General features: G+C 62.3%; 57 protein-coding genes (2 of these 57 running past the window's edge). 27 read left to right on the top strand and 30 right to left on the bottom strand.

The genetic code is table 11. The features are described 5' to 3' along the window. Together G9C82_RS01595 and G9C82_RS01590 are read left to right on the top strand one after the other, a co-directional pair. Positions 1-437: the final stretch of an acyl-CoA dehydrogenase family protein gene (locus G9C82_RS01595; RefSeq protein WP_127013204.1), read on the top strand. 691 nt of this gene lie to the left of the window's left edge; the window shows 437 of its 1,128 coding nt (coding positions 692-1,128); its start codon lies beyond the left edge, outside the window; its stop codon occupies positions 435-437. 48 nt (positions 438-485) lie between these two features. Further along, a complete protein-coding gene (locus G9C82_RS01590; RefSeq protein WP_004961371.1) occupies positions 486-1,028 on the top strand; it encodes an HAD family hydrolase in 543 nt (180 codons plus the stop codon). Here G9C82_RS01590 and G9C82_RS01585 read toward each other — a convergent pair. Continuing rightward, a complete protein-coding gene (locus G9C82_RS01585) occupies positions 1,007-1,234 on the bottom strand; it encodes a DUF5822 domain-containing protein (RefSeq protein ID WP_004961369.1) in 228 nt (75 codons plus the stop codon). The two genes, G9C82_RS01590 and G9C82_RS01585, sit on opposite strands and share 22 nt — an antisense overlap. A 97-nt stretch (positions 1,235-1,331) precedes the next feature. Here G9C82_RS01585 and panB point away from each other — a divergent pair, with 97 nt between their 5' ends. After that, positions 1,332-2,141, top strand: a complete 810-nt coding sequence (panB, locus tag G9C82_RS01580; protein ID WP_127013203.1) for a 3-methyl-2-oxobutanoate hydroxymethyltransferase — start codon at positions 1,332-1,334, stop codon at positions 2,139-2,141. A 22-nt stretch (positions 2,142-2,163) separates the two neighbouring features. Here the strand turns inward: panB and coxB are convergent, their stop codons facing one another. Continuing rightward, positions 2,164-2,886 (bottom strand): cytochrome c oxidase subunit II, encoded by a 723-nt coding sequence (coxB, locus tag G9C82_RS01575; RefSeq protein WP_127013202.1) that lies wholly within the window; start codon positions 2,884-2,886, stop codon positions 2,164-2,166. 177 nt (positions 2,887-3,063) lie between these two features. Here coxB and G9C82_RS01570 point away from each other — a divergent pair, with 177 nt between their 5' ends. Together G9C82_RS01570 and G9C82_RS01565 are read left to right on the top strand one after the other, a co-directional pair. Beyond that, positions 3,064-5,346: a DUF6789 family protein gene (locus G9C82_RS01570; protein WP_127013201.1), complete on the top strand. Its 2,283-nt coding sequence runs from the start codon at positions 3,064-3,066 to the stop codon at positions 5,344-5,346. A 3-nt stretch (positions 5,347-5,349) separates the two neighbouring features. Further along, positions 5,350-5,874, top strand: a complete 525-nt coding sequence (locus G9C82_RS01565; RefSeq protein ID WP_004961361.1) for a hypothetical protein — start codon at positions 5,350-5,352, stop codon at positions 5,872-5,874. A 22-nt stretch (positions 5,875-5,896) separates the two neighbouring features. On the opposite strand, the gene G9C82_RS01560 is transcribed toward G9C82_RS01565, so the two are convergent. Then, complete coding sequence (locus tag G9C82_RS01560; RefSeq protein ID WP_127013200.1) at positions 5,897-6,712, bottom strand: heme-copper oxidase subunit III; 816 nt, start codon at positions 6,710-6,712, stop codon at positions 5,897-5,899. Positions 6,713-6,817: 105 nt separating this feature from the next. On the opposite strand from G9C82_RS01560, the gene bioB reads away from it, so the two are divergent. The 4 genes from bioB to bioD are packed head-to-tail and all read left to right on the top strand — an operon-like array spanning position 6,818 to position 11,018. After that, entirely contained in the window at positions 6,818-7,933 is a 1,116-nt protein-coding gene (bioB, locus tag G9C82_RS01555) for a biotin synthase BioB (RefSeq protein ID WP_127013199.1), read from the top strand. 2 nt (positions 7,934-7,935) lie between these two features. Further along, positions 7,936-9,063: a transcriptional regulator gene (locus G9C82_RS01550; protein WP_127013198.1), complete on the top strand. Its 1,128-nt coding sequence runs from the start codon at positions 7,936-7,938 to the stop codon at positions 9,061-9,063. 21 nt (positions 9,064-9,084) lie between these two features. Further along, positions 9,085-10,287 (top strand): 8-amino-7-oxononanoate synthase, encoded by a 1,203-nt coding sequence (locus tag G9C82_RS01545; RefSeq protein WP_127013197.1) that lies wholly within the window; start codon positions 9,085-9,087, stop codon positions 10,285-10,287. Beyond that, on the top strand, positions 10,284-11,018 hold the full coding sequence (gene bioD, locus G9C82_RS01540) for a dethiobiotin synthase (protein ID WP_121303079.1): 735 nt from the start codon (positions 10,284-10,286) through the stop codon (positions 11,016-11,018). The genes G9C82_RS01545 and bioD overlap by 4 nt, the downstream gene beginning before the upstream one ends. A 196-nt stretch (positions 11,019-11,214) precedes the next feature. Here bioD and G9C82_RS01535 read toward each other — a convergent pair whose 3' ends face one another. Both G9C82_RS01535 and acs read right to left on the bottom strand, forming a co-directional pair. Continuing rightward, positions 11,215-12,291, bottom strand: a complete 1,077-nt coding sequence (locus tag G9C82_RS01535; protein ID WP_004961348.1) for a phosphotransacetylase family protein — start codon at positions 12,289-12,291, stop codon at positions 11,215-11,217. After that, positions 12,288-14,393, bottom strand: coding sequence for an acetate--CoA ligase alpha subunit (acs, locus tag G9C82_RS01530; protein ID WP_004961345.1), 2,106 nt, complete (start codon positions 14,391-14,393; stop codon positions 12,288-12,290). Before acs ends, G9C82_RS01535 begins: the two co-directional genes overlap by 4 nt. Positions 14,394-14,525: 132 nt before the next feature. Between acs and G9C82_RS01525 the strand changes: the two genes are divergently transcribed. Further along, positions 14,526-14,912: a hypothetical protein gene (locus G9C82_RS01525; protein WP_127013196.1), complete on the top strand. Its 387-nt coding sequence runs from the start codon at positions 14,526-14,528 to the stop codon at positions 14,910-14,912. A 181-nt stretch (positions 14,913-15,093) separates the two neighbouring features. Further along, on the top strand, positions 15,094-15,627 hold the full coding sequence (gene dpsA / locus G9C82_RS01520) for a DNA starvation/stationary phase protection protein DpsA (protein WP_127013195.1): 534 nt from the start codon (positions 15,094-15,096) through the stop codon (positions 15,625-15,627). Between the two features lie 140 nt (positions 15,628-15,767). Here dpsA and G9C82_RS01515 read toward each other — a convergent pair whose 3' ends face one another. Further along, a complete protein-coding gene (locus G9C82_RS01515) occupies positions 15,768-15,917 on the bottom strand; it encodes a hypothetical protein (protein ID WP_004961340.1) in 150 nt (49 codons plus the stop codon). A 148-nt stretch (positions 15,918-16,065) separates the two neighbouring features. Here G9C82_RS01515 and G9C82_RS01510 point away from each other — a divergent pair, with 148 nt between their 5' ends. From G9C82_RS01510 to G9C82_RS01500, 3 genes are all read left to right on the top strand, one after another. Continuing rightward, positions 16,066-16,650 (top strand): hypothetical protein, encoded by a 585-nt coding sequence (locus G9C82_RS01510; protein WP_127013194.1) that lies wholly within the window; start codon positions 16,066-16,068, stop codon positions 16,648-16,650. Positions 16,651-16,728: 78 nt separating this feature from the next. Then, the gene (locus G9C82_RS01505; protein ID WP_127013193.1) at positions 16,729-17,208 is read left to right on the top strand and encodes an HTH domain-containing protein; all 480 of its coding nucleotides are present in this window, start codon (positions 16,729-16,731) and stop codon (positions 17,206-17,208) included. A gap of 89 nt (positions 17,209-17,297) precedes the next feature. Further along, positions 17,298-18,869: a bifunctional UDP-sugar hydrolase/5'-nucleotidase gene (locus tag G9C82_RS01500; protein WP_127013192.1), complete on the top strand. Its 1,572-nt coding sequence runs from the start codon at positions 17,298-17,300 to the stop codon at positions 18,867-18,869. On the opposite strand, the gene G9C82_RS01495 is transcribed toward G9C82_RS01500, so the two are convergent. From G9C82_RS01495 to G9C82_RS01475, 5 genes are all read right to left on the bottom strand, one after another. Then, entirely contained in the window at positions 18,870-19,250 is a 381-nt protein-coding gene (locus G9C82_RS01495) for a Zn-ribbon domain-containing OB-fold protein (RefSeq protein ID WP_127013191.1), read from the bottom strand. Further along, positions 19,247-20,398, bottom strand: a complete 1,152-nt coding sequence (locus G9C82_RS01490) for a 3-ketoacyl-CoA thiolase (protein ID WP_004961328.1) — start codon at positions 20,396-20,398, stop codon at positions 19,247-19,249. The genes G9C82_RS01495 and G9C82_RS01490 overlap by 4 nt, the downstream gene beginning before the upstream one ends. A gap of 64 nt (positions 20,399-20,462) precedes the next feature. Beyond that, positions 20,463-21,290 (bottom strand): hypothetical protein, encoded by an 828-nt coding sequence (locus tag G9C82_RS01485; RefSeq protein ID WP_127013190.1) that lies wholly within the window; start codon positions 21,288-21,290, stop codon positions 20,463-20,465. A 2-nt stretch (positions 21,291-21,292) separates the two neighbouring features. After that, positions 21,293-21,502, bottom strand: coding sequence for a hypothetical protein (locus G9C82_RS01480; RefSeq protein ID WP_127013189.1), 210 nt, complete (start codon positions 21,500-21,502; stop codon positions 21,293-21,295). A gap of 6 nt (positions 21,503-21,508) precedes the next feature. Next, positions 21,509-22,675, bottom strand: a complete 1,167-nt coding sequence (locus G9C82_RS01475; protein ID WP_127013188.1) for an ABC transporter substrate-binding protein — start codon at positions 22,673-22,675, stop codon at positions 21,509-21,511. A gap of 143 nt (positions 22,676-22,818) precedes the next feature. Here G9C82_RS01475 and G9C82_RS01470 point away from each other — a divergent pair, with 143 nt between their 5' ends. Next, positions 22,819-23,004, top strand: a complete 186-nt coding sequence (locus G9C82_RS01470; RefSeq protein ID WP_011223306.1) for a hypothetical protein — start codon at positions 22,819-22,821, stop codon at positions 23,002-23,004. Here G9C82_RS01470 and G9C82_RS01465 read toward each other — a convergent pair. The 3 genes from G9C82_RS01465 to G9C82_RS01455 are packed head-to-tail and all read right to left on the bottom strand — an operon-like array spanning position 23,001 to position 25,642. Then, a complete protein-coding gene (locus tag G9C82_RS01465) occupies positions 23,001-23,312 on the bottom strand; it encodes a hypothetical protein (RefSeq protein WP_127013187.1) in 312 nt (103 codons plus the stop codon). The genes G9C82_RS01470 and G9C82_RS01465 overlap by 4 nt on opposite strands. Before the next feature lies 1 nt (position 23,313). Beyond that, on the bottom strand, positions 23,314-24,897 hold the full coding sequence (locus G9C82_RS01460) for an acyl-CoA carboxylase subunit beta (RefSeq protein WP_127013186.1): 1,584 nt from the start codon (positions 24,895-24,897) through the stop codon (positions 23,314-23,316). A 1-nt stretch (position 24,898) separates the two neighbouring features. Continuing rightward, on the bottom strand, positions 24,899-25,642 hold the full coding sequence (locus G9C82_RS01455) for a beta-ketoacyl-ACP reductase (protein ID WP_004961317.1): 744 nt from the start codon (positions 25,640-25,642) through the stop codon (positions 24,899-24,901). Between the two features lie 218 nt (positions 25,643-25,860). Here G9C82_RS01455 and G9C82_RS01450 point away from each other — a divergent pair, with 218 nt between their 5' ends. The 6 genes from G9C82_RS01450 to G9C82_RS01425 are packed head-to-tail and all read left to right on the top strand — an operon-like array spanning position 25,861 to position 33,618. Then, positions 25,861-27,024: an alpha-1 4-glucan-protein synthase gene (locus tag G9C82_RS01450; protein ID WP_127013185.1), complete on the top strand. Its 1,164-nt coding sequence runs from the start codon at positions 25,861-25,863 to the stop codon at positions 27,022-27,024. A 55-nt stretch (positions 27,025-27,079) separates the two neighbouring features. After that, positions 27,080-28,267: an extracellular solute-binding protein gene (locus tag G9C82_RS01445; protein WP_004961313.1), complete on the top strand. Its 1,188-nt coding sequence runs from the start codon at positions 27,080-27,082 to the stop codon at positions 28,265-28,267. A gap of 1 nt (position 28,268) precedes the next feature. After that, complete coding sequence (locus tag G9C82_RS01440) at positions 28,269-29,891, top strand: iron ABC transporter permease (RefSeq protein ID WP_127013184.1); 1,623 nt, start codon at positions 28,269-28,271, stop codon at positions 29,889-29,891. Beyond that, positions 29,891-31,021: an ABC transporter ATP-binding protein gene (locus G9C82_RS01435; RefSeq protein WP_121303086.1), complete on the top strand. Its 1,131-nt coding sequence runs from the start codon at positions 29,891-29,893 to the stop codon at positions 31,019-31,021. The genes G9C82_RS01440 and G9C82_RS01435 overlap by 1 nt, the downstream gene beginning before the upstream one ends. Continuing rightward, on the top strand, positions 31,018-33,024 hold the full coding sequence (locus G9C82_RS01430) for a glycosyltransferase family 39 protein (protein WP_127013183.1): 2,007 nt from the start codon (positions 31,018-31,020) through the stop codon (positions 33,022-33,024). The genes G9C82_RS01435 and G9C82_RS01430 overlap by 4 nt, the downstream gene beginning before the upstream one ends. Before the next feature lie 9 nt (positions 33,025-33,033). Then, a complete protein-coding gene (locus tag G9C82_RS01425) occupies positions 33,034-33,618 on the top strand; it encodes a gluconate 2-dehydrogenase subunit 3 family protein (protein WP_121303088.1) in 585 nt (194 codons plus the stop codon). Positions 33,619-33,648: 30 nt separating this feature from the next. Here G9C82_RS01425 and G9C82_RS01420 read toward each other — a convergent pair whose 3' ends face one another. From G9C82_RS01420 to G9C82_RS01360, 13 genes are all read right to left on the bottom strand, one after another. Further along, on the bottom strand, positions 33,649-34,362 hold the full coding sequence (locus tag G9C82_RS01420; RefSeq protein ID WP_007190360.1) for a dolichyl-phosphate hexose transferase: 714 nt from the start codon (positions 34,360-34,362) through the stop codon (positions 33,649-33,651). A 49-nt stretch (positions 34,363-34,411) separates the two neighbouring features. Beyond that, entirely contained in the window at positions 34,412-35,188 is a 777-nt protein-coding gene (locus G9C82_RS01415; protein ID WP_127013182.1) for a winged helix-turn-helix domain-containing protein, read from the bottom strand. A 433-nt stretch (positions 35,189-35,621) separates the two neighbouring features. Then, positions 35,622-36,674: an HTH-type sugar sensing transcriptional regulator TrmB gene (gene trmB, locus G9C82_RS01410; RefSeq protein ID WP_004961299.1), complete on the bottom strand. Its 1,053-nt coding sequence runs from the start codon at positions 36,672-36,674 to the stop codon at positions 35,622-35,624. Between the two features lie 173 nt (positions 36,675-36,847). Next, a complete protein-coding gene (locus G9C82_RS01405) occupies positions 36,848-38,224 on the bottom strand; it encodes an ABC transporter substrate-binding protein (protein ID WP_127013181.1) in 1,377 nt (458 codons plus the stop codon). A gap of 276 nt (positions 38,225-38,500) precedes the next feature. Then, positions 38,501-39,565 carry a glucose 1-dehydrogenase gene (locus G9C82_RS01400; protein ID WP_127013180.1) on the bottom strand — a complete coding sequence of 355 codons (1,065 nt, stop codon included), beginning with the start codon at positions 39,563-39,565 and terminating at the stop codon, positions 38,501-38,503. A gap of 40 nt (positions 39,566-39,605) precedes the next feature. Next, positions 39,606-40,682 (bottom strand): Gfo/Idh/MocA family protein, encoded by a 1,077-nt coding sequence (locus G9C82_RS01395; RefSeq protein WP_127013179.1) that lies wholly within the window; start codon positions 40,680-40,682, stop codon positions 39,606-39,608. Between the two features lie 25 nt (positions 40,683-40,707). Further along, a complete protein-coding gene (locus tag G9C82_RS01390; RefSeq protein WP_005534343.1) occupies positions 40,708-40,911 on the bottom strand; it encodes a hypothetical protein in 204 nt (67 codons plus the stop codon). Position 40,912: 1 nt separating this feature from the next. Further along, positions 40,913-42,109, bottom strand: coding sequence for an ABC transporter ATP-binding protein (locus G9C82_RS01385; RefSeq protein WP_004961289.1), 1,197 nt, complete (start codon positions 42,107-42,109; stop codon positions 40,913-40,915). 4 nt (positions 42,110-42,113) lie between these two features. After that, on the bottom strand, positions 42,114-43,115 hold the full coding sequence (locus G9C82_RS01380) for a carbohydrate ABC transporter permease (RefSeq protein ID WP_127013178.1): 1,002 nt from the start codon (positions 43,113-43,115) through the stop codon (positions 42,114-42,116). A gap of 1 nt (position 43,116) precedes the next feature. Then, complete coding sequence (locus G9C82_RS01375) at positions 43,117-44,097, bottom strand: carbohydrate ABC transporter permease (protein ID WP_007190355.1); 981 nt, start codon at positions 44,095-44,097, stop codon at positions 43,117-43,119. A gap of 78 nt (positions 44,098-44,175) precedes the next feature. Then, the gene (locus G9C82_RS01370; protein WP_127013177.1) at positions 44,176-45,708 is read right to left on the bottom strand and encodes a substrate-binding domain-containing protein; all 1,533 of its coding nucleotides are present in this window, start codon (positions 45,706-45,708) and stop codon (positions 44,176-44,178) included. Positions 45,709-45,941: 233 nt separating this feature from the next. Then, positions 45,942-47,018 (bottom strand): TrmB family transcriptional regulator, encoded by a 1,077-nt coding sequence (locus tag G9C82_RS01365; RefSeq protein ID WP_127013176.1) that lies wholly within the window; start codon positions 47,016-47,018, stop codon positions 45,942-45,944. A gap of 60 nt (positions 47,019-47,078) precedes the next feature. Further along, entirely contained in the window at positions 47,079-48,068 is a 990-nt protein-coding gene (locus G9C82_RS01360; RefSeq protein WP_121303093.1) for an aldo/keto reductase, read from the bottom strand. Positions 48,069-48,127: 59 nt separating this feature from the next. Here G9C82_RS01360 and G9C82_RS01355 point away from each other — a divergent pair, with 59 nt between their 5' ends. From G9C82_RS01355 to G9C82_RS01335, 5 genes are all read left to right on the top strand, one after another. Continuing rightward, positions 48,128-49,003, top strand: a complete 876-nt coding sequence (locus tag G9C82_RS01355; protein ID WP_127013175.1) for a hypothetical protein — start codon at positions 48,128-48,130, stop codon at positions 49,001-49,003. 336 nt (positions 49,004-49,339) lie between these two features. Further along, the gene (gene gfcR / locus G9C82_RS01350; protein WP_004961276.1) at positions 49,340-49,978 is read left to right on the top strand and encodes a transcriptional regulator GfcR; all 639 of its coding nucleotides are present in this window, start codon (positions 49,340-49,342) and stop codon (positions 49,976-49,978) included. Between the two features lie 115 nt (positions 49,979-50,093). Continuing rightward, positions 50,094-50,291 (top strand): DUF5800 family protein, encoded by a 198-nt coding sequence (locus G9C82_RS01345; protein ID WP_004518030.1) that lies wholly within the window; start codon positions 50,094-50,096, stop codon positions 50,289-50,291. 153 nt (positions 50,292-50,444) lie between these two features. After that, positions 50,445-51,611 carry a thiolase domain-containing protein gene (locus G9C82_RS01340; protein WP_127013174.1) on the top strand — a complete coding sequence of 389 codons (1,167 nt, stop codon included), beginning with the start codon at positions 50,445-50,447 and terminating at the stop codon, positions 51,609-51,611. Further along, a complete protein-coding gene (locus G9C82_RS01335; protein WP_004961272.1) occupies positions 51,608-51,994 on the top strand; it encodes a Zn-ribbon domain-containing OB-fold protein in 387 nt (128 codons plus the stop codon). The genes G9C82_RS01340 and G9C82_RS01335 overlap by 4 nt, the downstream gene beginning before the upstream one ends. A gap of 3 nt (positions 51,995-51,997) precedes the next feature. On the opposite strand, the gene G9C82_RS01330 is transcribed toward G9C82_RS01335, so the two are convergent. The 3 genes from G9C82_RS01330 to G9C82_RS01320 form a co-directional block, all read right to left on the bottom strand. Further along, a complete protein-coding gene (locus G9C82_RS01330; protein WP_121303096.1) occupies positions 51,998-52,939 on the bottom strand; it encodes an alpha/beta fold hydrolase in 942 nt (313 codons plus the stop codon). A gap of 107 nt (positions 52,940-53,046) precedes the next feature. Continuing rightward, complete coding sequence (gene meaB / locus G9C82_RS01325; RefSeq protein ID WP_007190348.1) at positions 53,047-54,105, bottom strand: methylmalonyl Co-A mutase-associated GTPase MeaB; 1,059 nt, start codon at positions 54,103-54,105, stop codon at positions 53,047-53,049. Further along, positions 54,102-54,524, bottom strand: a complete 423-nt coding sequence (locus tag G9C82_RS01320) for a cobalamin B12-binding domain-containing protein (protein WP_004961266.1) — start codon at positions 54,522-54,524, stop codon at positions 54,102-54,104. The genes meaB and G9C82_RS01320 overlap by 4 nt, the downstream gene beginning before the upstream one ends. A gap of 275 nt (positions 54,525-54,799) precedes the next feature. On the opposite strand from G9C82_RS01320, the gene G9C82_RS01315 reads away from it, so the two are divergent. Next, a protein-coding gene (locus G9C82_RS01315; RefSeq protein WP_007190347.1) for a glycosyltransferase family 2 protein crosses the window boundary here: on the top strand, positions 54,800-55,033 show its beginning. Its footprint extends 441 nt past the window's final position; the window shows 234 of its 675 coding nt (coding positions 1-234); the start codon lies at positions 54,800-54,802; its stop codon lies beyond the right edge, outside the window.

Here is a 55,033-nt window from a genome sequence, read left to right as displayed (position 1 = left end):
CCCTGTCGATTCTGACCACCGGTCGGGTCGCTATCGCTGCACAGGCTGTCGGACTCGCACAGTCAGCCCTCGACGAGGCCCTCGACTACGCCAAGGAACGCGAGCAGTTCGACCAGCCGATCAGCGAGTTCCAGACGATTCAGCACAAACTCGCGGACATGGCGACGAACGTACAGGCGGCGCGGCTGCTGACGTGGAACGCCGCACAGCAACTGGAACGCGGCGAGGATGCGAGAGCGGCAGCGAGCATGGCGAAGTACTTCGCAAGCGAGACGGCGGTCGAGGTGGCTAACGAGGCGATCCAGATCCACGGCGGCTACGGCTACACGACTGACTACCCCGTCGAGCGGTTCTACCGCGACGCGAAGGTGACGACTATCTACGAGGGGACCAGCGAAATCCAGCAGAACATTATCGCGCAGGACTTGCTGGAGTGAGTGGGCCGGGGCGAAGCGGTTTTGCGGGTGTCGGCCCTACCGCTTGGTGTGACACACGACGCTGTGATTTACGACCTTGACGGGACGCTCGTCAGGCTGGCCGTCGACTGGGACACAGTGACCAGCGACGTGGCGACGGTCCTGCGCGAACGAAACGTCGAGCCCGAGAGCCGTGACCTCTGGGAGATGCTGACGCTGTCTTCGGAGACTGGCCACCGTGACGCCGTCGAAGCGGCGATCACCGACCACGAGCGGACCGGTGCGCATGAGTCAGACCGACTGGCCCTCGCCGAGGGGCTCCCACACAGCGTCCCCGTCGGCGTGTGCTCGCTCAACGCAGAGGAGGCGTGTCGGGCGGCGCTGGATGTGCATGACCTCGACAGCTACGTCGGTCCGGTTGTCGGCCGTGACACCGTCGAGTCACCGAAACCAGACCCGGAGGGACTACTAGCGATTACCGATGAAATCGGCGTTGATCCTGAAGCGACGGTGTTCGTCGGCGATTCGGAGAGCGATGCGACGGCTGCACAGCGGGCCGGGATGACGTTCGAGTGGGCAAGCGAGTTCGATCAGGCCCGGTACCGCGCGTAAAGATAGACGCAGACGGCCGTCAGGAACCAGATGAGCGCGCCGACGCGGACCGCGAACAGCGCTCGCGCGGTCCAAGTCTGGAGCGTGACCGCGGTCGACGCGAGCACGACGAGCGGCGAGCCGACCAGAATCGTCGTCACGAACGTGACCTGCATCACCCACCCGAAGTCCACGCCGTCGGGGTCCGTTTTCTCGACTGTTGGCACGTCTGATGGTACAGCCAGGTGCGGCAAGCGCCTTGCGGTTTCCCGGGCGAAGTGCGCAACCCGAACAGGTAAGGCCCAGGCGCGCCCCCGCTCGGATATGCCAACTGTCCGGGACCTGCAGGCGATGGCTGGTGAGGAGCCGATCACGATGCTGACAGCGTACGACGCCGTTACCGCGAGCATCGTTGACGACACCGGCGTGGACGTCATTCTTGTCGGCGACAGCATGGGGAACGCCGTCCTCGGCCACGACGACACGCTCCCGGTCACGCTCGATGAGATGGCCTCCCGGGTCGGCGCGGTCGCACGCGGCGCGGACGACGCGCTGGTCGTCGCCGATATGCCGTTTCTCTCCTTCGGCGCGGACGAAAGCGAGAGCATCCAGAACTGTGGGCGAATGCTGAAAGAAGAGGGCGCAAACGCGATCAAGCTCGAATCTGGACCACATACAGTCGAACTGACCGAACGGCTGACCGAGCTCGGAATCCCAACAATGGCCCACCTCGGGCTCACGCCACAGAGCGTGAACCAGACCGGCTACACGAGACAGGCGACGGGCCGTGAGGAGGCCGAGGAAATCCTCGACCTCGCGCGAGAGCACGAGGCCGCCGGCGCGTTCGCGCTGGTGCTCGAACACATCCCGGCCAACCTCGCGGCCAAGGTCACCGAGGCCGTTGATATCCCGACAATCGGTATTGGGGCCGGGGGTGACTGCGACGGTCAGGTGCTCGTTTTCACCGACGTGGTCGGCCTCTCGGAGTCCAGCCCGCCGTTCGCCGAGCAGTTCGGCGACGTTCGCGGTGAGGTGGCCGACGCTGTCGACGAGTACATCGACGCCGTTGAGTCCGGCGAGTTCCCGCGCGAGTCACACAGCCACACCGAAGACGAACTCGACGACCTGTACTGAGCGGTCACGTCGGTATGTCGACCTACCCGGCTGCGGTCGTCTGATTTTCCATCCAGGCGTCGTACCCGGACTGGTTCTTGACGACGACGGTGGCGTCCATCTTACTGTGTCCGGCCCCGCACATCTCGGCGCAGTACAGTCGGTACTCGCCGGGTTCGGTGGCGTGGGTCCGGGCTGTCATCGTCCGGCCGGGGAAGATGTCCTGTTTGACGCCCAGTTGCGGAATGTAGATGGCGTGAATCACATCTGTTGTCCGCAGCCTGAGCGTGACGTTCTTGTCGGCCGGAAGAACGAGCCGTTCCTCTGTCGTAACGTTGGCCTCGCCGTAGGCGAACTCCCACCCCCACTGGTAGGCGAGGACGTCTATCTCCGTATCGTTCGCGAACGCGTCGTCCCCGTCGGCGGATGCCTCGGCTGCTGCGGGCGTGATGTAGGGGTTGGCCATCACCACGAACGCCGAAACACCGACGAAGACGAGTATCGCGCCCGTCGCGGCCGTCCAGGTCACCTCTAGCGCCGGGTCGTCAACAGTCGGCTTCGGGTCGTCGTTGTTTCGGAACCGGTAGATCACGTACACAAGCGTGAGTTCCACGAATAGCGTCAGTGGCAGGGCGACGTACAGGAGTTGTTCGTTTAGGTCGTCGATAGCAGCCCTGTTGACCGACTGCGCTGTGACCGGAGCAGCAAGTAGCGAGAGCCCGACCACGACAAGGCCCGCCTGAAGCACGCGCCTTCGGAGACGCATTGTCACACTGTACCAATCGCCATGTCAAATAACTTGCCCAAGACCGGAACATGAAAGCGGTGACCGCCACCGGATCCGGGTCCCCCGCGTAGTTTTATGGGTGTGGGCGTGTCAGAAATTGGTAACGTGTAGCATGGCGACACGAGCAACCGTTCCGGCACGGCACGTCACACACAGATGCTAAACAGAGCTATCGTTGAGGGAACCGCTCTCGCTGTGCTGGCCCTGGCAGTGCTTTTCCTGTGGGTCCGGGAGCAACGGAAGGCGCGACCGGAGAGCGATGGCGGCTACACGACGCGGGAGGAAGTCGAATTCGAAATCGGTCGAATCCAGTCTGAACTGTCCCGCTGGCTGACGACGACGGATCACCGGGACATCGGCTTGCTGTACATCTTTTTCGGCACCGCCGCCGGCCTATGGGGCGGTGTCGACGCGATGATGCTCCGGACGGAACTGCTGACGCCGCCGGCGGACATCTGGACGCCGGAGACGTACAACGCGCTGTTTACCACGCACGGGCTGACGATGCTGATATTCTTTGTCCTGCCCGTGTTTTTCGGCATCGGGAACTACGTCTTGCCGTTGCTCATCGGGGCCGACGACATGGCGTTCCCCCGCGTCAACGCTATTGGCTTCTGGCTCCTGCCGCCGGCGCTGATTCTGGTCCGAATGGGACTGATGATGCAGGTGCTTGGACAGGTGCTGAATCTGGTGCTCCCGGCGGACGCTATCCGGTTTTTTCTCACGATGCGCGAGGTGAGCGTCGGCTGGACGCTGTATGCGCCACTGTCTGTGCAACAGCCCAATCCACAGATAGACCTGCTGTTGCTCGGGTTACACCTGAGCGGCATCGCCACGACAGTCGGGGCCATCAACTTCATCACCACAATCGTCTACGAGCGCGGTGAGGGTGTCAGTTGGGCGAACCTCGACATCTTCTCGTGGAATATGCTCGTCACGAGCGGGATTGCACTGTTCGCCTTTCCACTGCTGGGGAGCGCGCTCGTGATGCTCCTGCTAGACCGGAACCTCGGAACGGCCTTTTTCGCCACAGAGGGTGGCGGTGCCATCCTCTGGCAACACCTGTTCTGGTTCTGGGGCCACCCGGAGGTGTACATCCTCTTTCTCCCGGCGACGGGGCTGATGAGCCTCATCCTGCCGAAGTTCGTCGGCCGCAAACTGTTCGGTTACCAGTTCATCGTCTACTCGACGCTGGGGCTGGGCGTCCTCTCTTTTGGCGTCTGGGCGCATCACATGTTCACCACGAGCGCAGACCCGCGAGTCAAACTGTCGTTCATGGCCGTCTCCATCGCCATCGCCGTCCCGAGCGCTATCAAGGTGTTCAACTGGATTACGACGATGTGGGAGGGGAACATCCGCCTGACTGCGCCGTTTATCCTCTGTGCCGGCGGCATCGGGACGTTCATAATCGGTGGCGTCACCGGCGTGTTCCTCGCCGTCATTCCGGTTGATATCCTCTATCACGGGACGTACTACGTCGTCGGCCACTTCCATCTCATCGTCGTCGGCATCATCCCGTTCCTGATGATCGCCGCGAGCTACTACTGGTATCCGCTCATCACTGGCCGGTGGTACGACACGCGGATGGCACGGTTTCAGGCGCTGTTGATCGTCTTTGGCTCGTTCGTGACGTTCATGACGTTGCTGGTCATCGGTGGGCTGGGGCTCCCGCGACGGCAGGCGATCTACCCGCCGGAGTATCAGCTTGCCCAACAGATTGCGACCGTGGGCGGCTACATCATCGGCCTGAGCGCCTTGTTATGGCTGTATAACATGCTTGTCTCGTACTGGCGGGGGACGCCCGTGACGACGACAGACCCGTGGGGCCTGAAGGCGACGAGCCAGTTCACCCGCGAGTGGCAGTGGTTCGAACAGCACATGATGGACAAATACGACATGGAGCCGACGGAGCCCGAGACGACACGGCGCTCCTACGCCCCCGAAGCCGAACCGACCGGGCTGGCCGGCGGCGTCGGCACCGTCGCCCAGACGGTCTCTCGGAACGCCTGGATGGCCGCAGTCGGCGGGTTCGTCGGCACGGTCCTGATGAGCGGCGGACTCATCACGGCGATACTCATTGGCGTCCTCAACCCGGTTTCGTTCGGTGAAATCGCTGAACTGGTCGGGCTGCCCGCGAATCCGGCAATCGGCGCGGTCCTGTTCCTCGTTGGCGGGACCGTCACCTGGCCGCTCCTGTTCCTTGCCTTTTCGGACTATCTCCCCGGTCGCCTCCTGTTCGAGACCGGGCTGGTGTTTGCGACACTGATATCTAGCGGGTTCGCCATCGCGTTTTACACCGGCCAGAGCGGGCTTACGTTCATCGGGTACCTCACGTTCGTGCTTGTCTCTCACTGGGCGTACGGCATTGGGCTAACCGTGACCTTCCAGTACCTCAAATCGGACGAGACGCTCCGCAGCCGCGGCGGAGGAGGAAGCTAACGGATGAGCGATGGTGCTGACTCGTTCGTCTTCCAGTATCTCGCGCCCTTCGTTGGCGTCCTGCTCGTCGCGGTCGGTATCGCCGGAGCCGTGCCCGGCGGCTACGCGCTCATTGAGCCGGACCTGGAGAACTGCGGAAACCCGACTATCGGCGTCGAAGGGCCGGAGCGGACGGCCGAGCGGTTCAGCGGAGCCGAACCGGGACCGCGGCTCCCACAGGTAGCCTTCGAGGACCTCTCCTCGGCCGAACAGACGGCGTTTCTGACGGCTGTGGACGACCCAGTTGGTGAGCAGCAGGTCGTCGGTAGCGTGCCCAACGCCGACGCCTTCCGGCGCGGGGCCATCGTTACCTACGAGGGTGAACAGTACTACGTGACCCTCGTCGCGGAGAACACCTGCTTCGCGGCCGCACCACTACAGTTCCCGCTTGGAGTGTTCGCCATTGCACTCGGATTCCTCGGCGTTCTGGCCCCGCCACTGTACCGGCGGCTGGTGCGGCTGGAACAGCGGGCCGGCCGGTCAGAGTAGCGGTCTCGCACTCAGAGCATGGTCAGAGCGCAGCGCCGACGTACAGCACGACGACGAGGAACACCCACACGAGGTCGACGAAGTGCCAGTACAGCGACGTGGTCCGGATAGCCGTGTCCCGTTCGGGCGCGTAATGGCCACGGAGCGCGCGCCCGAAGGCGATAGCGAGCAGCAGGACGCCGAGCGCGACGTGCAGACCGTGGAGACCGGTCAGGCCGTAGAACGCGCTCCCGAACGCGCCCGAACCGATGCCGAACCCCTCCACGGCAACGAACTCGTAGTACTCGTACACCTGTCCGGCGAGGAAGACGACGCCGAGCGCGAGCGTCACCCCGAGCAGGCCGAGGAACCGCTGTCGGTTCCCGCGTTCCAGCGCCTCGTGCCCGTAATGGAGCGTTACGCTGCTTGCCAGCAGCAGCGCCGTGTTGATGACCACGAGCGAGCCGAGCAGCGGCGGGAGGTGGGCTGGCGGCCACGACCCGGCCCGGATGAAGGCATAGTAGACGAAACCGGCGGAGAAGGTCGCCACGTCGGAGACGAGAAACAGAATCATCGTCGTGGCGTACAGGTCGGAATCGCCATCGCTGCGGTTCCGTAGGTAATCGGCGATGAAGGCCTCGTTAGCCCACCCGGCGAGTCCGGTCAGCAAGCCAATCGCACCAGCACCACCGAGGACAATCGGGACCACAGACGGGACCAGATCGAGCCCGACAAAAACCAGCCCGATACTCAGGTACAGCGACGCAGCGCCGACTGCAGCTAGCAGCGGCCACCGACTTCGGTGTTCGTGGCCGTCTTCGGCGACGTGTTCGGTTCCCGCCTCCGTCGAACCAGCCATGTGAACGCGTAGCAGTGGGTTCGGTAAAACGGTACCCCCGCGATTAGCGCGTCGGCTGCGAGACCCACCCGAATCTTTATCAAACCGTCAACCGACACCGAGAATGTGGTTTACGAGACGGGCAACCAAACGGTAGATGATGCCGTCGTACGCGTGCTGGACGGCGAGCGCCTCAACCGACGGGACGGACTGGCTCTCATCGCACAGCCGGTCGACGACCTCGCGGCCGGGGCCGACTACGTGCGCACGCAACTGGGTGATGACACCGTCGACGCGTGTTCGATCGTAAACGCCAAAGCCGGGAACTGTGCGGAAGACTGTGGCTTCTGTGCCCAGTCGGTCCATTTCGACACCGGCATCGACAACTACGGCTTTCTCGGCCCAGAGAAGATACTCGAAGCCGCAAAGCGCGCCGAACGCGACGGCGCACAGCGGTTCGGTATCGTCGTCGCCGAGAAAGGCGTCTCGAAGGAGAATCGACCTGAGGAGTGGGCGGAGGTCCTCGAAGCCATCCGTCTCGTCCGCGACGAGACGGACGTGGAGGTCGACGCCAGTCTCGGCATCCTCACGGAGGAGGAGGCCGCGATTCTGGCCGACGAGGGACTCAACCACTACAATCACAACATCGAGACCTCTCCCCGGTACTTCCCGGAGGTCGTCCAGACCCATACCTTCCAGAAGCGGGTCGAGACGCTCCGGGTCGCCAAGGACGCCGGCATGGACCTCTGTGCCGGCGTCATCCTCGGGATGGGCGAATCACCGACCGACAGGGTCGACGCGGCAATGGCCCTGCAGGACATCGGCATCTCCTCGCTTCCGGTGAACATCCTGAATCCGGTCGCTGGCACCCCCATGGCCGAACAGGGGCTGCCCGACATCACGACCGAGGAAGTCGTCAAGACCATCGCGGTGTACCGCCTGCTCCATCCAGAGTCCCGCGTGCGCCTGACCGGCGGGCGCGAGGTCAATCTCGACACGGACGGACAGGTGGCCGCGCTGGAGGCCGGTGCGGACGGCATCCTCACTGGCGATTACCTCACAACAGAGGGACAGACGGCAGCCGACGACCTCGAAATCATGGAGGAGGCCGGACTCGAGCCGAACACCGAGGCCAACGAGTTCGACCCCGAGGCGGTCAAAGAACGCGCGGCCGACGAGACAGAAACCGAGACGGCGGCAGGGACAGCACAGACCAAATCAGAGCTCAAATCCGACGACTGACAATGGACGACATACGCTTTGCAGTGCTTGGAACCGGTGGAATCGGACGGCGGACGCTCGAAGTCTCACAGCACAAGGACGGCCTCACCGCCGTCGCGGCCTGTGACCGCAACGGCGTGGCTCTCGACCACGATGGCCTCGACGTAGACGAACTGCTGGAGGCGACGGAAGGCAACATCGCGAGCGGGCCGCAAAGCGGCCCGGAACAGTCGAGCGGTGATGAACCGCGAGACAGCGGGCCGGAGGACGACCCGGATATGGCCGCCGACGGCGGCACAGCCACGGCGGAAACAGCCGACGGCGTCAAACAGCACGGCGAGCAGGCCGGCATCGTCGCCAGTTCGCAGGGCGAGCCGACGGAAACGCCCATCGACGACATTATCGCCGAGAGCGACGCCATCGACGCGGTGCTGTTGGCGCTCCCGAACCTCGAACACGACTTCATCCCGCGTGTGGCCGAGCGCTTCGCCGAGGCTGACTACGAGGGCGTCATGATTGACGTGCTCAAACGCTCCCGTGTCATCGGCATGCTCGATGACCGCGAAGACCTGCTGAAAGAGTCCGGCATCACGTTCGTCTGTGGGGCTGGCGCGACCCCCGGCTTCCTGACGGGGGCGGCGGCGCTGGCCGCCCAGTCCTTCGTTGAGGTCGAGGAAGTCGAAATCTGGTGGGGCGTCGGCCTCAAGTCCGGTTACGAAGACAACCGCGGGACGGTCCGGGAAGACATCGCGCACCTCGACGGCTACGACATCGAGACAGCCCGCGAGATGAGCGAAGCCGAAATCGAGGCGCTCATCGACGAGCACGACGGCGTGCTGGAGTTCCACGACATGGAACACGCCGACGACGTGTTGCTGGAGCGTGCGGGCATCTGCGATGCCGAGGACGTCCACGTCGGCGGCGTCCTCGACGTGCGCTCGGACGAGAAACCGACCACGACGACGGTCAGCGTGACGGGCACGACATTCGACGGCGAGACGGGAACGAACACCTTCGAACTCGATGACGCGACGAGTATGGAGGCCAACGTCAACGGGCCAGCACTGGGCTATCTGAAAGCCGGTGTCCGGAACAACCGCGCCGGGCACTACGGCGTGTTCGGCCCCGCCGACCTGATGCCTGGTTTCTGAGACTGCCTGACTCTACGCTTCATGACTCACGGCTTCGATTTGAACGAGCGACTCGAACAGCGCGACGCACAGAACCTCCGGCGCCATCTGGAAGTCGCCGAATCCGTGTCGGCGCGGACCCGCTTTGCCGATGACCCTAAAGGAGACCCACCGGAGTTCGGCGACGAGGAAGTCGTTTTCGCCGCGAACAACTACCTCGGACTCGCCGATGACAGCCGAGTCCAGCGAGCGGCCGAACTGGGCGCACGAACCGTTGGGAGCGGCGCGGGGGCCTCGCGGCTGGTCACAGGTGACACGAAGGTTCACCGAGCGCTGGAGCGCGACCTCGCGGCCTCGAAAGGGACCGAGCGGGCTCTGGTGTTCTCGTCGGGCTACGCGGCCAACATCGGGACTATCGACGCGCTGGCCCCGGATGTCGTCTTTTCGGACGAGCTGAACCACGCCTCAATTATCGACGGCTGCCGCGTCGGGGCCAGCGAGACAGTCGTCTACGACCACTGTGACCCGGACGACTTGCGAGCGAAACTGGCCACGCGAGCAGCCGATGTCGATGAGGACGAACAGTGGCTCGTGGTCACCGACTCCGTGTTCTCGATGGACGGAGACATCGCGCCGCTATCGGCCATCTGTGACGCCGTCGACGAGTACGGCGCGTGGCTGATGGTCGACGAGGCGCACGCGACGGGGCTGTTCGGTGATAGCGGCGGTGGCGTCGTGCAACGTGAGGGGCTGAGTCACCGTGTCGACATCCAACTGGGGACGCTCTCGAAAGCGCTGGCGAGCCAGGGCGGCTACATCGCCGGTGACGAGGTGCTCATCGAGTATCTGCTGAACGCCGCGCGGTCATTCGTGTTCTCGACTGGGCTATCCCCACCGAACGCTGCGGCGGCCCGCGAGGCGCTACGAATCGCCCGCGAGACCGATCGTGCGGCGGAACTCTGGGATACCGTGGCAACGCTTCGGGACGGGCTGGAGACAATGGGCTACGAGGTGCTTGGCGAGACACATATCCTCCCGGTCATCGTCGGTGACCGTGGTGACGCCCTCGAACTGGCCGACCGCCTGCGCGACCACGGTATCGTCGCGCCTGCGATTCGACCGCCAACAGTGCCAGAAGGAACGTCCCGCATCCGGGTTGCACCGATGGCGACACACACCGCCGACGACATCGCGCAGTGTCTCGACGCCTTCCGGACTGCCGGCACAGAGGTGGGCGTGCTGTGAGCGAGACGAGCAATGATTCGAGACCCGTGCGTGGGACCGGCCGCATCGCCGAGGACGGCGTCTTCGTTGTCGGGACCGACACCGGCGTCGGCAAGACGGTCGTGACCGCCGGGCTGACGGGCTGGCTGCGGGAGACAGGAACCGAGGCTGTCGCGGTTAAGCCCTGCCAGACCGGATACCCGCCGGACGACGACGCGGCGTTTGTCGAGTCCGTCTGTGGCACGGCGGACGCCGCAGTCTGTCTGCAGCGGTTATCGCCACCGCTGGCTCCAGAAGTGGCCGCACGGGAAGCAGACGACGATGTCACGCTTTCCTACGAGTCGATCCGCGACGGGGTCGCCGATGTCGTGGCGGGAAGCGAGACAGCTATTGTCGAGGGTATCGGCGGCCTGCGCGTCCCGCTCGCGGACGACCGAGAGGTCATCGACCTCGTTGCGGATATCGGGCTTCCTGCGCTGGTCGTCGCCCGTTCGGGCCTCGGAACGCTCAATCACTCGGCGCTGACGGTTCAGGCGCTCCGGCAACGAGGCGTGCCAGTCGTCGGTGTCGTTCTCAACGAGTACGAAGGCGAAACGACCGCTGAGCGTACGAATCCGGACGGTATCGAACGGATGACCGACTGCACTGTCTGGCCGGTGCCACCCCTTGACATCGAGTCACCTGAGAGCGTAATTGACGGACTCAGAGCGCATCTCCAACAATCGGTTCTGCGGCCAGCTATCGAGCAGTAGCTGTCGGTGTGTCAGCACAAAGGGGATAGAACGGGGGCAAACCCCCGTCGTGTGACACTACGGAGCCAGTAAGGCTCCATCTGTTGATTGACTACCGATCACTAAAATAGTAAGGCACGTTTCATCTGGAGATTTCCCCTCAGCACCGGGCCATGTTCCGTTAGGAACGGGCTAACGCCCAGCCGAAACGACGGTGCTAGAGGTCAACTGACAGCAGCGACTCGACGTCGACGCCGTCGTCCAGTAGCGTCCGCATACGGTCGACTGTTGCCTCGTTCCGAGTCTGCCCGGTTCGGAGCACTTCCTCGACTCTGTCTATCGTCGTCCGCGTGTCTGACTGGACTGACAGCACTGGGACGTTTTTCTCAGCCGCCTGTCCGATGACCGCACTGGCGGGCTGGAACCCACCAGTGAGGAGTAATGCGTTGATACCAGACGCTTCGAGGGCCGCCGTCTGGACCTCCGAGCGGTCGCCGCCGGTGACGACGACGGCATCGCGTGTCCGCCGGAAGCGTTCGAGCGCGCTGCTCCCGCTCATTGCGCCGACGCTGAACCGCTCGACGTGGACGTCGGTGTTGGCATCACCAGTGAGGATGTCCGCGCCGAGGTTCCGGGCGAGGTCAGCAACCGTGACACCGGCGAGCGAGCGGTCACGCGGCAGAATGCCGTGGACTGGAATCCCCTCGCCTTCGAGGAACGGGACCACGTCGTCGGCGAGTTCGTCGACCGTCGCGTCGGTGACGCCGTTGAACAGGACGCCGTCCAGTCGATCACCGATCGCTTCGGCCGCCGACAGAATTTCGTCCGTGTCACTGGGCGTGTCGTAGCCGGTGACTAACAGCACACGGGCGTCGAGCAACTCCGCGATATCGATGTCTGTGAGGTCGACGATACTGCCAGTCGCCAGGTCACTGCTCCCCTCGACGAGGAGCATATCGGTTCCGTCCGAACACGTCTCGATGCCCTCTTGCAGTCGCTCACGGAGGTCATCCGGGTCCTCACGCCCGCGGATGGCTTCCTGAATGAACGTCGGCGAGTAGACGATGGGCTCCATGTCGTGGAGGTCGGTCTCCAGATCGAGTAGCTCGCGGGCGAGCATCGGGTCCTCGTCCCGTGTCTTGCCGACCGCACTCCGCAGACGCGTCCCCTTGGGCTTCATGTAGCCGACATCGTAGCCCGCGTCGTGGGCTCGTGTCGCTAGCGCGAGAGTGATTGCCGTCTTGCCGATACCTTCCTCCAGTGATGTGACGAGTAGCGTGTTCGTGTCGGTCATAGTTTCTCCTGGTCGAGGGTGAGTCGCAGGTCGACCGCCTGCACCCCGTCGGGCGTCGCGACGAGGGGGTTGATGTCCAGTTCCACGATTGCGGGGAAGTCAGTGACGAGTTGCGAGAGCCGCTGGATTGTCTCGACGAGCGTGGCCTCGTCGACGGGGTCGCGGCCCCGAGCACCGCGTAACAGCGGCGCAGAGTCGATGTCATCGAGCATCCCTTTCGCCTCGGTCTCGCTGACAGGAGCGACACTGACAGTGTTGTCTTCGAGCACCTCGACGAAAATTCCGCCGAGACCGAACAACAGCAACGGTCCGAACTGCGGGTCGCGGTTCATCCCGAGAATCGTCTCGACGCCGTTGTCGAGGTCGACCATCTCCTGTACCTGAACGCCGAGAATCGTCGCGTCTTCCTGATAGTTGCGTGCCCTAACGACGAGGTCCTCGTAGGTGTCGCGAACTTCCTCGACGGGGACAGCGACCTCGACGCCGCCGATGTCGGACTTATGCAAGATGTCCGGACTGACGATTTTCATCACCACGTCATCGCCGATTTCCTCGGCGACAGCCTCCGCTTCGACGGGTGAAGAGACGACATCGCCCTGTGGTGTCGGAATCCCGTACGCGTCAAGCAGTTCCATCGCTTCCACGCCGAGCCGGTTCGACCCGCGCCGGGCGCCGGATTCGAGTATCTCGCGGGCCCGCTCGCGGTCCACGTCGAACGTCGTCGGTTCCTCGTACTCCGTCGCTTTGATTTCTCGGTAGCGCTTGAGCGCGCCCAGACTGCCGACCGCGCGGGCCGGGTCGAAGTAGTTCGGCACGCCCGCTTCGCTCAGGACGTTCGCACCAGCGTCAACCGACTTCCCGCCCATCAGCGTCGCCGCGACCGGTTTCCCGAACTGCTCTTGCTGTTCGACGATGCGTTCCGAGAGTTCCTCGAAGGAAAGCACTGCGGTCGGACAGGCGACGACGACGGCCATCGAAACGTTGTCGTCCGCAAGGACTGTTTCGAGGGCTGTCTCGAAGCGCTCGGCGGGAGCATCGCCGATAATGTCGACCGGGTTGTAGATGTTGGCCTCATCAGGCATCTCTTCGCGGAGTCGGGAGAACGTCTTGTCACCGAACTGCGCGAGTTGCAGGTCCGAGTCGCCGACGGCGTCGGTCGTCATCACGCCGGGACCGCCGGCGTTTGTGACGATGGCGATTTCGTCTCCATCCGGGAGCGGTTGGCCGGCGAGAATCTGCGCGTAGTCGAACAGCTCTTGCACAGATTCAACGCGGAGCGTTCCGGCCTTATCGAGGCCTGCCTCGTAGGCCCGCTCCGACCCGGCCATCGCACCGGTGTGGGAGGCGGCCGCGCTCGCACCCGCGTCCGTGCGGCCGGACTTGACAAGCACAATCGGCGTCTCCTGTGTCACCTCACGAGCCGTCTGTACGAACGAGGACCCATCATTGATGTCCTCAAGATAGCCCAGAATGACATCAGTATCAGGGTCGTCACCCCACTCAGCGACGAAATCACTCTCGTCGAGTACTGCTTTGTTCCCGAGCGAGACGATGTCCTTGAAGCCGACATCGCGCTCGGCGGCCCAGTCCAGCACGGCGGTGATGAACGCGCCCGACTGGCTCATAAAGGAGATGTCGCCGTCGCTGGCCATCTCATTGCCGAAAGTGGCGTTGAGCCCGACGGGGGTCGACATCACGCCGAGGCTGTTCGGGCCGACCAGATTCAGGTCGTATTCACTGGCCGCTTCCCGGAGCCGCTTTTCACGTTCGGCCCCATCACTGCCAGTCTCACCGAAGCCAGCGGTGATGACGACGACGTTTTCGATACCCGCTTCCCCAGCGTTCTCGATGACCTCGACCGCCACCGTCGGCGGCACGACGACGACGGCAACGTCGACCGACCCGGGGTCGTCCAGGCCGGCGAGGTTGTCGTAACACGGCAATCCAAGTACTGTCTCTTTGTTCGGGTTCACGGCCACGACCTCCCCTGTAAACGAATCGAGCAGGTTCGTGGTGACCGCGTGACCGACGGATCCCTCCGAATCGGTCGCCCCGACCACTGCGACACGTTCCGGCGCAAACAACGTCGATAATCGTCCCATGCCTCTACTCGGTGGTTACGGTGGGCCCGAATATATGTGTGGGGAACTCCCGGCGAGCGGGAATCTAGACGATTCATTACCGCGATTTCGGTGTGACGGTGTTTTTGTTTGTCACCCCCGTACCGGCGTCCGATGAATGACACTGCACTCCTAGCACCGTTCGACGACGACGTGGTCCGTGGCGTCGCGGGAACGAACAGCGTCGACGAAGAACAGTTGCGATCCGCGCTCGCCGACCACCAGCGAACGATGCGTGAGAATCCGGGCGTCGAGGACCTCGTTTACGAGTGGCGAAAGCGATTCGACGATGCGGTGCTACACCGCACGCCCGAGACGTTCTTTATGGCTGTCAGGGAGACCGTCTGGGAGGAGTACGGCGCGCATCTCGGACTCGATGACTACCTGCTTGCCGCGGTCGTCGCAGTTCATCAGGAGCAAGTCCTCCGCGAAACAGCGGTTGACAGCAGCACTATCGACGAAAACGCCGTTGCGCTCGTTGTTTCCCGGCCGTCGTCATAGTAGATATATTCCCGGTTATCTCAAGTGCAGCGCCCAGACTAAAGCGACAGTTGTGATCAGCGGATAATATTTCAGTTCAGGTAACCAGCCCTTCCATCTTAGAATATAATTTTTGGGTTCCCAAAAACATATTTTCACAAAACAATCTTTAAGTGGCTTCCACCTGTACAATAAGATGACTATGGCAACACAAGAGCACGTCCGACGCGAGTTCGGGAATGTCGAAGAGAACGAACTCCGCCTCGACAAGGAGAAGTCCGAGCAGGTAATCAACGCGCTGAATCAGGACCTGGCGGACACATACACGCTGTATCATCAGGTCAAGAAGCACCACTGGAACGTCGAGGGTGCCGAGTTCCGTGACCTCCACCTGTTCCTCGGTGAAGCGGCCGAAAACGCCGAAGGGGCAGCCGACGAACTCGCGGAGCGCGCACAGGCCCTCGGTGGCACGCCCATCTCCAGCGGCAAGGCACAGGAGGAGCACGCGTCGGTCGAACCGGAGGGGCAGGACGTGTACGACATCCGGACATCACTCGAAAACGACCTCGAGATGTACGGCGACATCATCGAGTCGCTCCGTGACCACATCGACCTCGCTGAAAACCTCGGTGACCACGCCACGGCCCAGATCCTCCGAGAAATCATCGTCCAGACCGAGGAAGACGCCCACCACATCGAGCACTACCTCGAAGACGACACGCTCGTGCTGGACTAACTCGGCACGAGGCTTTCTCTCTCAGTTTCTTTCGCCGGCTAGTCACTACCTAGCTCAGGTGTATAGCGTGGTGTGAACCGTTCCAGCAGAAAACAGTGTAGACTCGGAGGAAAGAGAAACGCAATGCGGGGGCGGACGAACTACCGTCTGAGGTCAACGGTTACGTCAGTCGAAATCCAGCCGTCTCGGTTCCCGTCTTCAGTAAACACGGTTCTGTCAGCACCGCTGTCCAGTGCTGCAACGTCCGGGCGGTCCTCGGAGGTCTCGACATCGTCCGTCTGTGATGGCATTATCAGAGTTAGGTACCCCTAAAGCTAAAAGGATTTTGGTTGGCCTAATCATCTGCGGACGCCAGCCCCTGCACCGAGGGCAGAAATGGCCCGGAACCGATCGCCGACACAGCGCGGCCTTTAGTACCTGAGGCGACAAGAGAGAGGTATGAGCTCGGACGACGACCTTACCGCCCTGATTACGGATCTCGTTACGACGCTACAGGACCTGGAGACGGAGGTCGAGCCCACGACCGACAGTGGTCTTCCGCGGCCGCCGACACCGGGCGAACTCCTCCGGTTCACCAGCGATGTAACTATCCCCGCGGTCATCCTCGTGTTGAAGAGCAACATCGAGGCACTGAAGCTACTCCGGCGAGCCCTCCGGATGGCCGAGGGGCGGCCGACATCGACGGGCTCCGCCTCGGGTGAGGTGCGACAGCGTGCGAGTGACCTGAGCCGGGCCACGCTCTCTCGCCTCGACGGTGCGTTGACAGACCTTCAGCAGGCTGTGGAGGGGACGCCGGAAGATGAGGAAGCCCGCGAACTTATTCAGGAAGCCCAACAATTACGCGGTCAGATCCGGGAAAGGTTAGCCGCTGAATCTGAAGTGAGTGAGGAGGTCGACCCTGATGAAGTTACTGACGTTCCTGTGGACGTAGATGCCGAACTGCGGTCGATAAAGGACGATATCGAGGGCCCAGACAGGGACGACACTGGTACCGAAAACGGAGACGGAAACGGCGAGGAGTAACGAGTTCTATTGTGGTGTGAAAATATACTTCTACAAACATAATGGTTTATTATTGCACAGGCACAGGTATGAGTACCGATGTCCAGCTCTACCGCTCCGGGCGGTCGTCGGGCGACCCTGTTCGTCCGGTCTGACCTCCCTGCGCCATCACAGAAACGCTGTACCGCTATCAAATGTGAGCTACAAGAGCTGGTGTGCCGCGGCGTCCTCGACGACATCGAAACGGTGGAATGGGAGAAACGTGTTCCGCTGCAGGGCCCCGGTAACGGGATCGAACGGGACCTGTACAACGAGTTCGCGGACTGGGCCCGCGAGTCCGGTGTCTATCTCGCGCCGTTTTTCGACACCCGGCTCTGTTACAGTTCGACGACAGGCGAGAAACGCCGAGAGCTCGTCATGCCGGCCGTCTGTCTCGCGGTCTACGAGGACGACAATCTCGTGCAGGTGGCCCCCTTTGCCGACGCGGGCCGGACGGAATCAGTCGAGGAATGTATCGCGGAACTCGGTGAGACGGGAACCCTCCCGGACACCGGTTCGACGACTGTCTCGACCGTGTAGCTCTCGTCCGTTCCGTTGCTGTTCTGGCCGGCTACCACCATTGCCGCGACACGAATTATAAAGTTCTGTTCGTAGTACTACACATTCGTATGACAGAACAGGTGACACGTCGTGATGTACTCGGGACGGGTGCGTCTGTCCTCGGCAGCCTCGCAATCGGCTCGACGACCGCCAGCGGCGCGCTCCAGACGGACGGAACCACTGTCACGTTCCTGCATGACACCCACGTCCACGGACGGTTTGCCAACGCCTCTGCAGGGGAATTGAGCGTCGCCCGCTACTTCGGGCTGATGAACGAAATCACCGAAGACGCCGACACCACACTCAGGGTCGGCAACGGTGACGACCTTGCATCGTCAGTCCTGTCGGCAGTGTTCGACGGACGCCACGTCGTCTCGACGTTCAACGCCGGCGGGCTGGACTTCGATACGTTCGGCAACCACGATTTCGACATGGGGCCAGAGGTCCTCCGTGAGCGCGTGTCTGACAGTCTCTTCACCTGGGTCAGCGCGAATGTCCGCGAAGATGGGTCGGTTTTCGCCGCCGAGCAAGGCGCCCAGCAGTACGTCCTCACGGATGTTGGAGACGTGACACTCGGAGTTACTGGCCTCATTACGCCGGAGGCCCCCGAAGTCACCTCTATCGGAGAGAACACCGACGTACTTGCGCCGGCATCGGCGCTGCAGAACGTAACAGAACGGATGCGGGCCGACGGCGCTGACGCAGTTATCGTGCTCTCCCATCTCGCGAGTGAAACCGCTCGAACTGTCGCCGAGGAGGTTGATGGCGTCGACGCTATCATCGGGGACCATGCCGCGTCGCTACTCGAAGAACCGGAAGTCATCAACGACACCGTCCTCTCGTTTGTCGGCGACGAGTACGAGTACCTCGGGGAGTTGGCGCTCGGTATCGACGGGTCCGGCGTCACAGACCACGAGTTCGTCCTCCACAACGTCGGCGAATCTTCGGCCGGAACGGACCCGTTTGTCAGTCTCGTTCAGGACCACTACGAGACGCAACTGGAACGGCAACTGGACGTGGTCATCGGCGAGACCACCCAGCCGCTTGACACCCGGCAGTCTGTCGTCCGAGCGCGCGAGTCGAACATGGGGAACTTCGTCGCCGACACCATCCGCACTGACGTCGAAGCGGACACAGCGCTAATGAACGGCGGCGGGATTCGGACAGACAGGCTCTATTTCGAAGACGCAAGTGAGGATGATCCGGTAGCGATCACGCGGCGTGTCGTCGTCGACATCCTGCCGTTCCCGAACAACGTAGTCGAGCTGGAAGTCACCGGCGAGACGCTGCTTGCGGCGCTGGAAAACGGGGTGAGCCGCGTCGAGGCGGGGGCTGGCCGGTTCCCGCAGGTGAGCGGTATCACGTACACGTACGACCCCACCGCGGAGAGCGGCGACCGAATCGTCGACGCGACTGCCGGTGGCGACCCAATCGACCCGGACGCGACGTACACGCTTGCGACGAACGATTTCGTCTCCGGCGGCGGCGACGGCTACGGTATGCTCAGTGATGCGACCGTCCTCGTCTCCTCGAACGAGGGGGCGCTCCTCTCGGACCTCATCATCAACACCATCGAAGAACAGGGAACGATTTCGCCGACGACGGAGGGCCGCATCACCAGGCAGAGCGAGGAGAGCTGATCAGACCGGGTCCCAGCGGTAGCCGTCCCAGTCCTGACTCTCGGGCACTTTAATACCCGCGTCGGGGTCGCGGAGTTCCTCGATGTAGACGGGTTCGACCGTGTCACCGGTTTCGACCTCATCGGTGGTCACCTGCCCGAGCGCGCGGACGAACTCGTCGCTCGCATCGGAGACGTCCGTTATGTCGAACTCGACGATAGCCAGCGTGTTTGGCTCGCGGACACCCGGCGGCGTCGCTGTCGAGTGGGTCCAGGTGACGACTTCGCCGGTCCGGTCCGAGAGGTCGAAGCTCTCTTCCTGTGGCTCGCCACACTCAGGACACAGCGGATGCGTGGGGTACGAGACGTGACCGTTCGAACACATACCTGCTTCCAGCGTCATTCTGCGGCCTCCATGATGGTGGTGATGACACAGTTTCCGAACCCGCCGACGTTACACGCCAGTGCGGTGTCGGCCTCGACCTGTCGCGGCCCGGCCTCGCCGACCAGCTGTTCGTAGATTTCGACGCCTTGCGCGACGCCGCTTGCCCCCAGCGGATGCCCCTTCGATTTGAGCCCGCCGGAGGTGTTGATCGGCAACTCGCCGTCCTTGGCCGTCGCACCGTCCATCGCCATCTCCCAGGCCGTTCCCTGGTCGGCGACACCGATACCCTCCAACTGGAGGAACTCCAGAATGGTGAACATATCATGCAGTTCAGCCACGTCGAGGTCGTTGGGGCCGAGGCCGGCCATCTCGTAGGCCTGTTTGCTCGACTCGACGACCCCGCCCATGATTGTCGGGTCGTCGCGCTCGTGGACGACGTGGGTGTCGGTCGCCCCGCCGATACCGGAAACCAGCGCGTACTCGTCGGTTATCTCCTTGGCCCGCTCCTCCGTCGTGAACATGAGCGCGGCGCTGCCGTCCGTAATCGGACAGAAGTCATACAGCCGCAATGGGTCTGCGATGATGGGCGACTCAAGCGCTTTCTCCATCGTGATTTCCTTCTGGAACTGCGCCTTGGGGTTGTCCACGCCGTTTCTGTGGTTCTTGACCGCGACCCGGGCGAGTGACTCCCGGGGGGCGTCGAAGCGCTCCAGATAGTGCCGGGCGGTCATCCCGGCAAAGGACGGGAGCGTCACGCCGTGTTTGTACTCGTCGGGGTGGGTGATCGAGGCGATGATGTCTGTCGCCTGGCCCGTCGTCTTGTGGGTCATCTTTTCGCCGCCGACCAGCAGCGTCATCTCACTGGCCCCGCTGGCGACTGACTGCCAGGCCTCGTAGATGCCGGCCCCACCCGAGGAAGAGGTCTGGTCAACCCGTTCGCTGTAGGCCGGAAGCACCCCCAGGTCGTGGGCCAGCAGGTTCATAATTCCCGTCTGGCCTTCGAACTCACCGCTGGCCATGTTCGAGACGTACAGGTGCTCTACGTCGTCGGGCGCGACGCCGGCGTCCGTGAGACACTCCTCGCCCGCCTGCGAGAGCAACTCACGGATCCAGACGTCGCGTTGCCCGAATTTCGTCATTGACGCGCCGATTACTGCGACTCCCATACCTGTGCCGTCACAGGGGTCTCGTGTATGTATTACGGTCTGACCTATAGAACGAGTGGAATGTTCAAGCAGTCGTCGTGACGACAGATAGCCCCTCGGCGGGTTGGTCACCGGCCAGTGAGACGAGCAGTCGCCAGCCATCCGCAGTTCGCTCCGCTTGTGCCATTTGTGGCGTGATACTCGTCCGGCGCAGTAGTTCGACGGCAATCGGCAACACCGGACAGCGAAGGTCCGACAGCGTCGGGCGATAGTTCTGTAATGTGATATATCTGGCACAGCGGCCAGGGCCGACGGCTGCGGGTTCGATTGCTGCCTCGTCAACTAACCCCGCTGTTTCGAGGTCGGCGATGGCGTCCCGAACCGGCTCGGGTCCGCTTGGCTTTCGCGGCAATTGCCCGGCGGCTTCTCGGAGGGTGTCCGCCTGTACTTCCGGGTCGAGATTGTCGGCGATCGCCGTGGCCATGCTTTCGAGCATCGCCAGACAGAGGCGCTCGCGGTTCTCGGTTTCCTCGGCCGCTTCGAGATAGCTGTCGATAACTGCCTGCTCGACGGAGCGATGGCGACCCGACAGCACTTCGAACAGCGACCCGGCGACCGTGTGACAGTACTCCGGAAGCGACGACGGGGCGGTCCTGACGGCATCGGTCCCCCACGGCGCTTCACAGACGATGAGGCCGTGAACGGTGACACGTGGGTCGTATCGACGCAGGGCACTTCGGTAGGCAGTCGCTACGCTGGCCGCTTCGGCAGCCGTCTCGCGGTCCGGGAACTGCATACCCGACACCGGGAACGGCGGCGTGCCCGTTTTGGCGCTGACGACGCGATACGGTCCGATAGCGACGCTGAGCTCAGAGAGCCTGTCACGGATGTCTGCGAGTGTGCGTCCAACCATTGCTACAGTGTCTGTCTCGGCGTCGGTCCGAAACCCGGTACATCGGTGACGGTGTGTTCAGTCGCGCGCCGATACGCGTCGACGGCTCCGCTTACTGCGTGCTCAATGCCAGCCATGGCGACACAGCCACAGAGCCGCCCGACCGGAGCCGTGTCTCTCCATCCTCCCAGCCCCCCTGCAGCCTCGGTAGTGAGTCGGGTTGCTCCGGCCATGGGTCCTTACAGGTCTCCGGCGACGATATCGGCGACGCGCTGGCGGTCGAACAGCTCCCGGTCAACCTCATACACTTGCGACGCGGCCCGTTCTGTGAGGACCAGATTCGTTATCGGTCCCTGGTACAGCGGCCCACCGCGGTACACGTTCCCGTTCTGTACCGCCGTCAGTTCGCTCCCAGTCTGGTCCGCTTCGAGGAAACTGACGACCGTGTCTTCGAACTCCGAGCGTGTCTTATTCTCCTGCCCCCGCAGGAGCAGGTACTCCGGATCGATGTCGAGCAGGGTCTCGAAGTCGACCTTGCTGCGGTCTGCGTGGAAGTCCCTGACATCGGTCTTCGCGAAGGCATCGCGTACCCCGAGGTCTCGCCACTGTTTGAAGCTGGTCCCGTCTTCGATGAGGTACGGTGAGAAGCTGGTGGGCTCGTCGCTGCCGGCCCATACGATAGCTACCTCGGGCCGTTCGGACTCCGAGTCCGGCACGAGGTCTTCCAGGCTCGTCTGGAATTCTTCGTGGAGAGTCCGGAACGCCTCGAACCGGTCGGTCCGCTGGAACGCCTGGGACAGTTTCTCGAAAGCTTCGTACAGCGTGTAGTAGGTGTAGTCGTGCCACTCGTAGCCGGTCGAGAAGATGCTGTTCCCGAAGAAGGGACCGACCTGGGACTCGATTTCGTCGATGTCAGACTGCTCCCAGGACCCGCGGCTCTGCAGGAAGTTCGGGTCCATGACGTGGATGTCGGCATCTATTTCGTAGAACTGCTCCTTGCCGACACCGCTGTCCCCCCACAGCTTCTGAATCGAGTTCTCGTCGACGCTGACGCCCGGGATTTCGTCGTAGTACTGAGTGTGATACCGCGACGGCAGCCAGACCCCCTCCGGGGCATCGAGGCCAAGCGCAATCCCCATATCTGCCCAGCTCCCGTTGTTCGCGACCCAGACCTCCGGGACTGACTCGAAGGTGACCTCGCCGACCGGCTCCATCGAGACTGCGTAGCTCGAATCCGTCGCTTCGGTGGTCGCCGTCGGAGTTGACTCCGCAGCCGTCGTCCCAGACGCCGTCGACTCATCGGCCCCACCGTCACTACCGCTCCCGGCCTCGGACTGACCCGAACAGCCAGCGACGGTACCTGCCAGCCCAACACCGGCCGCAACGATATACTCTCGTCGGTTCATGTCTTTTTAGGCTTGCCTAATTCATTTAAATCTTCCCATATTTAGGCAGGCCAAAAACTTCCTGAATCACCAAACAGCACCACAGCCCTCGACAGTGAGAATCCACACAAAGTATATCCGTGTGTGCTAACCACACACGAAATATGCAGGAGGCTTGGCTTCAACTCCAATGTCCGGCGTGTTCAGTCGCCTGGGAAGAGCAAGTGTCCGACCTCCCTGCCCCGGAGACACAGTTTGTCTGTGACGACTGTGGGGCCGAGCGGTCGCTGTCGGAGTTCATGCGGACCACTCGCGATCTGGAAGTACTGCAGGAGTTTACGGACTCTTAGTACCGCGCTCGCGCCGCTGCCTTCCACTCATCGCCTCGCTTGACGTTGCTGGGAGGGCGGCGTTTGCCCACGCTCGCCAGCCGTCCGGCGAGCCTCCACTCGTCCACGTATTCGACCGTCTGCCGCTGTGCTGTGGCCACAGCAGCCCGCTGGCGGTCGGTCAGGTGAGCGCTGATCGCAGCGGTGATAGCCGCTGCTTCTGCCTGTGATGCGTCCGCCGGTATCGACAGCGACAGGTCGTCCGGGTCCGCGCTGGCAGTGGGCAGCGCCGTCTCCGTATCCGCCTGTGGTGTATCGTGAGTCGCCATGTTACAGTGGGATGTTGCCGTGGTCTTTCGGCGGCGTGTCCTCGCGCTTGCGCTGCAGGAGGTCGAGGTCCTGAATGAGGCGCTTGCGCGTCTCTTTCGGTTCGATAACGTCGTCAAGGTAGCCCCGTTTCGCCGGCCCGTACGGATTGGCAAACTCGTCGCGGAACTCGTCCATCAGTTCCTGACGCTTGGCATCCGGGTCGTCGGCGTCCGCGATCTCGTTCCGGTAGAGAATGTTGACGGCTCCCCGCGGACCGAGCACTGCCATCTCCGAACCGGGCCAGGCGTAGTTCACGTCGCTGCCCAGGAACTTCGAGGACATGACGATGTACGCACCGCCGTAGGCCTTCCGTACGACGACCGACAGCAGCGGGACCGTCGCCTCGGCGTAGGCGTAAATGAGCTTCGCGCCCCGCCGGATGATGCCGTTGTGCTCCTGGTCCGTGCCGGGCATGAATCCGGGCACGTCGACGAGCGTGAGGATGGGGATATTAAACGAGTCACAGAAGCGGACGAACCGGGCCGCTTTCTCCGCCGCGTCGATGTCGAGTGTCCCCGCGCTCACGCGTGGCTGATTGGCGACGACGCCGACCGACTGGCCGTCCATCCGCGAGAAGCCCACGACGACGTTGCGCGCCCAGTTGCCGTGAACCTCGAAGAAGGAGTCCTCGTCAACGATGGCGTCGATGACCTTCGTCATGTCGTAGGGCTTGCGCGGTGCTGACGGGACAATATCGGTCACGCCGGGAATTTCCCGGTCGGGGTCGTCCCAGGGCTTGACCCGCGGCGGGTCCTCCATGTTGTTCGCCGGGAGATACGACAGGAGCCGCCGGATATTTTCGAGCGCCTCCTCCTCCGACGGGTACGAGAAGTGGGCAACACCGGATTTGGTAGAGTGCGAACCCGCGCCGCCGAGTTCCTCTTTCGACACCTGTTCACCGGTCACCGTCTCGATGACGTCCGGCCCGGTGATGAACATGTGGCTGGTGTCTTGCACCATGAAGGTGAAGTCAGTCAGCGCCGGACTGTAGGTGGCCCCGCCCGCACATGGCCCCATAATCGCGGATATCTGGGGGATGAGCCCGCTGGCTTTGGTGTTGCGTTCGAATATCTTGGCAAAGCCGACCAGCGAGTCAACGCCTTCCTGAATGCGTGCGCCGCCGGAATCGTTGAGGCCGATGACCGGGACGCCGTTTTCGATCGCGCGGTCCATCACCTTGCAGATCTTGTCGGCGACGACTTCGCCGACCGAGCCACCGAGCACGGTGAAGTCGTGGGCGAACAGGAACACCTTCCGGCCGTCGACCTCGCCGTAGCCCGTGACAACTGCGTCGCCGGCGAAGCGCTTCTCCTCCATGCCGAAGTTCGTCGACCGGTGCTCGACGAACGGATCGACCTCGTTGAACGTGCCGTCGTCGACGAGGAAGTCGATACGCTCACGGGCGGTCATTTTGCCTTTCTCGTGCTGGGATTCGATACGGGCTTCACCGCCCCCGAGTTCGGCTTCGGCCCGTTTCTGTCGCAACTCTTCGACCGCGTCGTCAGGCGCCCCAGCCTCGTCATCTGGTTCTTCCTGTTGACTCATCCTACCACTCCATCCCGCCGTTAACACCAAGTACCTGTCCTGTCATGTAGCTCGATTCCTCGCTGGCGACGAACCTCACGATGCCGGCGATGTCTTCGACGCGTGCGAACCGGTCGAGCGGAATCTCCCGCAGAATCTTCTCCTGCACGCGTTCGGGCACCTCCTCTAGCATATCGGTCTTGACAAAGCCCGGCGCGACGCAGTTCGCGGTCGAGCCCGTGTGTGCCAGTTCGAGCGCAAGCGTCCGTGTAAATCCGAACAACCCGGATTTCGTCGTCGCATAGTTGGCCTGCCCGATGTTGCCCTGCTGGCCGACGACGCTAGAGATGTTTATGAGTCGGCCGTGGTCGGCGTCACGAATATCATCATAGAAAGCCTTCGTCCCGTTGAACACGCCGCCGAGGTTGACATCGATCACCGTCTCCCAGTCGTCGCGGGTCATGTTCTCGAACTTTTTGTCGATGGTGATGCCGGCATTGTTGACGAGCACGTCCGCGGGACCGAACTCGTCGGCCACCTTCTCACGCATCGCCCGGACCTCATCGAGTTTCGCCACGTCGGCCTGCGCCGCGATAGCGGTGCCACCGCGTTCGCGGATATCCTCAACGACGGCACGGGCTTCCGCCTCCGAGGACCGGTAGTTAACGACGACGTTGGCCCCGTGAGCACCGAGGTCTTTGGCGATTCCGCGACCGATACCGCGTGAGGACCCAGTGACGACACAGGTTTGATTGTCCAGGTTCATTTGTGATTGATGGGAGCCCTGTTGCTTCGTACGCTCATCACCTAATCTGGCAAAGCACAGCCAGATAATAGTTCTCCTAATACAACATTAAACGCCGGATTTGGAATATAATGATATACCAGTTACAGGAGAAGTGATAGCTAGAAAACAGACTCACGAGGGAAACAAAGTGAGAACGCCATATTTTTTAGGATGGCCTAAAGACGTGGAGGCAGCACATGACAGCCGACATCTGCGTGATGGTGCCGACGATTCGAAATCATGAATGTATGCGGTCCTACTTCCAGAACGCCCGAGACCACGGGTTCGACCTGGACCGACTGTTCGTCGTACTCATCACTGAGGACTTCTGTGACACCGACGCGATGGAACAGATGCTCGACGAGGAGGGCATCGACGGTGCCGTCTACGACGGTACCGCCCGCGAGGCGTGGTTTGAGAACCACGGCACAAGCGAGTATTCACACCTTATCCCCGAAGCGAGCCACGCCCAGACATCGTTTGGTCTCCTCTATATGTGGGCCAACGACTACGAATACGGCGTATTCATCGACGACGACACGCTACCACACGAGGACGCGGACTTCTTCGGCACCCACATGTCGAATCTGGCCTTCGAGGGCGAAATCGAGACGGTCAGCTCCGATGAACAGTGGGTCAACGTTCTCTACCAGAACGAGGACGAGCACGGCCTCTACCCGCGTGGCTACCCTTACGCCGCGATGGATGAGACGGTTGCAACAGAAGCAACGCAGGTCAACGACGTAGTCGCCTCGCAGGGCCTCTGGACGAACGTGCCCGACCTTGACGCGGTTCGCATCCTGATGGATGGCGACCTGCAGGGGCAGGCGCAGACCCGTACCAGCGGGGCGGACTTCGGCGGTGACTTCGTCGCCGCCGAGGGGCAGTACCTCACCGTCTGCTCGATGAACCTCGCATTCCGCCGCGAAGTCATCCCGGCGTTCTACCAGCTCCCGATGGACGACAACGAATGGGATGTCGGCCGCTTCGACGACATCTGGTCGGGCGTGTTCCTCAAGCGGGCCTGTGACGTGCTGGGCAAACAGATCTACAACGGCGACCCGCTGTGTGAGCACAACAAAGCGCCCCGGTCGACCTTTTCGGACCTGACCAACGAGGTTCACGGGCTCGAACTCAACGAGCACGTCTGGGAGATCGTCGACGAAGCCGGTGCAGACGCCGACTCCTACGCCGAAGTGTTCGACGCGATCGCCACAGCGATGGCCGACGGCGATTTCAGCGACTGGGAAAACGGTGCCTTCCTTAACTACTGCGGCGAATTCATGCTCGACTGGCTGGAATGTCTCGACGAGCTAGACGCCGCCGCGACGGAACAGGTCCCCGCAACCGCCGACGACTAGAAAGGCCTAAGTTGTTTAGGCAACCCTAAATCAAACAATGAGTGATTCTAACGATATGACTGGACGTAACGCGACGCAGTCTCGACGCCGCTTCCTTGCTCTCGGCAGCGCAACTGCCGCGACAGCGCTTGCCGGTTGTTCCGGCATCCTCAGTGGGGGTGACGGTGGCGACGGCGGAAGTGACGGCGAGGCCGGAACCACAACCGGGCAGCAAATTTCCCTGTCGGACTTCCGTGGCTCCGGCCCACTGGTCGCACAGCGGGAGGCTCCCGGTGGCACCTCGATCGAAGACCTGCCAGACCTCAGCGGCGAACTGACGCTGTATCTAGGTGGCGGGGAGGGCGGACTCTATCTCGACCTCATCAATCTGCTCGAACAGCGCTATCCGGACTTCACGGCGAACCACCGGCTCGAAGCCTCCAGCGACCTCGCAAACACCATCATCGAGGAAAACGAGGCCGGCGCAAGTCCTGCTGACGTGTTCATGTCCATCGACGCCGGCTCGCTCGGTGCTGTTGCAAACGCCGACGCGACCGCGAGCCTCCCCGACGAGGCGCTTTCGACGGTCCCCGACGCGTACCAGGACAGCGAGGGGCGCTGGGTGGGCATCGCTGGTCGCGCTCGGGCGATCCCGTACAACACGAACCAGATATCCGAATCCGATATCCCGTCGACGGTTCAGGAGTTCCCCGAGGCGGCTGCCCTCGAAAACAGCATGGGCTGGGCACCGAGCTACGGCGCGTTCCAGTCGTTCGTCACCGCAATGCGACTTATTCGCGGCGACGACGAGACGATGTCGTGGCTTCAGGCGATGCAGGACCACGGCATCACCACCTATGATGACGAGTTCCGCGTCTCCAATTCCTGTGCTGACGGGGAACTGGCCGCCGGCTTCGCTAACCACTACTACACGCTTCGGGTCCAGTCGGCCCGCGAAAACTCGCCGATCGGCCTCGCGTTCACCGAAGGCGACGCTGGCGCACTCGTCAACGTTTCGGGCCTCGAAATTATCAATGGAACCGACAACGCGGACCTGGCGTCGAACTTCGTCCGGCACGTCCTCTCGGCGGAGGCACAGGAGTTCTTCGCCACCCGGACGTTCGCGTATCCGATGATTCCGGGTGTCGCACCGGTCGGCGACCTCCCACGCATCGACGAACTGAACCCGCCAGAGATCAACCTGACCGAACTGGCCGACGTGGCCGGAACCGTTGACTTATTGCGGGACGCTGGCGTCCTCTAATATGGGCACAAAAGACCGGTACGAGCGGCTTCGGGAGCAGGCGACGACATCGGAACGAGACTCGTCGCCGCACACGCTGCTCGCAGTGGTCTCACTCGCGATCTCGCTGCTGTTACTGGCGCCGCTAGTGTGGGTGTTTCTCCGGGCGGGCGAAATCGAGTTCGCGCGTGCGGTCGAACTATTGACGAGCGATACGACCGTCTCGGTGACGCTGAACACGCTGGCGCTGGTGACTGGCGTCACTGTCGCATCGATTCTTATCGGCGTTCCGCTGGCGATTCTCACCGCCCAGACGGACCTGCCGTTCAAGCGATTCTGGACGATTACGTCCGCACTGCCGCTGGTCGTCCCGAGTTATATCGGGGCCTTCGCGTTCGTTTCGGCGTTTGGCCCCCGTGGCATCCTCGCGGACCTGCTCTCGCCGCTCGGCATTGAGCAAATTCCGACTATCTACGGCCTGCACGGCGCGATACTGGTGCTGACGCTGTTTACATACCCGTACGTGTTCTTGACCACGCGCGCGTCGCTCCTGTCGTTCGACGGGACCGTCGTCGAGGCCGCCCGGACACTGAACCACACGCGCTGGGAGGCGTTCCGCCGCGTCACGCTGCCACAGATCGCACCCGGTATCGCCGCTGGCGCGCTGCTGGTGGCGCTGTATGCCCTTTCCGACTTCGGGACACCGGCGATTATGCAGTACGACGTGTTCACCCGGATGATCTACAACGAGTTCGGCGCTCGCCGGCTTGACTATGCCTCCGTGCTCTCGATGCTGTTGCTCGTGATGGCGCTCGGTATCCTTGCCGTCGAGTCCCGCCTCAGCGCCGGGCGGGACGGTGCCTACGTCAGCAGCGGCTCGCGCCGGCCCGGGCTCATCAGGCTCGGCTACTGGAAGGTCCCGGCACTGCTGTTTTGCGGTGCCATCGCGACACTGTGTCTGGTGTTGCCCATCGGCATCCTGCTGCAGTGGCTCCTGCGCTCCGGCACGGGCTACAGTGCCGGTGGCTTTGCGTTCGAGGCGGCCTACGCCTGGAACTCGGTCGGTCTCGCGGCCGCTGCAGCCGCTATTTGTGTCGTGGCGGCGCTCCCGATAGCGTATCTCTCCGCGCGCGGCACGTCGGGTGTCTCGTCGCTTCCCGAGCGAGCTACGTATGTCGGCTACGCCGTCCCCGGTGTCGTCCTCGGGCTGGCACTGGTGTACCTTGGCCTCCGGTACGTCCCCTTCCTGTACCAGAGCGTCATCCTGCTGGTGTTTGCCTACGTGATTCGGTTCCTCCCGCAGGCCGTCGGGACGACCGAATCCTCGATTCTTCAGGTCGACCCGGGTTACATCGAGGCGGCGCGGTCGCTTGGCTATCACCCGCTTTCGGCGTTTCGGAAGGTCGTCTTGCCCCTCGTTGCCCCGGGTATCGCCGCCGGGGCCGCGCTGGTGTTCCTGACGACCATGAAGGAATTGCCGGCAACGCTGATGTTACGCCCGACGGGCTTCGAAACCTTCGTCACGTACATCTGGCTCGTCCAGGGTGCCGGCTACTACGGACAGGCGGCGGTTCCGGCCCTCGTGCTCGTTGGCCTTTCCGGACTCTCCATGCTGGTCATTCTTCGACGGGAGGACACAAGCTAATGTCTCGACAAACACGCACACAGCAAACATCGGACTTCGACGACGTGGACGCAGCGGTGGCAAACCCGAACCGGACCGTGCTGGAACTGGACGATGTCTCCAAAGACTACGGTCATGAAGTCGCCGTTGAGAACCTCTCGCTCGACGTGAAAGACGGCGAACTACTGACACTGCTGGGACCGTCCGGCTGTGGGAAGACGACGACGCTCCGGATGATTGCCGGGCTGGAACGCCCCTCTGACGGACAGATATCGATCGCCGACGAAGTCATCGCCGACGGCTCCTCGTTCCGCAAGCCAGAGGAGCGAAACGTGGGCATCGTCTTTCAGGACTACGCCCTGTTCCCGCATCTCACCGTCGCCGAGAACATCGCTTTCGGCCTGACCGAGATGGAAGAAGACGCCGTCGCGGAACGGGTCGACGAACTGCTTGAACTGGTCGACCTCTCGGCCCATCACGACAAGATGCCGAGCCAGCTTTCCGGCGGCCAGCAACAACGTGTCGCGCTCGCCCGTTCGCTGGCTCCGGAGCCAGACGTCCTCCTGCTCGACGAGCCGTTCTCGAATCTGGACGTGCGCCTGCGTGTCGAGATGCGCGAGGAGGTTCGCAAAATCCTCAAGCGAGCCGGCGTCACCGCCATCTCCGTGACCCACGACCAGGAGGAGGCACTGTCGATAAGCGACCGCGTCGCCATAATGAACGACGGGACTATCGCCCAGATCGGCGACCCCGCTGAAGTGTTCGAAAACCCCGAAAGCCGCTTCGTTGCGAGCTTCCTCGGCCAGGCGAGTTTCCTCTCCGCCCGGGTGACCAACGACCGCATCGAGACGGGGCTGGGCTCGTTCAATGTCGAGTTACTGAACGGGCCGGTCGAGGCGTACAACGGGGCGATGGTCGACGTGCTCGTCCGGCCCGACGACCTGCAGGCGATGCCGACAAACGAGTCCAAAGCCGACGGCTACGTCGTTCACCGCCAGTACAACGGCCCCTCGTTCGTCTACCGGGTCGAACTCCACAGCGGCGACGTCGTCCACTGCATGCACAACCACGTCGAGACGTTCGAACCGGGCCAGCCCGTCGAGGTTGACTTGGTCGCCGACCACGACCTGGCCTGGTATCCGACGGAATGAAGCGACTGCGCCAGCCGGGGGTACAGGCGGGGCTAGTGGCACTGCTCGGCGGGGTCGTCGTCTTCGCGCTCGCCCACGTCGTTTTTCCACATCACACAACCAACCACGACGAGGGCGTCTACCTCCAGCAGGCCGCGATGTTGCTGGAGGGACAACTGTTCATTTACCCGCCGGTCGAGGAGTCGTTCCGACCGTGGTTCTTCGTGGCCGACGGCGAGCGGCTGTATCCGAAGTACGCGCCGGTTCCGGCGGCGATGTTCGCCGTCGGGAAACTGCTCGGCGGGTACCGCATCGCGCTCGGCCTGATTGGAACCGGCGTGCTGGCGCTGACCTACCACACTGTCCGCGAGGCGTTCAACGCTCGAACCGGCGTGGTGGCGAGCGTCCTCATGCTCGGGTCGCCGCTTTTCCTCATCGACGCCTCGGTGTTCCTCTCGTACGTGCCGGCGACGCTCTGGAACCTCGGCTTCGCCGCGGCGTACCTCCACGCCGACCGGACCGGAAGCCGAAAGACAGCGGCCTGTGCCGGCCTCTCGATTGGCCTCGCTTTCTTTGCGCGACCATACACCGCCGTGCTGTTTGCGACGCCGTTCATTATCCACGCGCTGTGGTCGCTCCGGACGCGGGACCTGACGCGGTTCACGCGCCTGTCGCTGACCGCCGTCGGCGGGCTCACCGGCGTCGCCGCGACGCTTGCATACAACCACGTCGTCACCGGCTCCGCCATGCTGTTCCCCTACGAGGTGTTCGCCCCGCAGGACGGGCCGGGCTTTGGCTACCGTGAGATTCTGGGCTACTCTCGGGAGTTCACGCCGGCGATGTCGCTGGATGCGAACACTGAACTCCTCTGGAAACTCGTCACCCAGTGGGTTGTCGCCGGGCCGCTTGGGACGGTGGCAGCAGCTATCGGCCTCGGGGCCGTCGTGCGCCGCGGGATAGACGGTCGACAGGCTGCGCTGGCCGGCGTCCTCCTGACGGTTCCGCTCGGCAATGGCTACTTCTGGGGCACGGTGAATATGCTCGGCGATCTCTCGGACCCGACCGACGGGCTGGTCACTTTTCTGGGGCCGTTCTACCACGTCGATATGCTCGTTCCGCTAACTGCGTTCGGTGCTGTCGGCGTCGTGACCGTTGCCCAGTGGACGCGGCGGCTGGTCGCCGAGCGGGTCAGCGCGGACCGGGTCCGCCCAGTCCTACTCACGGTAGCGCTCTGTGGCGCGGCGCTGGGCGGCGGCGCGGCCGTCACAACGGCGGCCGAGCCGGTTTCGGACAACTACGAGGTGACCCAGCAGTTCGAACAGGCCTACGAGCCGTTCGAGGAGCGGGACCTCGACAACAGTCTCGTCTTACTCCCAACGCCGTACGGTGACTGGCTCAATCATCCGTTCCAGTCAGTCCGCAACGACCCGGGCTTCAACGGCGACACAGTCTACGCGATGCAACACAGACAGTTCGAGGTGATCGACGCCTACCCCGACCGGACCTACTACCGCTACGTGTTCCGCGGCGAGTGGGTCCCGTATCTGGGGCTGCCCGTCGAACCGCGACTCCAGCCGGTGTCTGTAGCGGAGGGCGAGACGGTTCGGACAGATGTATCGGCGGCAGTTCCGGAGCAGGCCGCGCTGGTTTCGATGCGGCTCACAAGCGAGGGTGAGAACGACTATGCGACAGTTACTGGAGCTGACAGGCTCGATTTGCAGCTCTCGACCGACCAGAATCGGACACGGCTCACCGGCGACGGCATCGACGAGCAGGTCGGCGTGCCGACGCCGGAAGACGGGTCGGTCACGCTCATCATGTTCGTCGACTACGGCACTGGCGCAGGGTTCGAATACCGGGCGGAACTCCCAGTTGCACAGACGGACGGCGGCGTCCGGACGCTGACGCCGCGGCTCGAAGTCTGTAAGGATCAGCGCCGCTGTGACGGCGAAGCAGCTTACGTCCCGGGCGCGCACCGCGATGGAATCGGCATGAACGCAACCACGACGGCGGAAAATACGTGAAACTAATCGATGACTGACTACGAACTCACCAGACGTGACGCACTGAAAGCGCTCGGCGCGGCGGGTGTCACCGTCACCGGTGGCGCGGCGGCGCTCGCCTGGAACGAGTCCGAAGACGACGATACTGTCGAGTCAGCCGAGGACGACGCTGATGCGTCCGAATCGGAGTTCGGCGAGCACGAGCGCGAGACGTACCGCGCCGTCGCCGCTATTGTCTATCCGAGCGAGGTGGCAGGCGTACAGGAGTTCGTCGACAGCTACGTCGCCGGACGGGTCGAGGCAGACCCCGAGCGGGCGGCGGACATGGCGACCGCTGTTGCAGATCTGGACGCCTACACCAGAGAGTGGGAGGACACCGTCTTCACTGCGTTAGACACAGAGACGCAGGAAGAAACGCTGCGAGGAATGGGTGTCAACGCTTCCGACCCGGACCCACATGGCGACCCGCGACACCGCGTGCGATACTACCTCGTCAACGACCTCCTGTTTGCGCTGTACAGTTCGCCGACGGGCGGCGAGCTTGTCGGTATCGAGAATCCGCAGGGCTACCCCGGCGGAACGAGTAGCTATCAGCAGCCACCGAACGACCGGTAAGCCGGGTCCCGGCGGCGATTGCTCGGTCCGTTAGCGGAACCGTTCTTCGAGCGCGACCCGAACGATAGACTTTGCGATGGCGGCCCCGCCGGAGAACGGGTCGAGTTTCGTCTCGCCTTTCCGCTCGTCGTACTCGATAGGACGCTCACGCACGTCGTACCCGCGCATCAGCGGCCGCATGAGGAGTTCGGCCGAGAGTCCGGTGTTTTCGGTCCAGACGATTTTCTGGAGGACCTCACGGCGGTAGGCGCGCATTCCGGTGGTCGTGTCGTGGACGCGCTTGCCCATGAGCACGCTTGCGAGCAGGGCAAACAGCTCGTTCCCCAGCTTGTTCATCGCAGGCATCTGTTCGGCCCCGTAGTACAGCCGGTCGCCGCTAACGACGTCGGCCCCGTCGTTTATTTCCGCGAGGAAGTCGGGCAGGCGTTCCATCGGATACGTGTCGTCACAGTCCGTCGTAACGACGACCGGCCGATCCGGTGTCAACACGGCTTCACGGACTGCCACGCCGTACCCCTGTGGTTCCTGTTCGATGACTGTCGCACCGTGGTCGCGGGCGATCTCCGGTGTCCGGTCGCTGGACCCGTCAACACAGATGACTTCCGCGCGGCCGTCGGTCACTGTCGCGATATCATCAAGAACGGTGCCGATCGCTTCTTCTTCGTTGTACGTCCCCATGACGACCGCGAGGTCGTCGAACGTGTAGCCGCCCAGTCCCTCGGTCCGCGAACCCTGAATAGCCATTGCTCATCCGTCAGAACCCACGGTTCTTGAATGTTTAGGTTTGCCAAAATCAGCGGTCGGCGAGATACGTCTCTATCGGGGTTGCATCCTCCCAGAGATGCGCAAAGAGGTCTCTTGCCCATAAAATCGCGCTATCCGCTTCCGAGACTATCTTCGCTGACGGCCAGGCTCCGTCGAGTTCTGGAAGCGTCAGAATCATCCAGTCGTCGGCGACGGCGAGTGCGTACGGGACCGGCGTGACACGAACGGTCGTCTCCTCGTACCGATTCGTATCCAGTGAGACGGACTCCTTGCCGAGGATTTCGTCGATGACAGCACAGCTCACTACCAGCCTCGAATCGGCGTTGTCTGGCATCGCAGCCTCGTACTCAGGGTGGTAGACCGGCGAGACAACATCGCAACTAGAGACACTCTCAACGCGGGTGACGACTTCGCGGACGGGACGGTTGATATCAGTCTGTGTGCCGCGGACGACCGTGTATTCGTCAAGTTCAGGCAGGCGACACCGGAACGGCTGTGGCAGCACTGACGTATCGTGGGACTCCCAGTACTGGGGAGCCACGGCGAAAAGTTCCTCAAGACGGTGCTGGCGGTGGATCGTATCGGCGATCAGACGGCCAGTGCCGGTCAGTTGCCACCCGTCATCCATCGAGGTGACCAGACCGCGGCCTTCGAGGTTCGAAAGCGCATCGTAGATCGCTGACTCGCTGGCAGTGACTGCTGACAGCAGTTCGTTGGTGGCCTTGGCTCCGGGACACAGCGAACCAATGATGTCCGTCCGGACGGACGACGTTCGGACGTACTGAATAAGCGATTCTACGCCCATACTGTCCCCATATACTATAGCTCATATTTTTCGTACATATCAGTTTCCATTTGTAATGGAATGTTCTTCAGATGGGACACTATTCTCCCGGGCACTGGATATTATTGCAGCCAATGTGTCCATCTTTTTTACCGCTCACGACGCAGACACTGTTGCTGTCCACGCAAGACCACGTCCCCGCTGAACGCAATGGAGCACGCTGGTCTCGTGGAATTGCCACGTTCGGGCCCGGCGATGTCGTGCCTCTGACATACTTCGCCAGCCCGAAGGGTCATGCAATCGCCGTGGGTTGCCCACCCACGGTGCTCATTGTCTCAGCGGTCGACTCGTCCAGCCGCGTCCGTTTAGTATGGACTGCTGTCCATTGTTCCCGTATCGACTGTCTACAGTCGGGCAGCCATCGTGAGAAACAGCGACAGCCGACAGGACAGGATCAGTTCTCTGGCGGTTCGTCCGTCCCGATTCGGATCTCGTACGCCTCGATATCCTCGAACGCAGCGACCTGTCCACCGACCTCGACCGGCCCATCGGCCGTTTCAACGACCAGCGTCGCGACCTCGCGGTTCGAACTGAACGACGCCTGATCCACTTTGCCCTCGATGACCCGGTGGTCGCCCGTCTCTACGTCCCGGCCCTCGATAGTCGCGTAGAACTCCCCATCTAGCGTCATCAAATCAGAGATACAGCGCCGTATCGTCCCGTAGCGGCGCGGGAACGGCAGCGCTTCACCGTCACTGGCAATCGTTTCGGCAGTCGTCCACAGCACCGTGTTAAGAAACCCGGACACCAGAAATCCGAGTTCCGACCGATTGAAGATGACGCCGTACCGGTCCGTGTCACCGCGGACGCTCTCGCGGGTGGCATACATCGAGTAGTTTCCATCGGCGACAGCGACGACCGGTGTCGTGATACCGCGACGAGCCTTCACCGTGGTCGCGATGGATTCGTAATCGAACCGCGCCGGGTCGGGAGCGTCGACGCCCGGTGAAATGAGGATCTCGATAGCGATGCCGGACTGCCTCCGGCTTGCCAGTCTGTCTTCGAACCGCTCTAACAGGGCCGGGGTCAGCGACAGCGTCAGTTCGTACTCGGCCGTTTCGATTATGTCTTCGAGGTACCGGAGTATCGTCGGCCGGGATTTGACGAGCGAAACAGCTTCGGGTTCTCGGGCGGGCGCCGTGTAGCGTGAGGACAGGTCGTCAACGAGGTCATCAAGCGAGTCCTGTATGCCCTCGAACGCTTCCCGCGGGTCGATAGCCAGGACCTTCATCGGTCGGGACTCCTTGAGTTCGACCAGCCCAACATCGCTGAGGCTTCGAACCGTATCGTACACCCGCGGCTGTGGAATGTCCGTGTTCTCCGATATCTCCGACGCTGTCAGCTCGCCGTGTTGCAGCACGGCCAGGTAGGCTGAAATCTCGTATTCGCCGAGATTGAACCGCGCAATTACCTGTTCGAGCGATGCTTCCAAGTCGTCACTAGACATAGTGTGGCGTTTGCGAGTCGAGTACTAAGAACTTCGGCACTCTCCTCAGCAGACAATTTCAGGCCCAGTCGCGCGCCTATCCGCTACTGTTCACTGTTCCGTCACAGCGGCCACCTGCGGACCCCGATTGTTCGAGTTGCTACAGCGAAAAAACTGCGCGCTGCGATGCGCTATTAGTAGGCGTTGGAGATCTGTGAGACGACGTCCGCGGGCGCAGCACCGGAGTTCAGCGACGAGATAGCGGATTCAAGCGAGGACTTGACTGCCGGCGGTGCGGCCAGGCCGTGTGCCACAGACGGCGGCTGGGCATCGCTGTTCTGGAAGTCCTCTATCTGGTCTTTGGAGAAGTCGTTGAACGGGTCGGTGTCCACGTCAGTCCGCGGCGGAATCGACCCCTTCTTCGGGTTGAAGATCTCCTGTGCCTCTGACGTCCCGACGAACTGGCACCACAGCGTGGCCGCTTCCGGGGACGGGTTGTTGACCGGATACGGGAACGAGTCCATGTTGAGTGCGTAGTTGCCGTCGGTACCCGGGAATGTCACGTGGTCCCACTCCTCGCCGTACGTGAGGTCGTTCGTGATGTACGTTCCGGCCGCCCAGTCACCCTGGTGGAGGAACGCCGCTTCGCCGTTGATGACCTGGTTGTTGGCCTCGGTCCAGGAAATCGACCCGGCGTCGCTCGGGATGTAGTCGAGATAGGACTGCGTGGTCTCGACTGCCGACTCCAGCGCGTCGCTGTTGGCGTCGACTTCGCCGTTCTGGAAGATGGCGCTGTAGGTCTCGGCGTCCGTTTCGCCGAGGAGGACCGTCGCGAACATCTGGAAGCTCGACCACGGTGACCCGGTCTGGTGTGCCATTCCGGTGTAGCCAGCCTCGTCGACCGTCGCCATTGCGTCGACGAGGTCAGACGGCGTTTCGAGGGATGTCGGGTCGACCCCGGCGTCCTCGACGACCTCAACGTTGTAGAAGAGGTTGTTGATCCGGTGGATGTTGAGCGGAACCGTCACGTAGTTTCCGGCGGGCTGAGCCGCGTCTTTGACACCCTGAAGGTACGCGTCCTCCATGCTGTTCTCCGACCACACGGAGTCGCCGATGTCCTTCAGCAGGTTTGCATCGGTGAAAGGCATCAGATTGTTTCCGGGCCAAGCCTGCCACGTACTCGGGTGGTTGCCGTTTTGCACTCGTGTCCGGATGTTCGCCTGCAGGTTGTCACCGGCACCGCCGGCGATGAGGTTCTCGTCGAACGGAACGTCCGGGTGTTGCTCCTTGAAGGCGTCCATGACGGACTGAATCGCTTCCAGTCCGTCGCCTTCACCCCACCAGTGGGCGACCTCAAGTGTGCTGTACTGTGTCCCGCTGTCAGTACTGCTGTCACCGCTGCTGCCGTCGCCACTGGTACTGTCACCGCCGTCACCACTGCTGCCGTCGCCGCTGCTGCCGTCGCCGCCGTCACTCCCACCGCAGCCAGCCAGCGAGGCCGCACCTGCTGCACCAGCAATCCGAAGAGCGTTACGCCGCGTCAACCGTTTATTTGAATTGTCGTCAGTCATGGTTGCACCAATACCTCATAATTCCTTATTGAAGATTCGCACTTAATACTTCTGTATAGCGAAAGTCAGCATTTGACATTCGAATCAATCCCGGTAAATCATCTATATCTCCCGAATTTTCGGGTCTGAATGGTGGAACAAATTAATCGTATGCGAGTAAATACCTCACTATCTTACATCTGTTATCTTACATATACCCGATGTATCCCCTTCTGGATGGGGTATATCCAGGCCATACTGCGGCGAAAAAGCTCGGGCGCGGTTGTACCCGAGGACTTACAGCGAGTCGAACTCGACGACTGCTTTTATTTGATCGTCCCCATCCTCGAAGGCAGCCTCGACGTGTTCCGGGTCGGTAACCGTCGTGACTAAATCATCGAGCAGCCACGCCGGAAGTTCCTGTAAGGTCTCGACGGCGTCCTCGAAGTGCGAGACGTGTGAGTTGACCGTGCCGATGAGACATTTGTTGTGCAAGACGATCTCGTTGTGTAGCGAGCCGCCATCGACTTCGAACTCCCACGGCTCCGGGATGCCGAGCAACACGCCGACCCCGTTCTGGTCGAGCGCCTTGACCGTCTGGAACGCGTGGGGGGCGAACCCGGTCGCCTCGTAGATGTAGTCCATCGCCTCGTAGGCATCCGGAAGTTCATCCACCGGCGTCTCGCGGGAATCGACGTACGTGCTGCCGATCTCGTCGATGATGTCGACCGTCGGGTCAGGGCGGTCCCGCCGACCGACACAGTACGTCCGGTCGTACTCCTGGTCGAGCATCCACAGCGTCAACAGTCCGAGCGACCCGTTGCCCAGCACGCAGGCGGAGTCCGGTCGCCAGTCGAACGGTTCCCGCGTCGCATACGCGTGCTCGTTGGCCTTCTCGGTGATAGAGAGCGGCTCAACGAGGAAGCCGTACTCTGCGACCGATTTGGGGACCGGGACGAGGAAATCCGCCGGCGACGTGAAGTACTCGGCCATGAAGCCGTGGTCGCCGACAATGCCCCGTTCCGTGTACTCGCCGTCCGGTGCCATATCTGGCTCACCCCGGCGGAAGTACTCGTTCGTTTCGCCGTTCGGTTTCCGTCGGACGGTCGGTGCGACGACCTGCCCCGCCTCGAGCCCCGTGCCATTGGGCTCTTCGACGACGCCGACCGCCTCGTGTCCGAGAATCATGTGGTCTGCCCCGTCGGGGAACCCACCGTGGGACCCGTTCAGGACTTCGTGGTCTGTGCCGTCAACACCAACGCGGAGTGTGCGGACGAGTGCCTCGCCCAGGTCAGGCGACGGTCGCTCCTGCTCTAGGAGCTGTGGACCGTCGTCATCCCGCGTAACACCAATCACTTTCATGCCAGGCAGAGAGTGAGAACACTGGGGATTAAGTCTTTCTTCAGGTCTCTGTCCTACCGATGCTGACGGCCGCACCAGTTTCGCTGGAGCGGTAGATTCCGTCCATCACGCGCTGGACCCGTAGCGCCTGCTCGACGGTGTTCATCGATGGTGGCGTCCCGTCGCGGACTGCCGAGACGAACCGTGCCTGCTCCTTTCGCTGTGGGTCAGACCGCTGTGTCTCGATGTCGGTCGTCCGGTGGTGCATCCGGCCAGTATCGGCCGTTTCGAACAGTGTCAGCGACTGGTCTGCGAGGTCGAGCTTCGCGCCTGCGTCCGTCCCGCGAACGTAGTACTCCTGACTGTCCGGTCGGTTCGTCGCCCACGCAACCTCCAGAGATATCGTTGTGCCGTCGCCACAGCGGATAAACGCGCTGGCGGAATCGTCGACGCTGAACTCGGCTGCGTCCTGATCCTCGCCCCACATCTCGACGTAGGCGTACTCCTCGTCGATGCCGAACTGAGCGCGGGTGTCACCCGACACCTCGACGACGTCCGGATGGCCGGCGACGTGCAGCGCCAGGTCGATAGCATGGGCACCAATATCGATGAGCGACCCGCCACCCGCCACGTCGTTGCGCGTGAACCACGACCCGCGGCCGGGAACGCCACGACGCCTGATGTAATTCGCTTCGATATGTGACACCGGACCGATGTCGCCCGCGTTTCGGTAGCCCACAAGCGTCTCGACCGGGTCGGCAAAGCGGTTGTGGAAGCCGACCATGCAGAACCCGTCGGCCACTTCAGCGGCCGCAGCGATCCGTTCGGCGCTTTCGAGCGTGTGTGCCAGCGGCTTCTCGACAAGCACGTCAAGCCCCGCCTCAAGCGCCGCCACGACGTACTGCTCGTGGTATCTGTTCGGCGTCGTCACCAGCACGGCATCCACCGTCTCAAACATCGCCGCGGCTTCCTCGTACACTGCCGCGTCGTACGTTTCGGCGAACCGGCGGCGCGCATCGGCATCGACGTCGACGCCCGCCGCTATCGAGACCGGCTGGTCGAGTTGTCGGAGGTTCCGACAGTGAATGTCCGCAATGTTCCCCAGTCCGATGATGCCTATCCGAACGGTCTCAGTCATTGGTAAAAGGTGTCACCAAATTAAATTAATACAACTGCTGTTCACGCTCTTCACGTTCCTCTTCCTGTTCCTGTTTCGCCTTCTCGCGGCGTCGGCCGCGCCGATACTGAATGATTCCGGGGACGATTTTGTTCTTCAGATCGAGGACGAACGACACGATACCGTACGCCCAGAAGAAAAACAGCACGAGCATCCCGCTCCAATACAGCATCGCGAGGTGGCTACTCATATCAGTCGTCTGATTCTACTTCGCTACTGGATGCAGTACCTTCGGCCTCGTACGGAATGAGGTCGTGGACGATTGCCTCACCGGTAGCCGAGTCAAACAGGTGAACGTTCCGTCGGTCGATGACGACCCCCAGCTCTTCGTCCTCTTCAAGGTCCGAGTCGGGGTCGATACTCATCAGCAACTGGTCGTTTGTCGCCAGTTCCTGAGACATCGACGTTTCGCCGTCGCCCAGCAGCAGGTAGGCGAATATTTCGTCGCCCATGGGTTCGAGGATGTCTGTCGTCGCCGTAATCATTCCTGAGGGATCGGGAACCTCCGACTGGAGGTCGCCCGGATAGATGTCCTCCGGCCGGATGCCAAGCGTCACATTGTCACCGACTCCAACACCTTCGATGGACGACGGATTGAACTCGAGCGAGAAGTTCGGCGTCTCCAGTGTGGTCTCAGTGACTGTCCCTTCGACGAAGTTCATCGACGGCGAGCCGATGAACCCGGCGACGAAGAGGTTATCCGGCTCGTTGTAGCAGGTCAGCGGCGGGTCGATCTGCTGGAGCTGGCCCGAATCGAGGACAGCGATCCGGTCTGACAGCGTCATCGCCTCCTCCTGGTCGTGGGTCACGTAGATGATAGTCGTGTCCAGCTCCTTGTGCAGGCGCTGGAGCTCTGTTCGCATGTGGACCTTGAGCTTCGCGTCAAGATTCGCCAGCGGCTCGTCCATCAGGAACACGTCGGGCTCGCGCACGATAGCGCGGGCGATGGCAACGCGCTGACGCTGTCCACCGGACATCTCCTCGGGCATCCGGTTGAGCATCCCCTCTAGCTGGACGATGTCCGCGGCTCGCTCGACCCGTCGGTCAATCTCGTCCTGTGGATAGTCCCGCAGCCGCAGCCCGAAGGATATGTTGTCGTACACGTCCATGTGCGGGAACAGCGCGATGTTCTGGAACACCATCGCGATGCCGCGGTCCTTCGGTGGCAGGTTCGTCACCTCGCGGTCGCCGATGTATATTTCACCTTCGGTCGGGATGGTGAGCCCGGCGATGGTCTCCATCGTCGTCGACTTTCCACAGCCGGATGGGCCGACGAAACAGATGAACTCGCCGTGGGCGATATCGAGGTTCATGTCGTCGACCGCGGTGACAACGTCACCCTGGTCGTCGTAGCGTTTCGTTACGTGTTCGAGTCGTACTCTTGCCATTGTGTTACTCTTTGAGTGCGCCTGAGGTCAGTCCGCTGACGATGCGTTCCTGTGCGACGATAACGAGGATGACGACGGGGAGGACCCCGACGATGCTCGCGGCCGCCATGAGGTTGAACTGCGTCGTGTACTGGGTCTGGTAGCTGAGAATCCCGCCGACGATCGGCGACCATTTCGCCGCCTCCGGCGAGGTTGCCATGATCGAGCTGAAGAAGTACTCGTTGTAGACGGCGATGAACGTCAGCACGGCCGCGGTCGCCACGCCCGGCGCGGACAGCGGCATGATGACCCGGAACAGCGCGCCCAGTCGTGTCGTTCCTTCGACCCGCGCGGCGTCCTCCAGCCCGTCGGGAATCTGGCCGTAGAACGTCGTCAGGATGAAGATCGACAGCGGCATGAACAGCGCGCTGAACGGCAGCACCATCGACCCTGGCGTGTTCAGCAGCCGCGGTGGGGTAAACAGCGGAATGGACGTGAACGGAACCGTAATCGGCGCGTTACCGGCAAACGCCTGAAACAGCGGGATGACGAACGCGGCCGGCGGGAAGTAGCTGATCGCCAGGATACCGAGCATCAGCAGTGCGCGGCCGGGGAACCGAAGGCGGCCGAACACGTAGCCGGCGAGGCTGGCGACGAACAGCACGATGACCGTCGTCGTGACCGCCAGCGCGAAGCTGTTCAACATGTACAGGTGGAACGGCACCTGTTCGAAGACGGTGACGAACGCACCCGGGTTGAAACCCTTCGGAACTGGCAGCGGGAACGTCCCGCTGATGCCAAAGAGGTTCACCGTCGGGAGGAAACTGCCCGAGAGCAGGTTTCCTTCGGGAGTCACCGCCAACACGATGAGCCAGTAGAAGGGGAACAGCGTCGTCACCAGGAAGAAAATCATGGCCACGTAGAACAGCGCCCGGTACACTTTTTCGGGGTCCTGAATGGCGCTCTGGGTCCAGCGCTGTAGCGGTCCGTCGCTCGACTGCTCCTGAGTGTCGGTTGACGTAGCCATGTTAGATCGCGTCCTCCCCTTGCCAGACGATGAGTCCCATCACGACGATACCGATAATCGCGGCCGTCACGAACGCGATGGCCGCGGACGTCCCTTCACGGGTGGTGAACGTCGCGACGACCATGCATGACAGCGACGGCACGACGGTACAGCTCGACACCGTATCGATGATGCCGTACACACGCATCGCCTGCACCGACCGGAACAGCACGGCAACGCCGATGGTCGGCAGAATAAGCGGGAACGTAATGAGCTTGAACTGCTGCCATTTCGTCGCGCCGGCGACCTTCGCCACGTCGTACAGGCCTCTGTCGATGCTCTGGAGCCCCGCCAAAATGAGCAGGGCCATGAACGCCGACGTCTTCCAGATATCGGCGACGATGATGATAAACGTCGCACTTGCCGTGTCGTTGAGCGTGTTCGTCGGCGCGAGCAATCCAAGGTCAGCAAGCGGTGGCGTCAGGAACCCGACGTTCGAATTGAACATCAGGAAGAATATCATCCCCTGAATAACGATAGGGACAGCCCACGGGATGATGATGGCCGCGCGAATCCACCGCCGCCCGTAGAAGTCCTGGTCAAGGATGAGTGCCTGTCCGAGGCCGATGAGTGTCTCGAACAGTACACTCACGACGGCGAAGATTATCGTGACGACCAGCGCGCTGTTCAGCAATGCACTCGTGCCAACTCCTTCGGGAAGGAATGTCGTTCCGCCCGGCAGGTACCGGTTCTTTTCGCCAGTGAACAGTTCGACGTAGTTCCCAGCGCCGACGAAGGTAGTGCTTGAAAAGTCCGCCGAGAGCGCGAACAGCGACAGCTCGAAGGTGCGCAACAGCGGGTACAGCGCGACGATGCCCAGAAGGACGAACACGGGCACCAACAGCAGATACGCGTACTGCGTGTCGCTGAGGTTCTCCATCCACCGCATCACGCTGACGAGTGCCCCCGAGCGTCTGGATTCACGGCCGGTTTCTGTACTCATTCGGTTACCTCCGTCCGTCGTTTGAATGTGTCATGGTAAATAATCACAGGGGTGGTTTTGTAACGCTTGCCTGTGCCTTCAGGTCTGTTCTGTCGATTCGAGCGAGGACTCGAGTGTCGCCATCGCGTCAGCCGAGGAGGCTTCCTGCCCGACTGCACGGTTCGCTTGCTGTGCAATTTTGCTGGACTGGTCGCTCCAAACGGCCGTCACCGGGCGCGGCATCGTGTTGTTACCAGCGACCTGCAGCGTGTCCATGTACCGGCCAACGACGGGCACGTTCTGGGCCTCGCTGGAGTTGAACAGTTCAGGCCGCGGCGGCAGCCATCCCTGAACAGACAGCAGCGTGAGCTGGAAGTCCGGCTGCATCGCGGCACGTATGACCTGCGTCACGGCGTCTAATTGCTCGCTGTTGGGGTTGACGGTCATGTGCCAACCACCGAGCGCGGCTGTGGAGCCACCCGTGCCGGGCTGTGCTGCCTCGCTCTCGGGCACCGCGTACGGAATCGGCATTGCGCCGAGGTTCTCGCCGAGCGCCGGGTCCTCGGTTTCTTCCGGGTTACGGCCGCCAAGCGCCAGCGAGTAGGGCCAGTTACGGTGGAAGACAGCGTTGCCGTTGACGAACGGCGCGCGAGCGTCTTCCTCCTTCCAGCCGAGGATTTCGGTCGGGGTGAAGCCGCCGCCGTAGCCCTCAAACTGACCGCCGAAGTCCTCGTCGTGGACGAACTTCCGCATCATGTTCAGGGAGTTGATGACCTCTTCGTTGTTGACCGTGATCGGTCGCTCCCCGATTGGGCCAAAGAGGTTGTCGCGGCCGCCGAAGTACGCGCCGCCCCACGAGGACATGACCTCGTTGAACGTACAGCAGGAGGTTCCCTCGTAGATATCCCACTGGGTCGTAAAGCCGAAGTCAACGTCGGCGTTGTCGTAGGTGTCCGCGGCGATGTTCGACCACTCCTCCCACGTCATCGGCTCGGTCGCCCAGTTGTTGCTTTCGGGACTGTAGCCGGCTTCCTCGACGAGGTCCTTGCGGTACTGCATCGTCGGGAAGTCCGGGAACACCGGCACGCCGAACAGGTCACCGCTACCCGGGTTCCGGGCCGTGTCCGTGAACGCCGAGAAGTAGTTGTCCGAGACGTCCGAGAGGAGGTCCTCTGGCAGCGTCTGCGAGAGGTTCTGAAGCTGGCCCCGCTGGATGAAGATATTCGTCCAGCCGTTATCCATCAGGAACATATCCGGGTTCGTCTCGCCGGCCGAGAGCAGGCGGTTGTAGTTCGACCGAGCAGCACCGGTGTCCTGATCACGCGGGACGAATTCGATTTCGATGGAGTCCGGCAGGCCGTTGTCGTGGAGTGCCTGCTTGATTGCATCGCCGTTATTCTGGACGGCCACCGGGTCGAAGCCCCACTGGACCGTCGTCGTCTCGCCGCTGCTACCGTCGCCAGTCGAACCACCGTCACTGCCGTCACCGCTACCGCCGTCACCGCCACCGCCGACGAAGTCCGCACAGCCCGCCAGTCCACTGACGACACCTGCTGCTCCGGCGGCACGGACAAACCGTCGCCGGGAAACGCCTGTCGAGTTCCGCTCGCCGCTTGTGCCATTGTCCGACATGTCTATTCTGAGCTATCCCGGACACACCTTAAAGGTTGTCCATAATTAACCACAGGTGTTGTTAATTGTCCCCCCTCCACCCGGCTATCGTGATATATTATTGATTACTCTATATCGTATAAATCTTTCAGTATATATACGCGGGGATAGGTCAAACAGCTGTTTGGCACACAGAAGAGCTCAAACGCGCAAACTGAGGGAGAGTTTCCTCGATCCGAGAAACCGGTGTCTCGTTACTCGTACTCGACGTTCGTAATCGTAATCTCGGTGGCCTCGACTTCCTCGATGACAGCGCCCCAGCCACCGACCTCGTACGTCCCGTCGTCGGTGACCAGCGACGCACTGATTCGGCCGGCCAGTTGTGCCAGTGGGACCGGGTCCTTCCGTCCGATGCTACTCCCGGTGTAGTCGATGTCGGTAACACGCCCTGTCAGCTCAACCGACTCTTTGGTTTCCGTGTCGTACCCCACGACGACGGCCTCGATGGTCGCCTCCTCGTTTAACAGCGGTTCGATATCCCGGACAGCGTGGCGGAGGTCGACGTACGTCGTCGGGGTTTCCGGCGTCCGCTCGGTGTACAATGTGTCCCAGATCTCCCACAGGCAGGTCAGGAAGAACCAGTGGAAGACGTAGGTGTGGGTCCGGTCCTTGACGAGGACGCCGTACTCGTTGACCGAGTCGTGGTGTGGGGCAAAGCACGTCCAGGTCCGGTCGACGAGAACGAAAAACGGGGCTGGAATCTCGCGGTTCCGGGCCTCCGTACAGGTGCCTTCGATGTCGGAAAGCGGCGGTACGTCCTCACCAGCACCCGTACAGATGCTGAGTTTGATGTTCACGCCGCGGTCGTGAGCGGCGATGAGTTCCTCACGGACCGCGTAGAACTGCTCCGGGTCTACGCCGACCTGGATCTGGTTTTCGGCCGCTTCGATGAGTTCTCGGGCCCGGCTGACGACCGTCTCGAACCGCTTGACGATACTGACCTCGTGGTCGGATATCTCGGGCTGGTTCCAGCGTTCCTCGATCGTTTCTGCCGCGTTGAGGTACTTGCTCGACCGGGACCGCAGGTCTTCAAGGACTACATCTGGGTTGCGGGCGCGAGCGGTCAGACTGTCCTGCTGGAACGTCTCGATATACCCCTTCGTTTCCAGGTCCCGGAGCACATCGTAAATCCGCGGGTCCGGAACGTCACAGGAGTCCGCGATGTCGGTCGCCGATGCGGTCCCCAGCCCAAGCAACGCCACGTAGGCCTCCGCCTGATACGGAGAGAGACCGGCATCTTCGAGGACATCGGTTAGTTCGCTGTCGTCCATGTGTGTACAGGGAAACTGAGAACGCAGTTAACGTGCATGGTTATCCATCGAGATCATCGGTCAGTCCTTGCCCTCGACCGGCCACTGTGGCTGTTTCGGAGCCTCGATTCGGGCACACTCCTCGTCGGTTAGGTCGACGTCAAGTGCACCGACGTTCTCCTCCAAGTGGTCCATCGTCCGCGGCCCGATGATCGGTGCGTCAACAACGTCCTGATGACAAAGCCACGCCAGGCTGACCTGTGCCGGCGTTGCGTCCTTTTCGTCAGCAATCGACTGCACCTCGTCGAGGACCGCCCAGTTCTCGTCGCTGAACCGGTTTGCTGTGTACTCGTCCGTACTCGCCCGCCCCTCGGATAGGTCGTCGTCGCGGTCGTACTTCCCGGCGAGGAAGCCGCCGGCCAGCGGCGACCACGGAATGACACCGACCCCCTCCATCTCGCAGACGGGTAGGAGGTTCGCCTCCTCGTGCCGGTCGACAGCGTTGTACTCCGGTTGCATCGAGACGAACCGCTCGTACCCCTCGATATCTGCGGTGTACAGCGCCTTCTGGAACTGCCAGTTTGCCATCGTGCTCGCGCCGATGTAGCGGACCAGCCCCTCGTCGACGAGATACGTCAGCGCGTCCAGCGTCTCCTCGATTGACGTATCCTCGTCCCACCGGTGGATCTGGTAGAGGTCGAGATAGTCGACGCCGAGGCGGTCCAGCGTGGCGTGACACTGGTCGATGATGTGTTTCTTCGAGAGTCCGCTCCCGTTCGGTCCGTCGTGCATATCGAAGTACACCTTCGATGCCAGGACCAGTTCGCCGCGGCGAGCGGAGTCGACGGCCTCGCCAAGAATCCGCTCGCTCTCGCCGTTCGAGTAGGCGTTGGCCGTATCGAAGAAGTTGATACCCAGATCGAGCGCCCGTTCGAGTATCCGACGGCTCTCGGCCTCGTCGTTTAGCATCCAGGGCTCCGCGCTCCCGAAGTTCATCGTTCCGAGACAGAGTTCAGACACGTCGAGCCCTGTCGACCCGAGCGTGGTGTATGTCACCGGCGAGTCACTCATGACACTTTGTACCACAGCTGTTGTTAAAGAATTTTGGGACTGCATACCGTTGTCCGAACATGAACCGAGAGTCCGCACCGCAGGAATCTGACCCGATGGAAGTACTCGAAACCCTCAGCGACGAGTCCTACACCGGAGCGAACAGATGCTGGCCGTGTACGGTCTTGAACCTGGGGCTTGTCGGGCTTCTGGCACTGTTCTTGCGTGCACGCAAACGCTCGTTACTGAGTCTACTGGTTGCTGTTGTTGGCGTCGCGGTGGTCTATCTCCGGGGGTATCTGGTTCCGTACACGCCTGAATTTGCCCCGCGGCTGGTGGCGATATCACCGGTCCCGAACGAGTGGTTTCACGGGGAGTCCGCACACGACGCGGCAACGCAGGAAGCCATGGCCCACGAGAAGCGTGACTCGCTGGCCGAGGATGTGGAGTTGGACGGCGAAACCATCCTCCGGGAACTCTCGGCAGCGGGCGTCATCGAACTCGAGGGCGAACGGCTGTTTCCTGAAGCGACCGTCGACACTGCCTGGCACGACCGAATGGACGAACTGGCAGCGGAATCACTCGACAGTCTCTCGACAACACTGCAGGCGTCGCTGGAGCAGGTCGGGCACGCGGAGCAGTACGTCGACGACGCGGAGTGGGTCGTGCTCGGTTCCGAGCACAAACAGCTCCTTCCCCGTCCGGTCGTCGTCGCCGAACTCGCAGCATACGAGGTTCTCGGCGAGCGTCTCGACGACGAACGGCTCAGAATCGCCGGTGCGGAGGCCTTCCGGATGTTTCTCGATAGTTGCCCGGTCTGTGGCTCCGAACTGGTCGAGTCGTCGTCGGTGTCGTGCTGTGGCGGCCATCTGGGCCCACGTCAGGACCCCGACGAGACGCTCGTCTGTCCGACCTGCGAGCAGCGACTCTACACCTTTGAACTGGACAACAACTGAACCAGACACACTGAACGGCCGAACCGGTGTCAGGTCTGGTGTTCGAGACGCTATTCGGGTTCGACCCAGAGAGAGACGATGGACGGCAAAGGGCGGGAGAATCCCGCCTGACCGCTGGTGCGTGCGGTCCCGCGGACAACCATGCTGCGTGGCAGACAGTTGGCGTCGGCCGGGTGGGGCTGGTGGGGAACGATGCTGACCGAACAGCGGTCTCACATAGTCCCGGATAGCAGGGGGAATGTACCCAGCCGCTAGAATTGTACAACTGGTGTTGTAAATAGATTTTGATGGCTGAAGAACACTGCCTATTAAATCCTCGCACACGGAGATGATGGTATGAAGAATATCGACGACCTCGTCGACAGCGCGTCCGACCTGGCACAGCGTGGCCTCTCTAAGGGCGAAATCGCTGACGAGCTTAACGTCTCCCGCGAGACGGCGAGTTGGCTTGTCGAACGTAGCGGCACCGGCACGGAACCGGATACGAGCGACGACGGCGGTCCCCACGATATCCACGTCGACTGGTCTGCTGTCGGTCGGGACAGCAACCGACTGTACCACGCGGGCGCGGCGATGGCGGACCTGCTCTCGAAGAAAGGCGACGATGTGGACCTTACCATCGGCATCGAGAAGGCCGGCGCGCCGCTTGCGACGACCGTTGCGCGGGAACTGGAAACCGACCTCGGGACGTACGCCCCGACCAAACACCAGTGGGACGACGACGAGAGCGAGACCAGCGATGGCTCGTTCTCCCGGAACTTCGCGCAGATCCGGAACCGAGACTGCTACGTCGTCGACGACACTATTACGAGCGGCAAGACGATGGGCGAAACCATCGACGCGATCCACGAACAGGGCGGCAATCCCGTGGCCTGCGTCGTGCTGGCTGACAAACGCGGCATCGGCGACATCCGCGGCGTCCCGGTGTACTCCCTGCTGCAGGTCATCCGAGTCGGTAGCGACGGCGACTCGTAACGGCCCCCACGGACCGTTCTGAACCCGCGTTTCGCCGGATGGCCACCGGATTACCTGAACCAGCGTGGCCGCCCGAGAGACTATCCTTTTATTTGTGCCGTGCGTAATCCGCGGTATGACTGTACTGTCGTTCGACGAACAGGGTGTCGATGTCGTCTACGAGGGGACGGAGTTCCGCCTCGAAAAGGCCCTCATCGAGGACGCCATCCAGAAGTCGTATCCGAACGTGACCGACCACGAGGTGCTGCAGATGGTCGAGCCGGAACCGGCGCTGTCGGGCGAACCCCAGCGTATCGCCGAAATCGTGAATTGACGCAATAGTTCCGTTGAAGGCTATAATTCCGTTGTAAGAAGGAATTCCCGTAGAAAACCAATATCCAGTTTGTAGGCGTTCAAAGCGTCGAATATTCGCTAATTAAGCACCCGAGCAGTAGGCATTTAAGCCGTCAGCGCACACTGGGAGGTAATGTCAGACCCACGTATCGCCGGGGCCAGCGTGACACAGTTCGGGAAACACCCCAAACGGACCGGCCGAGACCTGTTCGCCGAGGCCGGACTCGAAGCGCTATCGGAGGCCGGAATCGACCCGGAAGACGCTGAGGCGCTCTATTACGGCAACTTCATGGGAGAACTCGCGGAACATCAGGGCCATCAGGGACCGCTGATGGCCGAGGCTATCGGGCTGGACGTTCCGGCGACCCGTGTCGAAGCGGCCTGTGCATCCGCCGGCACAGCCGTTCGTGAAGCCGTCAAGACGATCCGGAATGGCGAGGCGGAGGTCGTCGTCGTCGGCGGCGCGGAACGGATGACCAATATCGGGACCGCAGCGGCGACAGACGCGCTCGCCATCGCCGCCGACGACCTCTACGAGGTCCGTGCCGGGATGACTTTCCCGGGGGCCTACGCGCTGATGGCCCGGTCGTACTTCGACCAGTACGGCGGCTCCCACGAGGACCTCGCTCACATCGCCGTCAAGAACCACGAGCACGCGCTGGTCAACGAACACGCCCAGATTCAGAAGGAGATCACGGTCGAGGACGCTATCGACGCCCCGACGATTGCGTCCCCGCTCGGCCTCTATGACTCCTGTCCGATTACTGACGGGGCCGCGGCCGCTGTCCTGACCACGGAGTCCTACGCCGAGGAACACGACCTAGACGCCCCAGTCGCCATCACCGGGACCGGCCAGGGCGGCGACAACCTCGCACTGCAGGACCGCCCGCATCTGGCACAGACACCCGCCGCCGACAAGGCTGCGGAGGAGGCTTACGGGGACGCCGGCGTCGGTCCCGACGATGTTGATTTCGCCGAGGTCCACGACTGTTTCACTATCGCGGAAGTGTTCGCAATCGAATCACTTGGCTTCTACGAGCGCGGCGAGGGCATCGCCGCGGCGCGCAACGGCGAGACGACCCGCGACGGCGACCGCCCGATCAATCTCTCGGGCGGGCTGAAGGCCAAGGGTCACCCGGTCGGCGCGACCGGTGTTGCCCAGTTAGCGACGGTCGCCTGGCTCCTCGACGGGTCACACCCGCGGGCCGACGCCGTGCCGGACAGCACCGTCGGGGTCGCACACAACGCGGGCGGCACGGTCGCGTCTACGACCGTCCACGTCATGGAGGTGCAAGAATGACTGAATCCGCACAAGACGGCGAGTACGACGCGTGGCTCGACAGCATCGAATCGGGCGACGGGTACTACCTCGAATGTTCGAACGGCCACGGCTGGCTCCCGCCTCGTCGGGTGTGCCCGCGCTGTCACGACCAGGACCTCTCGGCGGTCGACCTGCCGGAGTCCGGTGAAATCGCGAGCCACACGACGATTACGGTCCCGACGCCGCAGTTCGAGGACGACGCGCCCTACGTCACTGCCATCGCTGATTTCGGACCGGTATCGGTCACGGGCCTCGTCCGTGACGTGGACCCGGACGACGTTGCTATCGACGACGTGGTCGGCATCGATGTCGGCGAACGCGTGACAACCGGCGAGAGAGCGGTCGTGTTCCGACCGCGCTAGGGCTCAGTTTTCGACTGTTACCGAAGTCACTCTGTCCCGGACCACATCGACGAACTCACCGGGGTGTTCGACGTGGGGCAGGAGCAGCGAGTCACCGAACACGACGAGCATCGCATCTGCCTGCTCGGCCATGTCGCGACCCTTCGACAACGGCGTGATGTCGGCGTCCTCGCCCCAGACCATCGTCACGGGCACGTCGAGACCGGCCAGTACTTCGCCGAGGTCGTCTTCCGGGTCGAGGAAGCCGGAGACGAACGATGCCGGCGCAAAGCGCGCACCGGGCTGGTGGCCACTCTGCCACTCGTAGTCGACGACATCCTCGGTGAGGTTGTCCATATCGTAGTAGCCGTGGTCGGCGTGGAAGTGCCGGATGGAGGCTTTCGAGACAGTGAGATTGTAGATTCCCTCGCCGATGACGGGCGCGCGAAGCAGCGAGCGGAGCCAGACAGTGCGGTTGCCCATCGAGGTGTCCGTCGGGCAAATGAGAACGAGTTCCTCGACGTTGACCTCCTGTGCCGCGCTGGCGGCGTAGGCCCCGGTCAGTGATGACGCGACGACGGTCGCGTCGGCCGTGTTGTCCTCGATAAAGTCCCGCACGAACGCCGTGTACAGCGACGCCGAGTACAGCAGCGGTGGCCGGTCCGTGTGCCCGAAGCCCGGCAGGTCCGGTGCGATGACGTGGTATTCCTCTGCGAGGGTGTCAAACACCGTATGGAACTCGTGACTACTGGCAGCGGCATTGATGCCGTGGAACAGCACGAGGTCCGGGTCCGACGGGTCGCCGGCTTCAGTGTACGCGATATCGAACCCACGCCAGCGGTACGTCCCCTGTTCCCCGTCGAGCATCGGTTCGAACGCGCCGGCCCGCGACTGTAGCACGCGGTTGGCAGCGGCTGTCGCGCCGACCGCACCAACGACCGCACCGAGCGCCTTGCGGAGTTTCATACTGATGACTTGGGACCCGGAGTATGTTATACATGCTGGAAGATCGTCAGATAGCTGTCGCTATCGGTCCGGGCAGACATGGTTCCGCGAACGCAACAGTCCCGAAGTTAGTTCCCGTCGCGCCGCTCGTCGAGACACTCTCGGAGCGGTTCGAGCACCTCGTCGACAACCGTGTACGGATCAGTATGGCGCTCGATGACGGCGTCGACGTACTGCTCGATGCCGCCGCGGCGGTCAAGTTCGTCGACCAGTAGTTCGTTGGCATCCTCCCGAAGGAGAGTTCGAATCTCGGCGGCGAAACGCTCCCGGGCTTGCCCCTCTCGACGGCCCGTTCGGTCCAGATACGCGCCGTGGTTGGCAAGCGCGTCTAAGAAATCTTCGACGCCCTCGCCCCGATTGGCGACTGTCTCCACGATAGGGGGGTTCCACGTCTCCGACTCGTCCGCCTCATCATCGGCGGCATCGGTGGACGCATCGCCATGGTCGCCGGCGAGTTCAGTCGCGCCGTGATGGCCGGAGTCCGGGCGTCCGCTCTGTCCCTGTAACATCTCCCGGAGTTGCTGGACGGTCCGGTCGGCCCCATCGAGGTCGGCCTTGTTGACCACGAACACGTCACCGATTTCGAGGATGCCGGCCTTGAGCATCTGGACGTCGTCGCCGCTGCCCGGCGGCACGAGCACGGCGACGGTATCGGCGGTGCGGACGATGTCGACTTCGTTTTGTCCTGCGCCGACCGTCTCGACGATGATCTTGTCCTTGCCGAACGCGTCCAGCGCGGTCACGGCGTCGGTCGTCGCCGTCGACAGCCCACCGAGGGAGCCACGAGCAGACATCGACCGGAAGAACATATCCATATCGCCAGCGTTCGAGGCCATCCGTATCCGGTCGCCGAGCACCGCGCCGCCGGAGAACGGCGAGGATGGGTCAATAGCGATGACGCCGACGGTCTGTCCCTGCTCGCGGTAGGTCGCTGCGACCTTATCGACCAGCGTGGACTTGCCCGCGCCGGGGCTGCCGGTGACGCCGATAACGTCGGCTGTGCCGGTGTGCTGATGGAGGTCGGAAATTATCTCTCGGTACCCCGACGAACGGTTCTCTATCAGTGTGATGACTCTGGCGAGGGCGCTGTGCTTGCCCGCAAGCAGGTCAGCGACGAGGTCGCTCATCGCTCGGGCGCGTTCTCGTGGATGTAGTCGATCATCTCCTCCATGGACGCGCCCGGACCGAATATCTCGTCGACGCCCTGCCCGCGGAGTTCCTCCTGATCGTCATCCGGGACGATGCCGCCGACGAGGATGAGCCGGTCATCGAACGCGTCATACTCTCTTAGCCCGTCGAGAATCTTTGGGACCAGCGTGTTGTGCGCCCCCGAGAGAATGGAGATGCCGACGACATCTACGTCCTCCTGCACAGCGGCCTGCACGACTTCGTCGGGCGCTCGATGGAGCCCTGAGTAAATCACTTCAAAGCCAGCGTCACGGAGCGCCCGCGCGATGACGTGTGCGCCCCGGTCGTGTCCGTCGAGTCCGACTTTCGCCACCAGACACCTGATGGTCCGTTCCGTCTGCTCCTGCTCGACACTCATGCCAGTACGTACCGCGCGGTGTGTTTTCATTCTTGCCCTATCCATCATGATCTATTTTTATTACGAGCGGACTTCGAAGCGTGAGTTATGTGAACAGCCACCATTGCCTCGCTCGCGAGAAGTGCGGGCGTCCCGACTGGCGAGGTTCACGCCGGCTGTGGCTCACAGAGGCCGGCCTGGCGTGAGTGGAGCGGTCAACGACAGGCGCACAGGCCGCAAGTGAACTATCCCAGAGAACGACAATTCTAAGTTCGCTGCTAGCGGCGTTTCCACCAGTGCGAACAGTCGCCGTCATCCCCGCGTACAACGAGTCGAGCACCATCGGGTCGGTGATCGACGGAACGAGCCGCTACGTCGACGAGGTCGTCGTCGTCGATGACGGGTCGTCGGACGACACCGCGGCCATCGCCCGGGAGCACGGCGCACACGTCGTTACACACGTGTTCAACACCGGTGTCGGCGGGGCCGTCAGGACGGGCTATCAGTACGCAATTCGGCACGACTACGAC

Origin of the sequence: Haloarcula sp. R1-2, from assembly GCF_011627385.1 — an archaeon.
In the GTDB taxonomy this organism is placed as follows: Archaea; Halobacteriota; Halobacteria; order Halobacteriales; family Haloarculaceae; genus Haloarcula; species Haloarcula marismortui.
This window is presented reverse-complemented; position numbering and strand designations above follow the sequence as displayed.

What these genes read in the sequence shown, in the direction of transcription:
- panB (WP_127013203.1), top strand. Translation starts at nt 1,332, where the DNA reads ATGCCAACTGTCCGGGACCTGCAGGCGATGGCTGGTGAGGAGCCGATC.
- coxB (WP_127013202.1), bottom strand. Translation starts at nt 2,886, where the DNA reads ATGCGTCTCCGAAGGCGCGTGCTTCAGGCGGGCCTTGTCGTGGTCGGG.
- G9C82_RS01570 (WP_127013201.1), top strand. Translation starts at nt 3,064, where the DNA reads ATGCTAAACAGAGCTATCGTTGAGGGAACCGCTCTCGCTGTGCTGGCC.
- G9C82_RS01565 (WP_004961361.1), top strand. Translation starts at nt 5,350, where the DNA reads ATGAGCGATGGTGCTGACTCGTTCGTCTTCCAGTATCTCGCGCCCTTC.
- G9C82_RS01560 (WP_127013200.1), bottom strand. Translation starts at nt 6,712, where the DNA reads ATGGCTGGTTCGACGGAGGCGGGAACCGAACACGTCGCCGAAGACGGC.
- G9C82_RS01550 (WP_127013198.1), top strand. Translation starts at nt 7,936, where the DNA reads ATGGACGACATACGCTTTGCAGTGCTTGGAACCGGTGGAATCGGACGG.
- G9C82_RS01545 (WP_127013197.1), top strand. Translation starts at nt 9,085, where the DNA reads ATGACTCACGGCTTCGATTTGAACGAGCGACTCGAACAGCGCGACGCA.
- G9C82_RS01535 (WP_004961348.1), bottom strand. Translation starts at nt 12,291, where the DNA reads ATGACCGACACGAACACGCTACTCGTCACATCACTGGAGGAAGGTATC.
- acs (WP_004961345.1), bottom strand. Translation starts at nt 14,393, where the DNA reads ATGGGACGATTATCGACGTTGTTTGCGCCGGAACGTGTCGCAGTGGTC.
- G9C82_RS01525 (WP_127013196.1), top strand. Translation starts at nt 14,526, where the DNA reads ATGAATGACACTGCACTCCTAGCACCGTTCGACGACGACGTGGTCCGT.
- dpsA (WP_127013195.1), top strand. Translation starts at nt 15,094, where the DNA reads ATGGCAACACAAGAGCACGTCCGACGCGAGTTCGGGAATGTCGAAGAG.
- G9C82_RS01515 (WP_004961340.1), bottom strand. Translation starts at nt 15,917, where the DNA reads ATGCCATCACAGACGGACGATGTCGAGACCTCCGAGGACCGCCCGGAC.
- G9C82_RS01510 (WP_127013194.1), top strand. Translation starts at nt 16,066, where the DNA reads ATGAGCTCGGACGACGACCTTACCGCCCTGATTACGGATCTCGTTACG.
- G9C82_RS01505 (WP_127013193.1), top strand. Translation starts at nt 16,729, where the DNA reads ATGTCCAGCTCTACCGCTCCGGGCGGTCGTCGGGCGACCCTGTTCGTC.
- G9C82_RS01500 (WP_127013192.1), top strand. Translation starts at nt 17,298, where the DNA reads ATGACAGAACAGGTGACACGTCGTGATGTACTCGGGACGGGTGCGTCT.
- G9C82_RS01495 (WP_127013191.1), bottom strand. Translation starts at nt 19,250, where the DNA reads ATGACGCTGGAAGCAGGTATGTGTTCGAACGGTCACGTCTCGTACCCC.
- G9C82_RS01490 (WP_004961328.1), bottom strand. Translation starts at nt 20,398, where the DNA reads ATGGGAGTCGCAGTAATCGGCGCGTCAATGACGAAATTCGGGCAACGC.
- G9C82_RS01485 (WP_127013190.1), bottom strand. Translation starts at nt 21,290, where the DNA reads ATGGTTGGACGCACACTCGCAGACATCCGTGACAGGCTCTCTGAGCTC.
- G9C82_RS01480 (WP_127013189.1), bottom strand. Translation starts at nt 21,502, where the DNA reads ATGGCCGGAGCAACCCGACTCACTACCGAGGCTGCAGGGGGGCTGGGA.
- G9C82_RS01475 (WP_127013188.1), bottom strand. Translation starts at nt 22,675, where the DNA reads ATGAACCGACGAGAGTATATCGTTGCGGCCGGTGTTGGGCTGGCAGGT.
- G9C82_RS01470 (WP_011223306.1), top strand. Translation starts at nt 22,819, where the DNA reads ATGCAGGAGGCTTGGCTTCAACTCCAATGTCCGGCGTGTTCAGTCGCC.
- G9C82_RS01465 (WP_127013187.1), bottom strand. Translation starts at nt 23,312, where the DNA reads ATGGCGACTCACGATACACCACAGGCGGATACGGAGACGGCGCTGCCC.
- G9C82_RS01460 (WP_127013186.1), bottom strand. Translation starts at nt 24,897, where the DNA reads ATGAGTCAACAGGAAGAACCAGATGACGAGGCTGGGGCGCCTGACGAC.
- G9C82_RS01455 (WP_004961317.1), bottom strand. Translation starts at nt 25,642, where the DNA reads ATGAACCTGGACAATCAAACCTGTGTCGTCACTGGGTCCTCACGCGGT.
- G9C82_RS01450 (WP_127013185.1), top strand. Translation starts at nt 25,861, where the DNA reads ATGACAGCCGACATCTGCGTGATGGTGCCGACGATTCGAAATCATGAA.
- G9C82_RS01445 (WP_004961313.1), top strand. Translation starts at nt 27,080, where the DNA reads ATGACTGGACGTAACGCGACGCAGTCTCGACGCCGCTTCCTTGCTCTC.
- G9C82_RS01440 (WP_127013184.1), top strand. Translation starts at nt 28,269, where the DNA reads ATGGGCACAAAAGACCGGTACGAGCGGCTTCGGGAGCAGGCGACGACA.
- G9C82_RS01435 (WP_121303086.1), top strand. Translation starts at nt 29,891, where the DNA reads ATGTCTCGACAAACACGCACACAGCAAACATCGGACTTCGACGACGTG.
- G9C82_RS01430 (WP_127013183.1), top strand. Translation starts at nt 31,018, where the DNA reads ATGAAGCGACTGCGCCAGCCGGGGGTACAGGCGGGGCTAGTGGCACTG.
- G9C82_RS01425 (WP_121303088.1), top strand. Translation starts at nt 33,034, where the DNA reads ATGACTGACTACGAACTCACCAGACGTGACGCACTGAAAGCGCTCGGC.
- G9C82_RS01420 (WP_007190360.1), bottom strand. Translation starts at nt 34,362, where the DNA reads ATGGCTATTCAGGGTTCGCGGACCGAGGGACTGGGCGGCTACACGTTC.
- G9C82_RS01415 (WP_127013182.1), bottom strand. Translation starts at nt 35,188, where the DNA reads ATGGGCGTAGAATCGCTTATTCAGTACGTCCGAACGTCGTCCGTCCGG.
- trmB (WP_004961299.1), bottom strand. Translation starts at nt 36,674, where the DNA reads ATGTCTAGTGACGACTTGGAAGCATCGCTCGAACAGGTAATTGCGCGG.
- G9C82_RS01405 (WP_127013181.1), bottom strand. Translation starts at nt 38,224, where the DNA reads ATGACTGACGACAATTCAAATAAACGGTTGACGCGGCGTAACGCTCTT.
- G9C82_RS01400 (WP_127013180.1), bottom strand. Translation starts at nt 39,565, where the DNA reads ATGAAAGTGATTGGTGTTACGCGGGATGACGACGGTCCACAGCTCCTA.
- G9C82_RS01395 (WP_127013179.1), bottom strand. Translation starts at nt 40,682, where the DNA reads ATGACTGAGACCGTTCGGATAGGCATCATCGGACTGGGGAACATTGCG.
- G9C82_RS01390 (WP_005534343.1), bottom strand. Translation starts at nt 40,911, where the DNA reads ATGAGTAGCCACCTCGCGATGCTGTATTGGAGCGGGATGCTCGTGCTG.
- G9C82_RS01385 (WP_004961289.1), bottom strand. Translation starts at nt 42,109, where the DNA reads ATGGCAAGAGTACGACTCGAACACGTAACGAAACGCTACGACGACCAG.
- G9C82_RS01380 (WP_127013178.1), bottom strand. Translation starts at nt 43,115, where the DNA reads ATGGCTACGTCAACCGACACTCAGGAGCAGTCGAGCGACGGACCGCTA.
- G9C82_RS01375 (WP_007190355.1), bottom strand. Translation starts at nt 44,097, where the DNA reads ATGAGTACAGAAACCGGCCGTGAATCCAGACGCTCGGGGGCACTCGTC.
- G9C82_RS01370 (WP_127013177.1), bottom strand. Translation starts at nt 45,708, where the DNA reads ATGTCGGACAATGGCACAAGCGGCGAGCGGAACTCGACAGGCGTTTCC.
- G9C82_RS01365 (WP_127013176.1), bottom strand. Translation starts at nt 47,018, where the DNA reads ATGGACGACAGCGAACTAACCGATGTCCTCGAAGATGCCGGTCTCTCT.
- G9C82_RS01360 (WP_121303093.1), bottom strand. Translation starts at nt 48,068, where the DNA reads ATGAGTGACTCGCCGGTGACATACACCACGCTCGGGTCGACAGGGCTC.
- G9C82_RS01355 (WP_127013175.1), top strand. Translation starts at nt 48,128, where the DNA reads ATGAACCGAGAGTCCGCACCGCAGGAATCTGACCCGATGGAAGTACTC.
- gfcR (WP_004961276.1), top strand. Translation starts at nt 49,340, where the DNA reads ATGAAGAATATCGACGACCTCGTCGACAGCGCGTCCGACCTGGCACAG.
- G9C82_RS01345 (WP_004518030.1), top strand. Translation starts at nt 50,094, where the DNA reads ATGACTGTACTGTCGTTCGACGAACAGGGTGTCGATGTCGTCTACGAG.
- G9C82_RS01340 (WP_127013174.1), top strand. Translation starts at nt 50,445, where the DNA reads ATGTCAGACCCACGTATCGCCGGGGCCAGCGTGACACAGTTCGGGAAA.
- G9C82_RS01335 (WP_004961272.1), top strand. Translation starts at nt 51,608, where the DNA reads ATGACTGAATCCGCACAAGACGGCGAGTACGACGCGTGGCTCGACAGC.
- G9C82_RS01330 (WP_121303096.1), bottom strand. Translation starts at nt 52,939, where the DNA reads ATGAAACTCCGCAAGGCGCTCGGTGCGGTCGTTGGTGCGGTCGGCGCG.
- meaB (WP_007190348.1), bottom strand. Translation starts at nt 54,105, where the DNA reads ATGAGCGACCTCGTCGCTGACCTGCTTGCGGGCAAGCACAGCGCCCTC.
- G9C82_RS01320 (WP_004961266.1), bottom strand. Translation starts at nt 54,524, where the DNA reads ATGAGTGTCGAGCAGGAGCAGACGGAACGGACCATCAGGTGTCTGGTG.